Here is a 57,671-nt window from a genome sequence, read left to right on the forward strand (position 1 = left end):
TTGACCTTCATACACCGAACCGAAATTTCCAAAATTATAATTTATACCTCCGTAACCCGAAAATTTCCAGAAGGATGCGAAATCATAACTTCCGTAAAAAGTTGGTTCAAAAACCGTTCGGCTTATTTCAGAATCTTTGTCGCGCAACAGATCTTTGTAATCCATTCCGTACATATTTACCGGCAAATTGATGCTTAAATTAAGTGCTTTTCCTTTATAATTCAGTCCTACGGAAGTATACGGATTGATTTCCGTCCACTTTAATTTGTTTTGAAAAGAAGTGTCAAGCAAATCACCATCGCCATAAAGCTGAGAATTCATGTCGTTAAAAGATAGATTTAAACCCACTTCCGGGGTAATCGTCCACTTTTTGTAACTAAATCCTACCGATGCGGAATGGTTGGCTTCCAAGGTTTTTAAAGCAATATTCTGGTCCAAACGGTTAAAATGCGTTCCGAAGGCGTCATCCAAATCGTAAAAATTGTCATAAACCGCAGCCAATTTTTGTCGGTCGGTTTGGTAAGAAAGGTAACTCATAAAATTCACCAGCTTATCTTTCCACGGAATTATAGTGCTTAATGAGTTTTTGATGATTCCTGTCGGCGCGCTCATCGCTTCAGCGACAGAAATATCATTTAGCGAGGGATCCGACACCGCCATATTGTATTGCGTGCGCGTATTTCCGCGGTCTTCATTCCAGAAACCATTCCAAGTTGTTGTATTTTTAAAGAAACCTTTTTTAGCATTTTTGGTAAAAATAAGTTCGCCTTTCGCGGCGTTGCTATAGAAGTTATTAGATTCTATCGTGGTAATCTTTCCGGCTTTGAAGAAATCGGTGTCTTGTTCGTAAGTCGTTTCACGATAGGATTCTCTGCTGATCGAATTGTTTGTGTAGCTCGTATTTGCTTTCAATTCCCATTCTTTGTTTTTGAACGGATTCGTCAGCAGATTTGCTGAAAAAAAGTGCACATTATTCATTAAATAACGCTTTTCCGGAATATTCGGCACCGAGGCTTCATCCACACTTAACCAATGGTTTGGCGACGCCTGACCTCTTCTGCCCTCCCAGCGACTTCCGAAAGAAAGCAAGTTTCCTTCTCTTTCTACACTTTCACCATTATTATTGGTTTTATAATTCACCACCCACTGGTTTTTCTGCCCGAAAAACATCGGAGTTAATTTTAAATTATATAAAAACGGCTCCATCCCTACACCAACTTCACCACGCCCTGTCATCGTCACCGACTTTTTTAGTTTTATATTCAGCGCCGCATTTTCTGACGGAACTTTATCCTGTAAAATTTTCACCGGCTGATGGTTTTCCATTACCTCAATTTTCTGCACAGCGCCAGTCGGAAGTGAATTATTAATGGTTCCGTAACCGCCTTCCATCAAATCTTTTCCGTTTACGTAAAATTTATTGATCGGTTCACCCTGATAAAGCACGGTTCCGTCTTTATTCACCTCAATGCCGGGAACTTTCTTTAAAACATCGGCAAGCGTACGGTCAGATTTGCTTTCAAAAGCTTTGATGTCGTACGAAATGGTGTCGCCACGTTTGGTAATCATTTTGGCTTTCAGTTTCACTTCTTTAATCTCCGTTGCATCTGGCTGAAGTGTAAAATTCTGGCTTTGATCTTCGTTTTTTATCGTTTTTTGAAGCGGCTTTTGGTTAAAAGCTTTAATTTTTAAATCCACATTGGCTTCGGCGGTGGTAAAAACCACTTTATATTCACCTTTCGCATTGGTGATGGAAAAGGCGATAATAGCGTCTTTGCCGGGTTCTTCTACCGTAACACTCGCGCTGGAAACTGGCTGGCCTTCCGCGTCGATAACTTTACCAGAAATGGTAGATTGTGCCCAGGATAGAATTGCAAAAAAAACAGCAAAAAAGGTCGAAATTTTTCTCATTAAAGATTTTAGCAATTAGTATTTCTTTCCGCGTAAATGTTACAAAAAGCAATTTGCTCCGCGCTTTTGCTTAAACCTTTTAAACTCAAATGCTATAAAAAGGTTTGAATTAAAATGCTGACTTTTTTACTACTTTTGCTCCATATTTATCTATTTTTTATGGGATTACATTTACAGCCAATTGATGTCGTGGAAACGATTTCTGCGGAAGACTTCCGGACAAAATATTTGCTTCCGAGAAAACCCGTTGTCATCAAAGATTTAGCGCGAAACTGGCCCGCTTACCAAAAATGGACAATGGATTATATGAAAGAAATCGTGGGTGATGTGGAAGTTCCGCTGTACGACTCTTCGAAAGCAGATCCCGCAGCGCCCATTAATTCCGCGGCGGCGAAAATGAAATTCACGGAATACATTGATTTAATTAATGAGAAGCCGACGGATTTGCGCATCTTTTTATTCGACCCGCTGAAATCTGCGCCGCAACTTCTGGAAGATTATATCGCTCCGAAAGATTTAATGGGCGGTTTTTTGGATAAATATCCCAATATGTTTTTCGGTGGTGAAGGTTCAGAAACTTTCCTGCATTACGATATCGATTTAGCTCATATTTTCCATACGCATTTCAACGGACGGAAACACGTTTTGCTTTTTGCGAACAAATGGAAAAGCCGCCTGTACAAAATTCCGTACGCGACTTACGCGCTGGAAGATTACGATATTTCGCAACCAGATTTCGAAGAATTTCCCGCATTAGACGGCGTGGAAGGCATTGAATGTTTCCTGGAACACGGCGACACTTTATTTATGCCGACCGGCTGGTGGCATTATATGAAATATCTGGACGGAAGTTTTTCCATCTCGCAGCGCGCTTGGGACAAATCCTGGGGCGTAAAAGCGCGCTCCCTTTGGAATCTTACCGTGCAGCGGAATTTCGATAATTTCATGAAAGCAAGGTTCAAAAAAAGATACATGGACTGGAAAGAAAGAAAAGCCGTTGAAAGGGCAAATTTTTCCTTAAAAAAAGGTTTGCCAAAATAAATTAAAAAACCCTTTCATTTTCTGAAAGGGTTTCATTTTGAAGTTTTACAAAATCCGAAAAATTGGGTACAAACTGACCGAATTTTCGTAATACGGCGAATGCTTGTAAATCCAATCGAGTTGCGCGTTTCCCTCTTTAGCAAAATCTGGGTTTGCTATTTTTTCCATTTCAAAAGCGGTTCGAAGCACCGTGCCTTTGTTCAGCAATTCCGCGGCGGTGTCTTCGAAAACGTAATCCGAAAAATACTCTTTTTGCCCCAAAATGCCGTCAAAAAAGTTCCAGTTGAAAAAAGAATCTGTCGCAGCGGGTTCCAAAGTTTCCAGCAGGTATTTTACACCGGGTTGTTTCGTAGAAACCAGAAAATCACCTTTGCGGAAATTTTGGTTTTTAAATTCTGATTTGGTTTGCGTGTCGAAGTGTAAATAATGGCCTTCGTACGGGTTTTTTACCGTTTTATAATCTGCGATTCGATAAAGTTCTACGCTAATTGTAGAATCCTGCGCGATTTCTTTCATCTGAATATTGTTTCTTTTCAAATATTCAATCACTTTATTTTCAGATTTCGGGATTACATAAAAGTTCGGAATCTGAATTTCAGCCGTTGGCTTGTATTCATTATAAAACTTCACTTTTCGGGTGAAAGGTTTTTTTCGGTCGTAAAACAATCTGGGTTTTCCGGAAACTTCGCTGGCGTTTTTTCCGGCTTCAAAACCCTTAAAATCGATGAGTTTATATTTTGTGCTGTCGACTTTCCAGCCAATGGAATATTTCTTTCCGGGCAAAAAATTCGCTGCATTTTCGGTCATTTTTTGCTGAATTTCTTTCGCGTTTTTCTGAACATAATTAATGGAGCTCAGCATGTATTCATAAGTTGCACGAACTCTTTCGTTATACGGTTTCAGCATATGCGTTTCCGCAACAGTGCCCAAAGTGTTGAAAAGCGTGGTGTAACCCGTAGCGTAGCGCGGCGAATCCATAAAAGCCGGAAAACCTTCATCCGGAGAATCACCGTGAATATTAACGTAAGGCGTGGTCAAAATCCCTTTTTTCTCCATATTCTTCAGGATTTCCGGCTGCATTTTTTCATTGAAATACAAGCCCAGTTTATCGCCCAATCTTTCTTTATTTGTGGAAATATAAGTGAATAAATATTGATAATCTGCGCCGTTACTTACGTGATTATCGATGAAATAAATCGGTTTAAAAAACTGGAAAATTTGCTGAAATGCCTCCGAATTTTTGGTGTCATTTTTAATAAAATCGCGGTTCAGATCATAGTTTCTGGCGTTTCCGCGGAAACCGTATTCTTCCGGACCGTTTTGATTGGCGCGGCTGTGTTTTCCGCGGCGCAACATTCCGGAAATATTGTAGGCTTCGATTGCGACAATTTTTAAATTTTTAGCAGAAATTTTTCCGGTGGCCAAATCGCGCATGAGCATCATGGTCGCATCAATTCCGTCGGGTTCGCCGGGATGAATTCCGTTATTGATTAAGATTACAGGCGCTGCTTTACTTTTTGAATTTTCGAAAATCACCACTTTTATGGGTTCGCCGTTATCATCGCTACCGAAATCCTGAACGCTGATGCTTTTGAAATTTTTGGCTAAATCAGCGTAATATTTTACCATTTCTGCGTAAGTCGTGGTTTGGTTTCCGTTGCCTTTTTCGTAAGGTGTCGGGAAATTATTTTGAGCTAAAAAGAAGTTTGAAAGTAACAGCAGAAAGAGTAATTTGAATTTCATTTTAAAATTATTTCAGCGAAATTAAATAAAAAATTCCCGACTAAAAGCAGGAATTTTTGTGTTTTAGAAAATCTTGATTTAGAACGAAACCCGCGCCCCGACCTGAGTGGAGCTCTCCGCCGCGGCGGAAGCGGGAACGGAGGGCGGAAAAAGGCGTCCAAACTCAATTATTCATTCAGCTTCAACACCGCCATAAATGCGGATTGCGGCACTTCTACCCGACCGATTTGCTTCATTTTTTTCTTCCCTTCTTTCTGCTTTTCCAACAATTTACGCTTACGGGAAATATCGCCACCGTAACATTTTGCGGTCACATCTTTTCGTAAAGCTTTGATGGTTTCGCGGGCAATAACTTTCGCGCCGAGCGCCGCCTGAACGGCAATATCAAACTGCTGACGTGGAATAAGTTCGCGAAGTTTTTCGCACATTCTTTTACCGATATAATACGCGTTGCTGTCGTGGATGAGCGAGGAAAGCGCATCTACCATGTCGCCATTGATGAGAATATCCATTTTCACTAGTTTTGAAGCGCGGAAACCAATTGGATGGTAATCAAAACTCGCATAACCTTTGGAAATTGATTTCAAACGGTCGTAAAAATCAAAAACAACTTCCGCAAGCGGCATGTTGAAAACCATTTCTACACGGTCGGAAGTCAGATAATTTTGGGTTACAATTTCACCTCTTTTCTCAATACAAAGCGTCATTACCGGGCCGACAAAATCGGACTTTGTGATGATGGAAGCTTTGATGAAAGGTTCTTCCACGCGGTCAAGCATCATAGGATCGGTCATTTCTGACGGATTGTTGATGAGAATCATTTTGTCCGGGTCTTTTTTGGTGTAACCGTGGTAGGAAACGTTCGGAACCGTGGTGATGACATCCATATTAAACTCGCGGTCAAGTCTTTCCTGAACGATTTCCATGTGAAGCATGCCTAGGAAGCCGCAACGGAAACCAAAGCCAAGCGCCGCGGAACTTTCCGGTTCGAAAACCAGTGACGCGTCATTTAACCTTAACTTCTCGAGCGAGAAACGCAATTCTTCGAAATCTTCAGCTTCAATTGGATAAATTCCGGCGAAAACCATTGGTTTTACTTCTTCGAAACCTTCAATTGCAGCTGCTGCACCATTTTCAAAAGTAGTGATCGTATCTCCTACTTTAACTTCGCGGGCGTCTTTAATCCCGGAAATTATATAACCAACGTCGCCGGTCATAATTTCTTTTTTCGGAGCCTGTTTTAGTTTTAAAGTTCCAACCTCATCGGCTTCGTACATTTTGCCGGTCGCCATAAATTTAATGCGCTGGCCTTTTTTAATGCTGCCGTGCACGACTTTAAAATACGCCTCGATACCGCGGAAAGGATTGTAAACTGAATCAAAAACCAATGCCTGCAATGGTGCATCGGGATCACCAACAGGTGCCGGAATTCTGTTCACAATTTGCTCCAACAATTCGTGCACACCTTCGCCGGTTTTTCCGGAAACACGCAAAACGTCTTCGTATTCGCAGCCGATTAGGTTCATAATTTCATCAGTTACTTCTTCCGGATTAGCTGAAGGTAAATCGATTTTATTGAGAATTGGAATAATCGTAAGGTCATTTTCCAAAGCTAAATATAAATTGCTTATCGTCTGCGCCTGAATGCTTTGCGCGGCATCAACGATTAAGAGCGCACCTTCGCAAGCTGCGATGGAACGGGAAACTTCGTAGGAAAAATCTACGTGTCCCGGTGTATCGATAAGGTTGAGAATATATTTTTCACCATTCAGTTCGTAATCCATTTGGATCGCGTGAGATTTTATGGTAATTCCGCGTTCTTTTTCAAGATCCATATCGTCCAGCGTCTGCGATTGCAGCTCTCTTTGGGTCACCGTGTTGGTGTATTCCAAAAGGCGGTCTGCGAGTGTAGACTTTCCGTGATCGATATGTGCAATGATGCAAAAGTTTCGTATGTTTTTCATTTAAAATAGAAGATAGTGCGCAAATTTAGTGTTTTTTGATGGATTTTTTAGCGGAAATAAAACGGAGTAATCACCAAGAAAAAATGAAAATAATTTGAAAAACTAACCACTAAAAGAGCATTTTTTTCATTTTTTAAAAGCTGAAATATATCTATTTCAAAAATAAATTTTCAAAAAAAATTTATTTGCCGTTAAAATGGTGTTTTTTTATAAAAGAACGACCTCTACAAATAAATTGCAGAGGTCGCTCAAACATTAAAAAAATAAACTATTATGGTCGCCTGCGCTGCGGACCTGGATTTCGAGGCCCGTCTTGTTTTTTATCTAATATCTTGGTACGCATTTTACCTTCTGTCTGGTACATTTTCAGAACCTGCTGAGGTGAAATTACTTTCATGAATTTCTGCGCGTAATTTTTTCTGTTATCTAAAAGCTGCTGCCCGATTTCAAAACTTTGTTCCAGTTGTTTTACCGCTTCAGCATCGCTCATGTTTTCATAATTTTCGTCCGCGGTGAACTTTTCTTTTATTGCATTCTGCTTTTCCTGATATTCGGCGTACAGATTTTTAAATTCCTCCTGCTGATTGCCTGGCACTTCAAGCTCAGAGATCATCATTTTTTCGCGGAATTCCTTTAAAAGGTTCATTCGGTCTTCCGGTTTCATTTTCTGGATAATCTCTTTCCTTTGTTCAGGCTTCATATTTTTCCAGTCGTAGTTCAGTTGTTGGGCAAAACTCGCGGAAGTTAGAAGTGCGACGCTCAGAAGTGTTAAAATCTTTTTCATTGTTGCTTAATTATACAAGTCCAGGTAAATATCTTGCTCTGCATTTTGTGATAAATCTGCTAATTCGGCGCGGGTAAAATTCGAAAGAATTTGATCGACCTGAATTTCTGCTGTTTTTACCTGTTCTTTTTCCTTTTGCTTTGCAAATTTAGCTGTTTTCTCACTAAAATTTGTTTTTGCTTCTGCGGTGTTTTTTGGATTATTGTTTTCTATGGAAGTTAAATCCTGTTCTAAAATTTTCAGCGCAACTGCTTCTTCAGAAGGTATAGCTTCCTGTTCTGCAGCGTTCACGGTGTTTTTAATTTCAACTTCATTCTGTGCGACAGATGGTGTTTCTGCGGGCGCGGAAGTCAGGAAAAAAGTAAAACCAAACAGCAACGCAACTGCGGCGGCGGCCGTATAAGCCCAGTTCATTTTGATAACCTTTCCTGCTTTTTCCTGAAGAATTTCGGCCAGAACCTTGTTTTGCATTTCAGCAAAAAAGTTCTCTTTATGCGTGAAAATATTTTTGCGTTCTAACTTATCTAAATCAAATTCTTTCATCTTTTTCGTATCTTAATCCGTGTAATTTTGTTTAATGTAATCTTCAACTTTTTGCTTGGCATAGTGGTAATTGGTCTTTAAAGTCCCCACCGACATGTCTAAAATCTGCGACATATCTTCGTAGGGTAAGTCTTCATAATACCTCATATTAAAAACCAGTTTCTGCTTATCCGGCAAAGAATGGATGGCTTTCTGCAATAAAACCTGAATTTCATCTGCATCGGGCTGCACATTGTCTGCTACTAAATTCTGAAGATAATTGGTAGATTCTTCGTCATTTTTCTGCATTTTTTTCATTTTGTTTAACTGCTGCAAAGATTCGTTGGTTGCAATCCTGTAAAGCCAGGTGTAGAGCTGACTTTCCTGTTTAAACTGATGAAAATTCTGATAAGCTTTAATAAAAGTATCCTGTAAAACATCCTGTGAGATATCGTGATCCACGATAAAGCGCCGGATATGCCAATATAACCTGCTCTGATATGCATCCATCATCATGCGAACTCCTTTTTCACGGGTTTTCTCGCCAGACATCAACTTGATAATTTCGGCTTCCTTAATCTTCATTGAGATGCAATCGGTGTTTTGATGAGTGAATTGTTTAAAAGTTAAAAAAGACTTCAATTTTTAGTCCAAACCAAAATACTATCTTTGTTTATAATACTTTTCTATGAAGATTGTCATTATAGGTTCGGGCAATGTAGCGTATCATTTATGCAAAGCATTCGCTCAAAATCACATTTCTGTTGCCCAAATTTTTGGCCGGAATGAAACTGATTTAAAGCAGATTTCTGCAGAACTTGATATACCGTTTTCCACCACTGCACTTGCCGATGCAGATTTATATATTATTTGCGTCAGCGATGATTCTGTTTCGGAAATTTCAAAGTTAATAAAAAATGAAAACTCTTTGGTAGCGCACACTTCAGGTTCGTTGGAAAAAGAAATTCTTTCCGGTAATTACCGCAAAGCAAGTTTTTATCCTTTACAGACTTTTTCACGGGCTAAAATGCTGAATTATTCCGAAATACCCTTCTTCATCGAAGCTGAGAAAAGAGAAGATGAAGATTTGCTTTTAAATTTAGCTGAAAAAATCAGCAAGAAGGTGATGCGTTCAACTTATGAAAAGCGAAAATATATCCATTTAACGGCTGTTTTTTCCTGTAATTTTGTAAATCATCTTTTTGCACGGGCGAAAGAAATTTCAGACCGTGAAGAAATTCCGTTTGACTATTTTTTACCATTAATTAAAGAAACCACCCAGAAAATAGAGCATATTGAGCCGAAATTAGCGCAAACCGGTCCCGCGGTGCGGAATGACCAGCGCGTTTTGCAGCTTCACGAAGAACTTTTACCGTCTGATGAGCACCGGAAAATCTACAAAACGCTGAATGAATCTATTAAAAAAATGTATGAGCTATAAATCCAGATTAAAAAATATAAAAGCCTTTGTTTTTGATGTTGACGGCGTATTTACCGACGGAAGCGTGGTGCTGATGGCGGACAAAAGCATGTGCCGCGTGATGAATGTTCTCGATGGTTACGCGGTGGTGCAGGCGAGAAAACACAATTATCCGATTTGTGTAATTACCGGCGGCGACGATCCTTCGGTGCGGAATAGAATATACTATTTAGGAATAACCGATTATTACGCTAAAATTGGCAATAAGCTGGAAAAATTCGAAGAATTCAAGCAAAAATATCAGCTTAAAAACGAAGAAATTCTCACCATGGGTGACGATATTCCCGATTTACCAATGATGAAGATTTCAGGAATTTCAGCATGTCCGAAGAATTCCGTGCCGGACATTAAACTGATTTCAGATTATATTTCTCCGACCGAAGGTGGAAAAGGCGCCGTTCGTGATGTGATTGAACAGGTGATGAAAGTGCAGGGAACCTGGCAGTTTGACGATACAAAAAGTGTTTAAATAACAGGCAAAAAATGAAAATATTACTCGGTTCAAACTCACCGCGCCGCAAAGAATTATTAAAGGAATTAGGTTTTGATTTTTCTGTCGTCAAGATTGATTGTGAAGAAAACTATCCTGAAAATTTGCCTGTTTCCGAGATTGCCGGTTATCTCTCCGAATTGAAATCGTCTGCTTACGGAAATTTAAAAAACGATGAAGTTTTATTGACGGCAGATACCATTGTGGTTTTAAACGAAACCGTTTTAGGAAAACCTGAAAAAGAAGTACAGGCACGGGAAATGCTCGAAAAACTATCCGGCAAAATTCACGAGGTTTATACCGGAATTACCATACGGACTTTGGAAAAAACCATTACGCAAACCGATGTAGCGCAGGTTGAGTTCGACAATTTAAGTTCAGAAGAAATAGATTTTTATATTAAAAATTATCAGCCGTTCGATAAAGCCGGCAGCTATGGAATTCAGGAATGGCTGGGGATGGCAAAAATTCGGTGCATTTCGGGCAGTTTTTTTACAATTATGGGTCTGCCCACGCATTTGGTTTATAACCTGCTGAAAGATTTAAAATAAAAAATATCGGCATAAAAGACCATATTTTTGCTAATTTTATAATAAGCATTTTACAATAAAATCCTGATTTGAAAGTTATTATAAATAATGAAAAAAATTATACTTTTCCTTTTAACAATCGTGGTTATTAACTCCTGCTCATCGCGGAAGAAAGCCAACGATTCCACTTTCTTGAAAGGATTTTTCACCTATTATAATACCTTATTTAACAGTAAAGATGCGCTGGAAACAGAGTTGCGCAACCGCGATAAAAGCCACCGCGACAATTTTTATGCGCCGTACATCCAGATTCTTACCTATGAAAATCAAGCCGAAGGAAGTGAGCTGAATAACGCTTTGACGGGCGACGATTTCGATCCGGGTTTTACAGGTTCCAACATGCGCGGAACGCCGGGTTCGCCTGGAAATTTTCAAGGTGACGGTGGTGGCCGCGGGAACGGCGGTGGTGCCACAATTCTGGAAATTGCAGAAGCAAAAGCACTGAAAGCAATCGCAAAATATTCAGTGCTGAAAAATGGCGAAGAAAAAAACAAAAAGATTTTTGATGCGCACATTTTGCTTGCGCAGGCACGTATTTACCAGGAAAAACCTCTGGAAGCTTTAGATGCGCTGAACTATCTTTTCACCAATATGCGCGAAGATAAAAGATTGCCATTGGCGCGTATTTACCAGGGATTGGCGTACACAAAGATTGGAGATTATGCACGGGCAGAAGAGATTTTTGCTGATTTAAAGCGAAGCGACATCAACAAAGATTTTCAACAACTTGCCAGCATTTATTATTCAGAAATGCTGCTGAATGCCAGTAAAAATCAGGATGCGATCATCGAGCTTGAAAATGCTTATGTAATCAATAAAAACAGAAAGTTACGCAGCCGGATTTCGTTTCTGCGTGGGCAAATTCTGGCAGATTTAGGTCGGGACGGAGAAGCGCGAGAAAGTTTTGTTACCGCATACCAAAACGCAAATGACTTTGAATTTGAAGTAAAATCTCAAATTGAAATAGCAAAAACCTTTAACGGAACCGATGATGATTTCAACGGTGCAAAAGAATATCTTGAAAAAATCAGCAAAAAAGGCACATACGCCTCAAGAAAAAATGAATTTTACTACGCTCTTGGTTTGATGGCGAACAAAGCCGGAAAAAAAGAAGAAGCCAGGCAGTTTTTTGCACAATCTTTGTCCGAAAAAATTTCCGATCCACAGGTGCGAGGCTTAACGTATTATGAAATAGGAAAAGATTATTTCGAAAACAGCGATTACCTTTCAGCAGGCGCGTTTTACGATTCAGCTTTGGCGGTGATGACCTATGAACCGGCAAAAATTCTTTTACAGGAACAGTCTTCGAATATTAAAAATGTCTCTGCAAATTATTATTTGATTAAGAAGAACGACAGTATTTTGAATTTGACCAAAATGCCGCAAGCGGAGAGAATTGCGTATTTCACCACGTATATCGACGCGCTAAAAACCAAAGAACAGCAGCAGGAAATCTTGCAACGAAAAGCGGACAGAAGCAAAGGTTTTGACACTGGAGATTATTCAGCAAATTCGGCTTTTGCAGGAACTGCAGGCGCTTTCCAGAACTTCGATAATTCCAGAGGTAGCTTTTATTTTGCAAACACGGGAACTGTGGCAAAAGGGGAGTCCACTTTTAAACAAATCTGGGGAAACCGTTCGCTTAACGACGACTGGCGAACTTCGGTGAGAAGCAACTCCATTGAAGACCTTCGAAACGAAGCGCTGGGACTTTCTACGGCGCCTAATCCACGCCGTTTTGAACCAACTTTCTACATTGACCAGCTTCCGACCAGTCTCGCGGAAATAACCACTTTAAAGAAAGCGCGGGACACCGCTTCGCTTGGTCTCGGAAGAATGTATGAAAGTTATTTTGGCGATACCGAACTTGCTACAAAAACTCTGTATGATTTGGTTGATCAGCAGCCTGAAGAAGAAACGAAACTACAGGCGCTTTACCAGATATTTTCGATGAATTATGAAAAAAATCCGGCCGCAGCGGAACGTGCAAAACAGATGATTCTTACAGAATTTCCGTACACTTCGTATGCGGAATTTGTAAAAGATCCGAAAAATAAAGTTTTTTCTCAGTCTTCGGACGAGGTTGAAAAAATGTATGCTGAAGCTTTTGAGCTGTATAAAGATGAAAAATTTGAGGAAAGCAAAACGTTGATTCAAATTGCTTTAGCGAAATATCCAAAAGATGCTTTAGTCCCGAAATTTGCGTTGCTAAATGCCTTTAATACTGGAAAAACCGCGGGGAAAGAAATTATGATTTTGCAGCTGGAACAGATTGCGCTGAATTATGCCAACACTACTGAAGGGGAAAAAGCCGCCGAAATGCTGAAATACCTGCACAGCGATTTACAGTTTGAAACTACCGACAGCGCGGGAAATGTGGTACAACCGACGCGTCCGGAAAATTCGGGGCAAAAAATTCCGGATTCTATAAAAGTCGATACAGATGATCTTCCGCAAAACGCTCCGCCACGACCAGGTGGCAGGGGAACGCCGCAAGATGTGCCGCAAAGTGGGAGCGGGAAAAAACCCAAAACAAAATAAAAGCGAAGATTATTCTTCGCTTTTTTTCTTTTTCACGCCCTGAAATTCCTTTAGATAAAAAGGTTCAAAGTAGGCAACATCTTCAAATTCCTGATTTTCAAATTTATTAGCCGCTTTTTTGACCAAAAATTTCGCACTCGGGAAAACCTCAGCATTAAAATCTGCTTCGATGTTCTGTAAAATATCTTGAGCTTTAGCCGCGCCGTCACCTACGAAAATAATTTTTTTACCCTGAAATTCCGCGAAAGAATTTTCATCTAAAATTTTTGCTTCCGTGTCGGCTAATAATTCTCCGGAAAAACCATCAAATACCGCCGAATAAACTTCCATTCTACGCGCATCGATTAAGGGAATAATTAAATCATAACCTTGATTTAAAAAGGGTTCAACCATCGTTTCCAAAGAATTTACAGCGATCAGCGGAATGTTTAAACCATAGCAAAAACCTTTTGCAGACGATGATCCAATGCGCAAACCCGTGTACGAACCCGGACCTTTTCCAAGCGAAATGGCATCAATATCTTTCAAAGTGAGTTTTGCGCCTTCCAAAGCCCATTGCACGAATAAATGTAAACTTTCGGACTGCTTATAATTGTCGGAAACTTCTTCGCAGAGACACAGCAGTTTATCGCCGTCTGAAATGGCAACAGAACAGTTTCGGGAAGAGGTTTCGAGGTGAAGAATTTTCATAATTTAAAATGGAAAAATTTGCCGGTTTAGCCGGTTATTTTCTGTGAATGGTTCTTGGTTCGCTTTGCGCTGCCGGGAAAATAGTAAGGTCGGAAATGCTGACATGTTTCGGTGCATTAATGCAATAGGAAATGGCATCGGCGATATCAGCGGCTTTTAAAGCATCGTAACCCGCGTAAACGGTTTTCGCACGCGCTTCATCACCTTTAAAACGAACGTTCGAAAAATCGGTTTCTACAGCGCCAGGCTGGATGTTGGTGACCTTAATTCCATGTTCCGTAAGCTCAAGCCGCATACCTTCAGAAATTACGTCAACCGCCTTTTTTGAAGCGCAGTACACCACACCATTTGCATAGGTTTGCCGCGCAGCAACCGAGGAAATGTTCACAATGTGACCCGAATTGCGTTTGATCATGCCGGGAATAATCATTTTAGAAACGTATAAAAGTCCTTTTACATTACCGTCAATCATGGCGTCCCAATCATCCGTATCGCCTGCTGCTAATGAATCTAAACCATGTGCATTTCCAGCGTTGTTTACTAAAACGTCGATATTTCTCCAGTCTTCAGGTAAGATTTCGAAAGCGCTTTCAACTTCTGGTAAAAACTTTTGGTCAAAGTTTAAACTAAAAACTTCGGTAAACTGCGAAAGTTTATGTTTAACCTGATCTAAAACTTCGGTTCTGCGTCCGCAGATAATCAGTCGGAAACCCTGTTGTGCAAAAAGTTCTGCGGTGGCTTTTCCAATTCCGGAAGTTGCCCCGGTGATTAAGGCTGTTTTCATTTTAATATATTTTAATTCGCATCAAAGCTTTGAAAAGCATCTTCCAAATGCGTGATTTTTAATTTTCCGGTGTCATCGGGTAGAACGGTGATGATATCGAAACGGACTTCCTGCGAAATATTATTCTGCTTCAAATAATGATCTGCCGCTAAAACGAGCAGTTTTATCTTGGTTTTTGTAACCGCTTCTTCCGGCGCCATAAAAATATCTGTGCCGCGTGCTTTTACTTCAACTACGATAATCTGGTTCTGAAATTCCGCAATAATATCGATTTCGGCACGTTGGTAGCGAAAATTTTTTTGGAGAATTTTATAGCCTTTTTCCACCAAAAAATCTGCTGCTAATTCTTCCGCGAGAGTACCAAAATCATTATGCTCTGCCATTTTTAAAATTGAACCATTACGTTATCTGAAACTTCCATTTTTACCGGAGCGCCAATTATCAGCGGCTTATTGTTGAAAATATGTCCGTTTGGAAAACCGAAAATAACCGGGAAATCATATTTTTTCAGCCGCTCAGAAATGATTTGGCAGGCAAATTCGTCAAAGCTTTCTTCGTAGTTTTTGTTCTCTTTTTCTTCGCCCATATTGATCATTCCGCCAACTATTAATCCTTTGATTTTGCGAAAAACGCCTGCGAGTTCCAGGCTCATCAGCATCCGGTCCAGTGCGTAAAATTTCTCGCCAATATCTTCGATAAACAGGATTTTATTTTTGAATTTAAAAGAGTAGGGTGTGCCCAGCAAAGCATAGATCAGCGCCAGATTTCCACCGACGAGCTGACCCTCCGCGCTTCCGTTTTTGTTCAACAAATGCTTTTCAACATTGTAAAAAGGCTTTTCACCTTGCATGATGTCAAAAACTAAATCATAACTATCTTCCGAAACGCCAAAACTCGAAGTTTTGATGGTTTGCCCGTGAATTGAAGCAAAATTATTCTTTAATAAATAGCTCTGGATGGCGGTATTGTCTGAATAACCGATATACCATTTCGGATATTTTTTAAATTTCGAAAATTTGAGATGCTGAAGCAAATGCTGGCTTCCATAGCCGCCGCGCGACGCCCAAATTGCTGAGATTTCATCATCATTCAGCGCCCAGTTTAAATCTGAAATCCGTTCTTTTTCGGTGCCCGCGTAATTGTATCCGTGATTGTATTTGGTGAAAATATATTTTCCTACAACCGGCTCGAAACCTTTTTCCCGAATTAAAGCCATTCCTTTTTGGAGTTGATCTTCGGTGACCATTCCTGCGGGAGAGATTAGGGCAATTTTAGCCCCTTGTTCGATGTTTTTTGGAAAAATAACTTTTTTCATGGCTTTAAAATTTTTTTTTCAGTACGCTCTGCTTCTTCTAATTTACGGTCGAAGGAATTGAATTTTTTAAAGCTTTGAAGAAAAATAACAAAACTAAAAGCAATTAAAATAAACCCGACAGCCCGGCGAATTTTATTTGCTAAAAGCTGTGTGAGTTTATCATGAAAAATCTTCGCTAAATAAATTTTAAACAAATCAATTACCAAATACGTCGCGACAACAAGTGCCATATAGAACAGAAATTCTGCAGTTTCCGGATAAGCGTTTCGCACAGAAATGACCGTTACCAGCCAGAAAAGCACAACGCCAATATTCAAAATATTAAAGAAAAAGCCGTTAAAAAATGTTTTAAAATAGTTTTGGTTAATCAGTTTTTCTTCACCTGCGAGGTGCATTTTGGTTTTCGAAACAATCATGTACAATGCGTAAATGAAAACGACGAAGGCGGTAATGCGGTAAAAACCCGGATGCTTATCAATGATTTCTACGAGGTCACCGCTGGCAAAATAAGACGCTACAATACAAATAATATCGGCTACAACAACACCTAAATCCAAGGTTATCGCATGTTTTGGACCGCGCGAAAAACTGGTTTCAATAAGCAGGAAAAAAATCGGGCCGATGAAAACCAGACTGAGCATAATACCGAGACCAACCGCTGAAAGAATGAGTTCTAACATTAATTTTTATTCAGGAAAAGACAGGATTTTTTGGAAATTAAAAATGGATTTTTTAAGAGTTCTGCGGTTCAACAATTTTAAAATCCAGCTGTTTCTGGATAAGATTCGCTTTCATTACTTTAATAGTAACCTTGTCACCAAGTTGGTATTGATTTCCAGTTCGGCTGCCTTGAACCAAGTGGTTTTTAGCATCATAACTGTAAGAATCGTCCATTAGATCGCGTAATTTTATCAGGCCTTCAGCACCATTTTCCGGAATTTGAACCCAGAAACCAAAATCTGCAACACCAGAAATAACACCGGTAAATTCTTCACCAATATGTTTTTCCATAAATTTCACCTGCATGAATTTAATCGAATCTCGTTCTGCATCCGCTGCAAGTCTTTCCATTGAGCTGCAATGCTTGGATTTTACTTCGTATTCCTCTTTATGTGGTGATTTTCCACCATCTAAATAATGCTGAAGCAAGCGGTGCGCAATTAAATCGGGATATCGACGAATCGGTGAGGTAAAATGTGAGTAATATTCGAAGCCTAAACCGTAATGTCCGATAGGATTGGTAGAGTAGACGGCTTTGCTCATCGAACGCATGGCAAGGGTTTCAATCATATTTTCTTCACCTTTACCTTGAACTTCTTTCAATAAATTATTGAGCGATTCGGCCACTTTTTTGGTATTTGCCAAATTCATTTTATAGCCGAAAGTTCCGACAAAATCGCGGAGTGCTTCCAGTTTGGCCGGATCCGGATCGTCGTGAATTCTGTAAATAAAGGTATTTCCGGTTGGTTCACCACGCCGGTTCAGCGAAACAAATTCTGAAACTTTTCGGTTCGCAAGCAGCATAAATTCTTCGATAAGATGGTTGGAATCTTTGCTGACTTTGAAATAAACGCCAATGGGTTCGTTATTTTCATCCAGATTAAAGCGGACTTCACTTCTGTCAAATGTAATAGCACCATTGTCAATCCGTTCTTTACGAAGAATTTTTGCTAAGCGGTCTAAAACCAAAATTTCTTCCGCCAATTCTCCCTCTTTTTTCTCAATTCTTTCCTGTGCTTCTTCGTAAGCAAACCTTCGGTCGGAATGAATTACCGTGCGGCCAAACCATTCTTTTTTAACTTCAGCATCATCAGTAATTTCGAAGACGGCGGAAAAAGTATATTTATCCTCGTTCGGACGCAAGGAACAAACGTCGTTACTTAAAACTTCCGGTAACATCGGAACCACGCGATCTACAAGATATACCGAAGTTGCGCGGTCATAAGCTTCATCATCGATCAAAGTTCCGGGCACCACATAATGCGAAACATCGGCGATGTGAACACCGATTTCCCAGTTGCCGTTTTCAAGCTTTTGAATTGATAAAGCGTCGTCAAAATCTTTTGCATCTTTCGGATCGATGGTGAAAGTGCAGATATCGCGCATATCACGGCGCTTTGCAACTTCTTCATGTCTGATACTGCGGTCCAGATTACTGGCTTCATTTTCAACATCTTCAGGGAAAGTGTAGGGTAGACCGTACTCAGCCAGTATCGAGTGAATTTCGGTTTCGTGTTCGCCTGGCGCACCCAAAACTTTAATGATTTCACCTTCGGGATTTTTCTCACCTTGTTTCCAATCGGTCATTTTTACCACAACCTTATCACCATCCTGGGCGCCACCAATTTTTCCTTTCGGAACAAAAATATCGGTATTTATCCGCTTTTTATCGCCAACAACAAAACCAAAATCTTTATGTTTTATAAACTGAAAAGTTCCGACAAATTCGGAACGGCTGCGCTCCAGCACTTCAAGTACAGAACCTTCGATCTTGCGGCCTTTAAAATGATACGTTACAATAAGAACCGTATCACCCTGTAAAGCATCTTTTACGTTTTTTGAATGCACGAAAATATCATCCTCTAAGCCTTCAACTTTTACATAGGCATTTCCGGTTTGGTTAAAATCGATAATTCCGGTCAAAGTTTCTTCAATTTTTAAATTGATGATGTACTTTCCTTTTTCCACCTCCTTGATGCGCTGCACACTCAGCAGCTGATGCAGCGCCTGAATAACCAATTCACGCTGGCGCGGGTTTTTGTAATCAATACCATCCGAAATCTGCTTATAATTATAGATTTTGGTAGAATTGTGGTTCATAAACTTTAAAATCAGGCGACCGATTTCCTGTAATTTATGATCGTTTTTAGCGGAAATATATTTCTTTTTTCTTGGCATCTAGTTTATTTTTATGTGTTTAAATTTAGCAAACGCTGATTTTACCAACGCGGTTCTGATGTCTTCCACCTTCAAATTCCGAAGTAAGGAACTTTTCTACAATTTCCACAGCAAGTTCGCTGGCTATAAATCTAGCTGGGATGGAAATCATATTCGCATTATTATGTTTGCGGGCTAAATCAGCCAGTTCCGGCATCCAGCACAGCGCGCAGCGAATTTTCTGGTGCTTGTTTGCGGTAATCTGTACGCCGTTACCACTACCGCAAATCAGGATTCCAAATTCGTTCTTACCATCTGCTACAGAATTTGCAGCAGGATGCACAAAATCCGGGTAATCAACGGAATCTTCAGAAAATGTACCAAAATCTTCAACTTCGTATGATCCCGCCAGATGTTGCTTAATGATCTCTTTATACTTAAAACCTGCGTGGTCACACGCAATTGCTATTTTCTTCATGATTTATATATTGAGGTTGGTGTAGAATAAACACAAATTTAAGATTAAAAATATTAATATATTTTGCGAGGAACATTAATTTACGGCACGGTAATTTCTGTGTTTTCCGCTTTTTTAACAATCTCGGAAAACTTGTGGATTAAGTTTCTAATTGGTGTTAATAACTTTCGAAAAAGAAGTCTTTCGTAATCCAGAAAATTTGATATTGGTAAAAATCCGCGAACAATTGAATTTTAAATTTCAATTTTTTACTGAGGTCTTCAGCGGGAGTTTTCAATAAAATATTTGTTCATAAAGAGGTAAATTTTATCTTATTAACAAACGTTGATAAAATTTATAATGTATTATAAATCAGATATTAAAAATGTTGATAAGTACACCAGCAACTCCATAGACTATGTGACTAAATTCTTTAGTAAAAGTTCTCCGCAAAGCCGTAACCTACAACAACACTATTCATATTCTTTATTTATAAAAAAGAATTTACTGTTGAGAAAATGAATGAAAGGGTTTTGTGGAATTTAAAAATCAAAATAATTTCCAGACGAGGGAATTAATCTTACATTTGTTAAACTTAAAAACCGGGATTTTTATGAAAACAATTAACGATTTTAACTTTAAAGAAAAAAAGGCTCTGGTACGGGTGGATTTCAATGTTCCGCAAAGCGCTGACTTAAAAGTTACCGATAACACCAGAATTCAAGCTGTAAAACCGACAATTGAAAAGATTTTAAACGACGGTGGTTCTGTTATTTTGCTTTCACATCTCGGTCGGCCAAAAGGTAAGTTCTGTGAAGAATTTTCGATGAAAAATCTCATTCCGGAAATTGAAGAAGTTTTCGGTAAAACCGTAAAGTTTTGTGAGGATTGTATGAGCGAAGATGCGCAAAAAATGACCAATGATCTGAAAGACGGAGAAATTTTAATTTTAGAAAATGTTCGTTTTTATGAGCAGGAAGAAAACGGTGATGTAGAATTTGCTAAAAAATTAGCTTCGTATGCCGATGCTTTTGTAAACGATGCCTTCGGAACCGCACACCGCGAGCATGCTTCTACCGCTGTAATCGCACAGTTTTTCCCTTCAACTAAATTTTTCGGTTTATTGATGGCGAAAGAATTAGAAGCGATTGATAAAGTGCTGAAAACTGGCAAAAAGCCTGTTTTAGCAATTTTGGGTGGTTCAAAAGTTTCGTCAAAAATTACTATAATTGAAAATATTCTTCCAGCTGTAGATCATCTGATTATTGGCGGCGGCATGGCTTTTACTTTCATTAAAGCACTCGGTGGTGAAGTTGGTAATTCCATAGTAGAGGAGGATAAACTTGGTTTAGCGCTTGAAATTTTAGAAAAAGCAAAACGGCTGAATGTTGATGTACATCTGCCGGTAGATGTGATTATGGCTGATGAATTCAATAATGACGCAGATACAAAAGAAGTAGATATTTATGATATTGAACCTGGTTGGATGGGCTTGGATGCTGGTACCAAATCCCGTTTGTTATTCAATGACGTGGTGATGAAATGCCGGACAATCTTATGGAACGGTCCGATAGGAGTTTTTGAAATGCCAAATTTTGCTTCTGGAACTATATCTTTAGGTGACAGCATTGCAGAAGCAACGAAATTAGGTGCATTTTCATTAGTTGGTGGTGGCGATAGTGTGGCTTTTGTTAAAAAGTTTGGTTACGAAGATAAAGTGAGTTACGTTTCCACCGGCGGTGGAGCAATGCTGGAAAGTTTGGAAGGCAAAGAGCTTCCCGGAGTAAAAGCGATTAACCAATAAAGTATAATTATAAAAATTTCCTGCTAAAGCAGGAAATTTTTTCATTTTGAAAAACTACAGTTAATAAATTGAGTTTTTGCTTTTTAGTAAAGTTAAATTTGCTTCAATTACATCAAAATAAAATATCCTGCTAAAACAGGATATTTTTCACTTTTGAAAAACTACGTTGAAATTCTGAAGTTCCTGATTGGTAAAATTTAACTTCCTTTAATTATCAAAAAATTTCCTGTTAAAACGAGCTTTTTTTTTGTTTTTGCAAAAATTTGGTTGAATTGGTCAAAAATTGACCTTTATAAATACCTCAAAAATTAAATAACTATTTTTTTTCGATTATGTATATCAAACTGGAATATTCTCCGGTTTTTGATGCCTTAAAATTGGAAATCGTTCCGTAAACCAGTCCTTTTAACCAAAAAATCGGTGATTTTTTATATTTTTCGCTCAATGCTGAAATATAATACGCGTCGAGTAGGAGTGGTTTAATTTTTTTCACTTTCCATTTTTCACTGGTCATAAGTTCTAACATTCCATTTTTTGAGAAATGAAATATATGTCGCGGGACATCATAAGCTGCCCAAAACTCTTTATATTTTTTTGCATCGTGAGACGTGGGATTTGGTACAGCTATTATTAGTTTTCCGTTTGCGGAAAGTTTGTGATAAAATATATCCAGAATTTCCTGCTGATTTTCTATGTGCTCAAAAACATGCCACAGCGTAATTGCATCTAATGAATTGTTTTCAACTTCCTCTAAGGTTGAAATAAACTTACCGGAAGATACCTTTTTTTGTGCAAAACTTCTGGCTGTTTCATTTGGTTCAAAGCCATAAATTTTTAAGTTTCCTTCGATTTTTTTTAAAAATTCACCCGCACCACAACCATAATCTAAAACACTTGAACCAATTTTTACCTGCTCCAGAAGTATTTTTTTTTTGTAATCTAAATTAAAGTTTTGCAGAAATTTGTAAACTTTTTCTTTTAAACTGCCGGAATCCTGATGATGAGATATATAATTTTCACTTTGGTAGTATTTAGAAAGATCTTTTGGAACTAGATGTGTTTTCCAAATACCCGGAATTTCAGTTTCTTTTAGCTCAAAGGTTTCTTGTGTAAGAAAATGATCTTTTATTTTCATTATATATTGTTTCACGTGAAACGTTACTTTAAAAAAATCAGCAAAATGTTAATATCTGAAGGCGAAACACCACTTATTCTAACAGCTTGAGCTATGGTTTTTGGCCGGATTTTATCTAATTTTTGTCGCGCTTCGGTTGACAATGATTTCAAATCTGAGTAGTTAAAATTTTCAGGTATTTTAATAGTTTCCAATTTCTGAAGTTTTGCGACATTGTCGCGTTCTTTATCAATGTATCCTTTGTACTTAATATTTATTTCAGCCTGCTCTTTAATTTCAGGTCCAAAATTCGCGGTAAAATTTTTAATTAAATCTATCTGTTCCAATTTCTCCAGCGTCATATTTGGACGTGTTAATAGGGTCGCAGTTTTAAAAGCCTGATCAACAGGTGAAGATTGAATTTCAGTTAGTATTGGATTTATAACACCTGGTTTTAAGGATGTATTTTTTAGAAATGTTTCAAGTTTTTCGCTTTCGTCGATTTTCTTTTGAACTTTTTTAAGTCTCTCTGCGCTGGCTAAACCTAAATTGTACGATTTTTCGGTAAGACGAATATCAGCATTATCCTGACGCAACAAGAGGCGATATTCAGCGCGCGAGGTAAACATTCGGTACGGTTCTTCAGTTCCTTTTGTAATTAAATCGTCAATCAGAACTCCAATATATGCTTCATTTCTGTTTAAAGTGAAAGCATCTTTACCATGGACTTTATTGTGTGCATTAATACCTGCCATTAGACCTTGTCCAGCTGCTTCTTCGTAACCTGTTGTGCCATTAATTTGTCCTGCAAAATAAAGGTTATTTATAAGTTTAGTTTCTAAGGTATGGGTAAGCTGAGTAGGAGGGAAGTAATCATATTCTATTGCATAACCTGGTCTGAAAACTTTGGCATTTTCAAAGCCTGGAATATGACGCATCGCTTTCAACTGAACCTCTTCAGGAAGTGAAGAACTAAAACCATTAATATACATTTCTACAGTTCGCCAACCTTCCGGCTCTACAAAAAGCTGATGTCTTTCACGTTCTGCAAACCTATTTATTTTATCTTCAATACTTGGGCAATAGCGCGGGCCCGTGCTTTGAATTGTGCCGTTAAACATCGGACTTCTGTCAAAACCTTCGCGTAAGATTTCATGAACAGTTTCGTTCGTGTAAACAATATGACAACTCATTTGTTTTGTCATTTTTGGTGTGTCTAAAAAGGAAAAACTTTGAGGGTTTTCATCACCTTTTTGTTCTTCCATTTTGGAATAGTCCAACGTTCTGCCGTCAACACGCGGAGGTGTTCCGGTTTTCATACGGCCCGCTTCAAAACCGAATGAAATAAGCTGCTCTGTTATTCCTACAGCTCGTGGTTCACCCATTCTTCCGCCACCAAGTTGCTTATCCCCAACGTGAATTAAACCATTAAGAAAAGTTCCGTTGGTTAAAACAACAGATTTTGCTTTTATCTTTAAACCAAGCGAGCTTACGACACCTGCTACAGCGTCATTTTCTATAATTAAGCTTTTTACCATATCCTGAAAAAAATCCAGGTTTGGTGTCTGTTCTAAAGCAATCCTCCATTCTTCGGCAAATAGCATTCGGTCATTCTGCGTTCTTGGCGACCACATTGCCGGACCTTTTGAAAGATTCAGCATTTTAAACTGAATCGCAGATTTATCCGAAACGATGCCGGAATAACCACCCATCGCATCAATTTCCCGAACGATCTGTCCTTTTGCAATTCCGCCCATTGCGGGATTACAAGACATCTGTCCGATCGTTTGCATGTTCATTGTGATCAAAAGTGTTTTTGATCCGAGGTTCGCTGCGGCAGCTGCAGCTTCTGAACCTGCATGCCCGGCGCCAACTACAATGACGTCATATATATCATTTATCATAAATATCTTCTAAAATGTTTCACGTGAAACTTAAAAAAAAACAGCAAAAGAGGGGGAAATTTTTTCGAAATTTTAAAGCAGGTTTAAATAAAAATCTTCTTTTTGTCGCATAATTTTTACTTCCTCTTCGCTTTTATCTTTATAGCCACATAGGTGTAAAATACCATGTGCTAAAACGCGGTGAAACTCTTGATTAAAATTTTTCGCAAGTTTTTCTGCATTTTCTAAAATGCGGGGCAAAGATACGAAAATATCAGCGGAAATATTTTTACCCTTCACATAATCAAAGGTTATGATGTCCGTATAGTGATCATGCTGAAGGTAATCCTGATTCACCTTCAGCAAACCTTCATCCGTGCAAAAAATGTAGTTAATTTTACCCGTTTTTTTTCCTTCAAGAGAAATAATCTCTTCTAACCACACTGAAGTGCTCGGTTCAATGGTTATTTCGTTTATATCTTCAAAAAAATAATATATCATAATTTTAAAACCAATGACCGAGAATCACGCTTATTAAACCTTTTTTCTCCTGTAAAGATTGGCTGTAATTTAATTTAATCTGTCCGAACGGTGATTTGTAACCCGCGGTAATTCCCGCCGAAGAATCAGTAACGTGTAAAATTTCATCTACTTTATAATCGTTGAAAATATTTGCTAAACTAAAGCTGGCTTCTACAAAATAGTTTTTGTAAATATTAAACTGCAGATTATTAGAATTCATCAGCATATTTTCACCGGATTTTTCTCCAAATTCATAACCACCCAAACTGTTAAAATTGCCCAAATTCTGGTCAAAAATTCCACCAAGGCGATATTGATAATACTTGCTTAAAGTTTCACCAACAGTAAAACCACCGAAAAGCTTTAATTTGTAGGTTAACCACGAAGTAAGCGGGAAATTTAGATTTGAATTAACCTTTAGCTGAAAAGTTTTACCGTCATTTTTATTATTAAAAATGTCTAATAATTTCCCTTCGGCATTTAGCAAAAATCCTCTTGTGGGGAAATTTCGGTCGTCCTGCGTATCGGTTTTTATAAAAACATAGGCATTTAAAAAATTATCAGAGTCGCTGTATGTGGTTTGACCTACAAGTTTAGATTCAAAGTAGTCGTGACTAAGACCGCCGCCGATCGCAAATTTATCACGCCAAATAGATTGGAGAAATGCTTCGTTTCGAAACCAGTTCCATTTATCATTTAAGTTTCCTGCTGCATCCTGCAATTCTAAGGACATTCCGGATGCGTAAACACCAAAACCGGGAATATACCCGTTATCGATGAAATAATTGAAATAATAGCGTGGCTGGTCTCCCACAACCAAATCCAGCGACACCGTAGAGTTTTGAAAAAGCAGTCTTTTAGCCGTTGCATTTACAAGCAAACCCGTCTTGAAAACTTCATCATAATGCAAGCCAAATTTCAGGAAAAATCTCGTGTCGTCTTCTGTTACATTCAGTTTTAAATAGTTTTGGTCGCCGCCCTGAATAATGTCATAATTAATAAGCCGGTAATTATTCGTGGCGTATAGCTTATCAACCATTTTATTGATGCTTCCGTACGTTTGAAGCGACGGAATTTTTAAATTCATTTTTCCTTGTACGTAATTCTTTCGGAAAATCAGGTTATTTTCCACAGCCAAACTATCTATTTTATAAACATTGGAATAAATTGAACTCAGCGGTGCTCGTAACAATTCCTGCTTTCTTTTGGGTAATTTATCAAGAATATCAGCATATTTTCTAGCTTCTACGTAGCCAGAATCAAGGATTGCTTTTTTCGCATCGTAACTAGTGGCACCAGAACCGGCCAAATCGGGGTGAATATTAATATCAGTGTAGGAATACTGGTTTTTGGTTTCTTTCTGAATACCAAAATCGATGACCTGGTTTAAAATAGAAATTGCTGATTCCAGATTTTTTCGGCTTGCAAGTCCCTGACTTAAATCAACACCAATGACTACATCAATACCTTTTTCTTTAAGCGGTTTTGAAGGGTAATTTACCGTCATCGCACCATCGATGTATAGCGAATCACCAATTTTAACCGGATTCAGCAGCCCGGGAAAAGCAGAACTCGCCATAATTGCTGAAACCAAATCACCTTTCTCGAAAACCTCCATTTTTCCGCTTTCCAGATTGGTCGCAACGGCCATAAACGGAATCGGCAATTTCGAAAAATCACTGATTGTTGAAACGTTTTTGAAAAGTTCCTTTAATAAATAAATGTTCTTTTGCCCGGTAGAAATTGCTCTCGGTAAAACATTAATTTTTCCGTCTTTAATGGGGATTGAAAGAATATATTTGTCGACTGATTTGTTGAAAAAAGAGGATTCCTGACGGGTTTTTTCATTCGCGATGATGGAGTAGAAGTCCGTATCCATCACGATTTTTTCAATTTCTTTACCGGTATAACCGGAGGCATACAAACCTCCAACAATTGCGCCCATACTCGTGCCGGAAATATAATCGATTTTTACACCCAAGGAATCCAAAACTTTTAAAACACCAATATGCGCAAAACCTTTAGCGCCACCGCCTGAAAGCGATAAACCAATTTTTGGGTTTTTAGGGATTTTGAAGCCTTCTTTTAACTGGGCTGACCATTGTAAGCTTAAAAAAAACAGGCATAAAACGGCAAATTTTTTCATTTTAATCTTTGATGTATATTCGTTTTACCCGACGCGAAATTGAAGTTAAAACTTCGTATGGAATGGTAGAACAGCTTTCTGCAAATTGTTCCAGCGAAGGGCAGGAGTTGAACAAAATTACCTCTTCACCTTCCTTTATCGATGCATTACCAAGATCAACCATCAGCATGTCCATACAAACATTTCCGACAATCGGGAAAATGCTGTTCTGAATTCCAACTACGCCAACTTTATTTCCCAATAACCGCGGAATACCGTCGGCATAACCGACTGGGATTGTTGCGATTTTGGTGTCTTTTTCAGCTTTAAATTTACGGTTATATCCCACAGATTCACCTTTTTTAACCTCCGAAATTTGGGAAATTACCGTTTTGAAAGTTACCGCACTTTTCAGTCTTTTATATATTTCAACATTGCTGCTAATTCCGACCATTCCAATTCCAATGCGAACCATTTCGAACTGATATGCGCAAAAGTTTACAATACCGGTGCTGTTCAGAATATGGCGAATGGGTCGGTAAACTAAATTTTTGGTTAAGAAATTGGCATTTTTTTCGAAAATTCCAATCTGTTCCAATGTGTACGCATTTTCGTTTTCATCATCGGCAGAACTTAAGTGACTGAATATGGATTTTACCTTCACGTTCATTCCTTGAAGTTTCGAAATTAGCTCCGGTAATTCTTCAGTTTTAAATCCGAGCCGGTGCATTCCCGTTTCCAATTTAATGTGAATTGGATACGTCTGCATAATTCCTTTTTGAAGCAGCTTTTCATTGAATAAATCCAGCACACGGAAGCTGTAAATTTCAGGTTCCAGATTAAAATCAATAATGCTGTTATAACTGTGCTGCTCAGGATTCATCACCATAATCGGTGTTGTAATGCCGTTTTTCCGCAAATCTATACCTTCATCAGCATAAGCAACACCTAAATAATCGATGTGGTGATGTTGAAGAAATTCTGCGATTTCGTATCCACCAAGCCCATAAGAATACGCTTTAACCATCGCCATCATTTTGGTTTCAGGATTTAGCAGCGATTTATGAACGTTGATGTTGTGTAAAATTGAGTTCAGATTAATTTCTAAAACCGTGTCGTGCTTTTGAAGTTCCAGAAAAGTTTTTACTCTTTCGATTTCAAATTTCCGCGCGCCTTTAAGCAGAATTAAATGATTTTCAACCAGGTTAAGTTGATGACTATCAATTAATTCCTGCGTTGTGGTGAAGGTATGCGTTTCATTTTTAAAAAATCCTTCGTGCTGCGTTATTTCTGAACCGACGAGGAAAATTTGGTCGAAATTCTGCTGATTTGTTAATGCAGCAACTTCGTGATAAAGCTCCTGTGAATTTTTACCTTCCACAAAATCCGTCAAAATCAGGCATTTTTGCGGCTTATTATATTCTTTAATATTTTGATAAGCAATTTTCAGCGAATCGACATCCAGATTAAAAGAATCGTTGATAATCAAATTATTACGAACACCGATGACACTTTCAAGCCGCATTTCGATGGCTTTCAAACTGTTTAAACGGCTGACAATCTGGTCGTTTGTAAATTTAAACTCTTTTAAAACCGCAATTACACAAAGCACATTGCTGATTGTCGCTTCATCACGCTGGGAAACCGGAAAAGAGAATTTTTCACCCAAATAGCTCACGGAAATTTCCTGCGTGCGGTCGGTCCAGTTATTTACAATATGCAAATCGTTTTCTTCATTAAAACCGAAAGAAAACAGCCTTTTAGCAGGGAATTTTTCTTTAACAGCACTTCTAACCGCGGGATTGTCACCATTAAAAATGATTAATTCTGAATGTTTAAAAAGCTTGATTTTCTCCGCAATTATTTCATCAATACTTTCAAAATTCACCGAGTGTGCGGTACCTATATAGGTGAGAATTCCAATTTCCGGTGAAAAAATATTTTCCAGAATTTCCATTTCTCCCGGCTTCGAGATTCCAACTTCGAAAATTCCGAGTTGATGTTTCTGCTTTATTTCTAAAAGTGAAAGCGGAAGACCTAATTGTGAATTAAAACTTTTAGGGCTTTTAACGGTGGTAAAATCATGAAAAAGCGACTGGTAAAGCCATTCTTTAACAATTGTTTTACCGTTACTTCCGGTAATTCCAATGGTTTTTAATTGAAATTGTTGCAAATGGTATTTAGCAAAATCTTGCAGAAATAGCAGCGAATTTCTTACAATGATCCAGGTAACATCAGCGAATTGCGGCAAATAGTTTTCGGCGATAATTACCGTAATTCCTTTTTCAATAACCGACTGAATATATTTTTCACCAGAATTTTTTGCCGTTGTAATGGCAATAAATGCCGTATCGTTCACAGAATAAATATTTCTGCTGTCGTACGCGATATTTTTAATGGAAATATCGGGATTACCGATCAATTGGGAGCCGGTTATCTGCGCGATTTCTTTGGCTGTATAATTCATTCGGCTTGCCTATTCAGGTATTCTTCGTTGAAAACCTTTCTACTTACGGCTTCGTAGCTGTCGGTTTCACCAAGTTGTACCAAATCCGTGTTCGCAGAAATTCTCATCGAATGGTTGGCTAAATTTCCGGTTCTTTTGCAAATAGCGTGCACCTTGGTTACATATTCCGCGGTCGCCATTAGGTTTGGCATCGGCCCGAAGGGACGGCCCAAAAAATCCATATCAAGTCCCGCAATCACCACTCTAACGCCACTGTTAGCCAGCTTATTAGCTACTTCTACAATGCTTTCATCAAAAAACTGTGCCTCATCGATTCCAACCACATCGCAGGTGCTGCCAAGCAGTAAAATTTCGTTCGGGCTTTCTACCGGTGTACTTCGAATTTTATTTTGATTGTGCGATACCACTTCTTCCTCGGCATAGCGGGTATCGAGTTTCGGCTTAAAAATTTCCACGCTTTGCCCAGCCATTTCAGCGCGGCGCAGTCTGCGGATTAATTCCTCTGTTTTTCCTGAAAACATAGAGCCGCAGATGACTTCCATCCAACCGCTTTGTTTTGCGTGATTAATTGTATTTTCTAAAAACATTTGTTAATTTAGCCGTAAGAATTTAATGCCCAAAATTACGGAAATTTAATAAGAAACTGATATGCAGAATCTTCAAGATATACAGGAAAAAGTTTTTTTTGAGATCAAAACAGTTCTCGAAACATTGGGAAAAGTAGCATCGGTTGATGAGCTTCTGGCAAAACACGACTTGTTCAGCGAAGTTGCGGACAGAGTGGCATTTCTGAGGATTCTGGAAAAAAATTCCGAGGGTTTTGAGCAGATTTTTAAAGATTTTAATAACGCGCTTTCCGTTAAAGAAAATCAGAAAAAAACCGCCTTTTACCAGGAAGAAAATTTCGATGATTCGTCTTTTCCCGAAGATGTCATTGAAGAAGAAGTTCTGTTTACCAACGAGCTTAATGCGATTGAACCTGAAGAATCTGCTAAAACACCTGAACACCAGGAAATTTTACCGGATCCGAATTTTAGCAAGGAGCAAAAGCAGTACAATATTAATGTTGAAGAAGCGCGCGCTTTTAACGAAGAACAGCATATTTTAGAAAATTCCACAAGCGCCGATATTATCGCGCAGAAAGAAAGAGAATTGGAAGAAACCGAAGCGCGGCGCCGGCAGATTGTGGAAATCAGCAAACACGCACAGGAAGCGCAGCCAACTGAAGAAAGTTCTCATAATGAGGAAACTCCCCTTCAGCAGGCAGAAAAAAAATTCAAACTCGCTCATATCAAAGGATTAAAAGCCGTAAAGCAAATTTTTGATAATGATCCGCTGGAAGAAGAGAAAGAAATGCAGCCGGAAAAAGGCAGCATTTTGAAAACCAATGTTCAGACGGATTTTATGGAAGCTGAAAGACGCAAACCGGAATTCCGTTTGGATTTAAATGACAAAGTTGCTTTTACGAAAAGCCTTTTTAACGGAAATTCTGAGGAATTATCGGCAGCAATTGCACAGTTGAACAGCTTTAAAACTTTGGACGAAGCAAAAAGTTTTCTCAGCGAACTGTATCACGAAAGAAACTGGGCAAAATCGGATGAATATGCGCAGCGGCTCTGGAGTTTGGTTGAAAATAAATTCATGTAAGGTTGATTGATGATTAATAAAATAGAGGATTTTAACAGCGTTTTTTTTATTGGCGTTGCGGGCGTTGGAATGAGCGCCATTGCGCAATATCTGAAAGGAATTGGTAAAAAAGTAAGCGGCAGCGACCGTTATTTTCATGCTGACGAATTTAATAGAACCCGCGAACAGCTGGAAAATGAAGGAATTGAGTGCTTTGTTCAGGACGGCAGCGGAATCACCGAAAAAACAGATTTAATCGTAGTTTCCACGGCAATTGAAGATACGGTTTTCGAAGTAAAAAAAGCAAAAGAACTAGGAATTCCAATCATAAAACGCAGTGAACTTCTTGCAATAATTGCTGAAAGTAAAAAAACCATCGCGGTTGCCGGAACTTCGGGTAAATCTACAACTTCAGCAATGCTGTACCAAATTTTGCTGGACGCTAAACTGAATCCCAGCATTATTTCTGGCGCAGGCTTAACAAGCATCATTAAAACCGGAAAAATAGGTAATGCAGCCGTAGGAAAAGGCGAGTGGCTGATAATTGAAGCCGATGAAAGCGACGGCTCCATCGTGCAATATCAACCTGAAATCGGGCTGCTTCTAAATATCGATAAAGATCATCAGGAAATTGAAGAGTTGCAGGATTTATTCACCACTTTTAAAAATAATACAAAAGGTTTATTCATTGTAAATCAATCAAATACACTGGCGAAGGAATTGTCTGCAAATGCCGCAAATGATTTTGGTTTCGAGAATAATTTCGCAGGCTATTCCGCAGAAAATTTTCAGCAAAACGGTTTGGAATTAAGCTTTGAAGTGAAAGGCCAGAAGTTTCAGATGAACTCTTTGGGTCAGCATTCTGTAGAAAATGCTTCCGCTGCTATTGCAGTTGCTAATCAAATCGGTGTTGATTTGGAAACCTGTGCTGAAAGTTTGGCAAAATACGAAGGAATTTACCGCCGTCACCAAATCCTCGGAAAGAAAAATGGGGTTTGGGTGATTGATGATTACGCACACAATCCAGCGAAATGCGCAGCATCAATTAAAGCTTGTCAGCCTTTGGCGAAAAAAGTTATTGCCTGGTTCCAGCCGCACGGTTACGGCCCGACGCGTTTTTTGAAAGATGATTTTATTGAAGAAATTTCAGCAGCTTTACGCCCGCAGGATGAAATTTGGATGAGTGAAATCTTCTATGCCGGAGGAACAGCGGTGAAAGATATTTCCGCAAACGACTTGATTGAAGGAATAAAAAATAACGGCAAAAATGCCCATTTTATTGAAGATAGAAATAATCTGCTTAAAGCACTTCAACCTGAATTAAGAGAAGGCACACTTTTGCTCTTAATGGGCGCGCGAGATCCAAGCCTGGAAATGTTCTGTAAAAATATTTTTGAAAATCTGTAGATGAGTGGAATAATGTATTTTGTTCCAACACCGATTGGGAATTTAGAAGATATGACATTCAGGGCGGTAAAAATCCTGAAAGAAGTTGATTATATTTTATGTGAAGACACACGGACTTCGGGTGTGCTTTTAAAACATTATGAAATAGCTAAACCACTGAAATCTTATCATTTACACAACGAACATCAGAGCACGCAAAAGGTTATTGAAGATTTAAAAAACGGTCAAAACATCGCCATCATTACTGACGCCGGAACACCTGGTATCTCGGATCCGGGATATTTGTTGGCAAAAGCAATTTCCGATGAAAATCTGGAAATGCAGTGCTTACCGGGCGCAACGGCTTTTGTTCCAGCACTCGTGGTTTCAGGATTACCAAATAACGAATTTTTATTCGCAGGTTTTTTACCTCAGAAAAAAGGGCGGCAAACCAAATTAAAGCAACTTGCAGAAGAAAAAAAGACGATTATTCTTTACGAAAGTCCACATAAAATTAATACGACTTTAGAACAAATCAAGGAATTTTTCGGTGCGGAAACAAAGGTGAGCTTAAGCCGGGAAATTTCAAAAAAATTCGAAGAAACCAAACGCGGAACAATCGATGAGCTGATTAATTTTTCCAAAAGTAAAACTTTAAAAGGTGAAATCGTGCTGATTATCAATAATGTAATCGTAAAAGAAGACAGCGAAGAAATTCCGGCGTCTAAGAATAAATTCAAAAAAACAGAAAAATAAACGGGAAAATATGGGATTATTAGAAGGAAAAGTTGCGGTGATTACGGGCGCAACACGCGGAATCGGAAAAGGTATTGCAGAAGTTTTTGCTAAAGAAGGTGCCCACGTAGCTTTTACTTACGCAGGTTCTGTGGCTAAAGCAAAAGCGCTGGAAGAAGAATTGGGCAAGCTTACCACCGTAAAATCGTATCAATCTGATGCTTCGGATTACGATGCGGCGCAACAATTGGTTTCTGACGTTATCGCTGAATTCGGTAAGATAGATATTTTGGTAAATAATGCCGGAATAACCCGTGATAATTTGATGTTACGGATGACCAAAGAGGATTGGGACACGATCATCAAAGTGAACTTAGACTCGGTTTTCAACCTTACAAAAGCTGTTATTAAGCCGATGATGAAAGCCAGAACAGGTTCAATCATCAACATGACATCTGTGGTCGGAATTAAAGGAAATGCCGGTCAGGCAAATTATGCCGCTTCAAAAGCGGGTGTAATTGGTTTTTCTAAATCGATCGCGCTTGAGTTAGGTTCGCGAAATATCCGTTGCAACGCGATTGCACCTGGTTTCATCGAAACTGAAATGACCGCGGCTTTAGATGAAAAAACGGTACAAGGCTGGCGCGAATCTATTCCGTTGAAACGTGGCGGACAGCCGGAAGATGTAGCCAACGCTTGTGTATTCCTGGCGAGCGACCGTGCCGCTTATATCACCGGACAGGTTCTGAACGTCGATGGTGGAATGCTGACCTAATAATTAATTCCGAAAAAAGCGCCAAATCACGCCAAATTTTTAGCTTGCAGGTAAATAAGAATAGCGGAATATGTTTTGTATTCCACTATTCTTAATTACCATGATTGTATGAGCTCATTATTAGAACTGTTCCAAAAAACGCGTGCGCAGACCGTGGCGCTTTGCGAACCTTTGGAAATTGAGGATTATATTCCGCAGCCTGTGGATTTCGCAAGTCCTCCGAAATGGCATTTAAGCCATTCAACCTGGTTTTTTGAGGAGATGGTTCTTAAGAAATTCATTCCTGATTATCAGGTTTTTAACCCGCATTTTGGCTTTTTATTCAACAGCTATTATCAAACGCTCGGTGACAGAGCAATTCGCACCGAACGCGGGACGATTACCAGACCGACTGTTGCCGAGGTTTATAAATACCGCGGTTACGTTGATTCGCACATTTCGAAATTACTTGAAAATAATGAAAACGGCGACTTAGACGAGCTTATTATTCTTGGAATTAACCACGAACAACAACATCAGGAACTGCTGATTACGGACTTAAAGCACACTTTTTCCTATAATCCAACTTATCCGGTTTATAAAAAAGAATTCAGCCTTACCGCGCAGAAAAATACCGAAACTGGTTGGGTTAAAATTGAAGAAGGAATCTACGATATTGGTTTTGAGGGCGAAGGTTTTCATTTCGATAATGAAAAAGGTCGGCACAAAGTTTTTCTTCACGATTTCGAAATCTCAAAATCTCTCATTACAAACGGTGAATTTCTTAAATTTATAGAAGCCGGCGGCTATGAAAATTTCCGTTTTTGGTTAGATGAAGGCTGGTCCTGGCTTCAGGAAAACCAAATAAAATGCCCATTATATTGGAAAAAAATTGATGTTGAATGGCATTCTTACACTTTAGAAGGTTTAAAACCGCTTCAGCCGAGCCATGTTCTTGCACATATTTCTTTTTACGAAGCGCAGGCTTTTGCGACCTGGAAAGGTTTGCGGTTAGCGACGGAATTTGAATGGGAAGCCGCTGCAGATCAACTACAATGGGGAACCCGCTGGGAATGGACGTATTCAGCGTATTTACCATATCCAAATTTTAAAATTGCTGACGGCGCTGTCGGTGAGTACAACGGAAAATTTATGATAAGCCAGATGGTTTTGCGCGGTGCTTCTACCGCAACACCAAAAGGCCACGAAAGAAAAACCTACCGAAACTTTTTTCACCCCAAACACCGCTGGCAAATCACCGGAATACGATTAGCAAAATGACAAAAGACATTACTTTTTTAGAAGATATTAAAACCGGTTTTTCGCATTCACCGAAATATATTTCGTCGCAATATTTTTACGATAAAGCCGGCGACAAGCTGTTTCAGCAGATTATGAACATGCCGGAATATTACCTAACCGACGCTGAAATGGAGATTTTCAAAGAGCAAAGCGACGCAATTATTAAATCGTTTGAACTTGACCCGAAAAAAGAATTTGAACTGATAGAATTGGGCGCCGGGGACGGTAAAAAGACGCAGCACTTGCTAAAGGCCTTACTCGCGAAAAAATACAGATTCACCTACATTCCGGTGGATATTTCGCAAAATACGCTAAATGTCATCGAAAGCCGCTTGGATGATGTTTTGGTAAATCTGGAAATTTTGCCCAAACAAGGGGATTTTTTTCAGGTTCTGGAAGAACTTATTGCGTCGCAAAAACCAAAAGTGGTTTTATTCATAGGTTCCACTTTGGGAAATATGCCGGATGAAGTCGCTAAAGATTTTCTGAACCAAATTTCTGCGCATCTAAAACCAAATGAAAAATTGCTGTTGGGTTTGGACCAAATTAAACCCGTAGAAATTGTGCTGCCTGCATACAACGACGCTGCCGGGATTACGCGCGAGTTTAATCTGAATCTGCTTCGCAGAATTAACCGTGAGCTTGAAGCAGATTTTATCATTGAAAATTTCGAGCACGCGCCGGAATACGATGAAATAGAAGGAATTGCAAAAAGCTATTTGAAAAGCAAAAAAGACCATACAGTTTTTATTAAAAGTTTAAACCAAACTTTTCATTTTGCTGAAAATGAGCTCATTCACACCGAAATTTCCCGGAAGTATAACGATGAAATTTTAAACAAACTTATAAGTGAATCGGGTTTAGAAATTTCCGAAAAATTCCTTGATAAAAGGGGATATTTTGCTGATTATATTTTAACCAAAAAATGAGTTCAGCCGGAAATATAAAAGCAATTTTAGGTCTCGGCAGAGTGTCGACAGTTTATTACTTTAATGAAATTCAGCAACGCTATCAAATTCAGCAAAATGAATTTTCGACGTGCCCACTTCTTCTATACCAAACTGATTTTCAGGAAGTAAATCCGTTTTTGCCTGGAGAATTTGAAATATTAATTCCAAAGGTCAATAGCTATTTGGACAGAATTGCTGAATTGGAAATTTCCAGCCTTTTAGTGCCGAATATTACGCTCCACGAAACTCTAGACCAAATCGATTTACCGTTTGAAATTTACCATCCGGTGGATTTAGCTTTAAAATATTTTGAGGAAAATTCAATTCCGCAAGCTTTTGTTTTTGGAACATTATACACGATGAACGGCGATTATTTAAAAGATAAATTCGCAGCGCAAAATATTAAGCTTTTACAGCCAGAGACTGCAGATCAGCATTGGCTTGACGATTTCCGTAAGTCGGTTTACAATGAAACGCAAACAGCTGATGAGGTGAAATATTTTCAAAATTTAATTGAAAAATACGCACAAAAAAGTCCCGTACTTCTTGCATGTACGGAACTTTCTGCTTTTTCACCGAAAGATAATTTGCGGTGTATTGATATGGCTGAACTTCAGATTGAAGCTTTTTTAAAATGAAAAAATTTGCCGTTTTAGCCGCCAAAAATTTGGTTTTCCTGTTCCGCTACGCGGATGAAAGTAGTGCGTTTTGAAAGTTCGCGCAATTGCGAAGCACCAACGTAAGTACAAGTAGAGCGCACACCGCCCAAAATATCCTTCACTGTTTCAGCAACTGCACCTTTGTACGGAACTTTCACCGTTTTTCCTTCGGAGGCGCGGTATTCTGCAACACCTCCGGCATGCTTATCCATCGCGGTTTGCGAGCTCATTCCGTAGAAAAGCCGAAATTTTTTGCCGTTTTCTTCCACGATTTCTCCGCCGCTTTCGTCATGTCCGGCAAACATTCCGCCGAGCATCACAAAATCAGCACCGCCGCCAAAGGCTTTTGCCACATCACCTGGAACTTTGCAGCCGCCATCAGAAATAATATGGCCACCAAGTCCGTGCGCCGCGTCAGCACATTCGATAATTGCGGACAGCTGCGGATAACCGACACCGGTTTTAATTCTGGTTGTGCAAACCGAACCCGGACCAATTCCAACTTTAATGATATCTGCGCCCGCCAAAATAAGTTCTTCTACCATTTCACCCGTAACCACATTTCCCGCGATAATGGTTTTGTCCGGAAACTGTGCACGAACTTTTTTCACGAAGCCTACAAAATGCTCGGAATAACCATTCGCAACATCGATGCACAGAAAATTAATTTTTGGGTGCTTTTCGACTATATTTTTGATTTTTTCTTCATCGGAGGAACCAATTCCGGTGCTTAATGCGATGAAATCATAGATGGAATCTGGCTGATTGCTTAAAAAATCACTCCATTCTTCGAGGCTGTAGTGTTTATGAATGGCGGTGATTATTTTATCTTTTGCCAGCGCTTCTGCCATTTCAAAAGTTCCGACCGTATCCATATTTGCAGCGATAATCGGCACGCCGCTCCATTTTTTTTGAGAATTTACGAAGGTGAAACTTCGTTCAAGACTAACCTGCGATCTGGATTTCAAGGTCGAACGTTTCGGACGGATCATCACGTCTTTAAAACCTAATTTTATTTCGTTTTCTATGCGCATTTTTTACATTAATTATAATTAAATTTTGCTGGGAATTATTCCATGATTTGCTTTAAGCTTTCCAGATATTCATAAGCTGTAAGGTCAAATTTTACAGGAACAATTGATATAAAGCCGTCTAACAATGCGGTTTCATCAGCATCGTCGCCATCATCCATATTGTTGAAATAACCGGTCAACCAATAGTATTTTTTACCGTGCGGGTTTACCCGTTCATCGAAATTTTCCTCCCACTTGGCGTTTGCCTGACGGCAAACTTTGATTCCTTTTATTTCGTCTTTATCAAGTTTCGGAATGTTTACGTTCAGCACAATACCTTTCGGCAAAGGATTTTCCAGGACATTTCGAACAATTTTCTGGATATATTCTTTAGCCTGCGAAAAATCCGCATCCCAGGAAAAATCAAGCAAAGAAAAACCAATCGCCTGCAAACCTTCTACACCAGCTTCTACCGCAGCACTCATGGTTCCCGAGTAAATAACGTTGATGGAAGAATTGGCACCGTGGTTAATTCCGGAAACGACCAAATCGGGACGTCGTGGTAAAATTTTATCCAAAGCAAATTTCACACAGTCGACAGGCGTTCCGCTCAGCGAATAATCTTTTTGGGCACCTTCGAGGTTGATTTCCTCAAAAGTTATCGTAGAATTTATAGTAATAGCGTGACCTTTTCCGGATTGTGGTGAATTTGGAGCAACGACAATTACTTCGCCGATTTCGCTCATAAATTCCACCAGATTACGGATTCCGGGTGCGGTTATTCCGTCGTCGTTGGTCACTAATATCAGGGGTTTTTGCATATAAATTTTCAGTTTCCACAAATTTACTTAAAAAATAGTGCGTAGATATAAATAAGGTATTAATTTTGATTGCTTGTAGAAACCTGTAACAAAACCGGTAAATTCTCAACAAATTATTTATTACTACCCATTTTATGTTCAAAAAATTTAGCCTCAATACTTTACTGCTTTTTATTCCTTTAACTAGCCTGGTATTTTGTTTTAATTCGCCGAAAAATGATGACGAAAAAATGTCGACGATCATGATCAGCGTAAAAAATACTTTAAGCTATCTTCACTATTCGCCGAAACCTATCAATGATGCTTATTCTCAGGAAGTTTACAAGCATTATTTCGATATGGTTGACGGTTCCAAAAGATATTACTTACAGTCTGATATGGCTGAATTTGCGCAGCACAAAACCAAGCTTGATGATTATCTAAACCAGGGCGATCTGAAGTTTTACAAACTCACGATTGACCGTTTATATCAACGTGTTGATGAAATTGATAAAATTACTCAGGATATTTTAAGCAAACCGATTAACCTGAATGAAGACGAAATTCTGGTTCTGGAACCGAAAGTAAAATCAAATCCTGTAAGCCAGGCAGAGCTTGCGTTAGAATGGAAAAAATACATTAAATACAACATTCTTCAGGAAATGGAATCGCTGACTGCGAAAGAAGAAATGCAGCGTGAAAAGAAAGATTCTGTACAGAAATTTAAGCTTAAAGACACCATTAAACTCGAAATTTTAACGCCAGAACAAAAACGGGTGAAAGCAACGCAGGAAGTAAAAGACCTGGTGACCGACACTTTCCGAAGGTTTAAAAAACGTAATAAGATGGACTGGTTTACGGTTTATATGAACGCATATACCGAAGTTTTTGATCCGCATACCAATTATTATTCACCAAAAAATAAAGAAGATTTTGATACTCAGTTTAAAGGAAAAGTAATCGGGATCGGTGCTATTATTCAGGAAAAAAGAGGATTTCTGTATTTGGGTCCTCTCACCATCGGCGCGCCGGCCTGGAAATCCAAGCAGCTTTCTGAAGGAGATAAAATTCTGAAAGTACGCTCTAAGCCCAGCGAAGATGCTGTAAACGTAGTCGGAATGCTGTCCGACGAAGCAGTACGCTTGATCCGTGGTGAAAAAGGCACGAAAGTAACTTTAACTGTGGAGAAAAAAGATAAAACCATCCGTGAAGTTACCATGATCCGCGAGGAAGTTGCGATTGAAGATACTTTTGCGCGCAGCATCATTGTAAATTCACCAGACGGCAAAAAATACGGTTTCATCAATTTACCAAGCTTTAATGCTGATTTCGAAGATGCTAAAGGCAGAAATGCTTCGGATGACATTAAAAATGAACTCATTAAACTAAAAGCGCAAAAAGTACAGGGAATCGTTCTTGATTTACGAAACAACGGCGGCGGAAGTTTAACCGAAGTTGGCGATATCATGGGACTTTTTATGAATGAGGGTGCCTATGTGCAGGTGAAAGACGGAAACGGAAAAATCCAGACACTTCGTAATAAAGCAAATACACCGATCTGGACCGGTCCGGTGGTAATTATGCAGAACGAACTTTCAGCTTCTGCATCTGAAATTTTAGCAGGTGCAATGCAGGATTACGGCAGAGGTGTAATTATCGGTTCGCCGCAGTCTTTCGGTAAAGGTACCGTACAGACATTTGTTGATTTGAACAGATTTTTGAACACCACCGACGATTTCGGTTCTTTGAAACTAACCATTCAGAAATTTTACCGGGTTACTGGTGAATCTACCCAAAGAAAAGGTATTGAGTCTGACATTAAAATGAAAGATTTCTATACTTATTCTGAAATTGGAGAGCGTTACGACGACTATGCTTTGGCGTGGGATAAAATTCCGGCGGTGGAATATAAGCCGGTTAATTATTTCTCGGTATTGGCGTTACAGAAAGGCTTGGAAGCGCGTTTAGCAAACAACAAAACCTATCAGCTCGTGCAGGAATCTGCGCAGTGGAAAGAAAAGCTGGATCAGGAAGAAACCATTTCGCTGAACCAGGAAAAATTCAATGAAATTATGATGATGCGCAAAGCGCAGATCAAGAAATTTAAAGGTCTGGAGAAATATAACAACGGTTTGAAATTCACCTTGAATGCTGATGAAGCACTTCGCGAAAAGAAAGACGAGGCTTTCACCAAAAAAACCGAACTCTGGGTTAAAAACCTGAAACGCGACCTTTATCTGCAGGAAGCAATTGAGGTAATCTCTGAAATGAAATAAAGAACTCTGCTATAAAAAATACCACCGATTTTCGGTGGTTTTTTTGTTTTTGTACCGTTCAGGTAAGGAATTTAACCCTTCAGTCAGTAAAAGTTTTTTTTAATTTTAATCTGCTTTACATTTGATCCAACATTTGAGTCATGCAAAGAAAAAGTTTAATTACCATCGCCTGGATTTCCTTTTTTATCGGGAGCATTTTGTTCCTTTTTTTCAATAATGAAAAAACAGTGCAGAATTATCTTAGCTTTCTCGCAATCTCAGCGCTGTACGCTTTTACCATTGCCATGGGAAATGGGGTGATAAACGATTACCTTAACCAAAAATTTTCTTGGGTTGAAGACACAAAAACCCGGCTGATCTGGGGAATAATTTCCACTTTGGTAATTAATGTGATTTTGGTGCTGTTCTGTAATTATGTGAATTTTATTTTAATTCAGAAAGAGAATCCAAATGAATTTTTCGCCGGTAAAACGGGCTTTTTTAACTGGATTATCTTGAACATCACTTTGCTGGTCTCTGCTATCCTGCATGCCCGGGAATTTATGGACGCCTGGAAACGCTCCACACGACAGGAAGTTGTGCAGCAGAAACTGATAGCAAAATCTGCCAATGCCCAGTTTGAAAGCTTGAAAAATCAGTTGGATCCACATTTTCTCTTCAACTCGCTGAATGTGTTAAGTTCTTTAATCGATGAAAATCCCGAGCAGGCACAAAATTTTACCGCCTCTATGTCCAAAATTTACCGATATGTCCTGGAGCAAAAAGATAAAGAACTGGTTACGGTTCAGGAAGAAATAGATTTTGCACGAATCTATTGCGACTTGCTGAAAACCCGGTTTGAAGACAGCGTAAGCTTTGAATTTAATGTAACTTCTGACGATTTGAAATTTTATGTTGTTCCGCTCTCGTTGCAATTGCTGTTGGAAAACTGCATCAAACACAATTTCGCCACTTCGGGAAAACCGCTGCACATTAAAATTTTTGCAGAAGAAAATCACCTGATTATTGAAAATAATCTTCAGCAAAGAGAACAGGTGAAAGAAGCAGCCGGAATCGGACTTTCAAACATCGTACAGCGCTACTCTTTGCTAACTAAAAAAAATGTTTTCATCGAAAAATCACCCGCTTTTTTCAAAGTAAAAATACCTTTATTAACCCAAAAAACTTCTGAAATGAACACACAAACTACACCCGAATCATTAGCTTACCAACGCGCGGCAATCCGCGTACAGGAGCTGAAACGCTTTTACAGCAGCTTAATTTCTTACTGCATTATCATCCCTTTTTTAATATTTATAAACCTTTACACTTCGCCCAAATATTTATGGTTTTACTGGCCGATGCTTGGGTGGGGGATTGGTTTATCGCTGCAGGCGCTAAAAATATTCGGTATCAGCAGAGACTGGGAAGAAAAGCAAATTCAAAAAATTCTAAATAAAAACAGCTAAAAAATCATGGAAAACTTTAACGAAAACAATATCAAATATTTAGAAGCCAAGAAACGGGTGAAACGCATTAAAGGCTTTTATATTCACTTACTCGTGTACACCGTGGTAAATATCGCACTTATCATCAGCGATTCGGCTGAAGGTACTGACAGATTTTTTACCATCGACACCTATTATACCGCAATTTTCTGGGGAATTGGTTTGGTAGCGCACGGTTTAAGCGTTTTTCTGCCGAATTTTGTTTTAGGTAAAAACTGGGAAGAAGAAAAAATCCGCGAACTGATGAATAAAAGCAAATAGTTTTACCTGTTTTATGGAAGTAAAAAAAATAACCACCGTCATCCTCGAAGATGAAAAACCCGCAGCACGAAAATTGCAAAGGCTTTTAAGCGAATTTATTGATTTAGAAATAGTTGCAACCTTGCATTCGGTGGAAGATGGTTTAGAGTTTTTTGAAAAAAATCCGGCTCCGCAGCTCATTTTTTCGGATATTGTTTTAGGCGACGGCTTGTCATTTGACATTTTTGAAAAATTTCCCGTTAAAAGTTTCTTTATTTACACCACAGCTTTTGATCAATATACTTTGAAGGCGTTTAAACTCAACTCCATCGACTATCTTCTAAAGCCAATAATGCAAGCAGATTTGGCGCAAGCTATTGAAAAATACAAAAGCTTCTTACCTGCTGAAAGCAGTTATAATGCTCAGGAAATCAAAACCTTAATTAAAGAAGATAAGCAGAAATTATCCCGGATTTTGGTTAAAATTGGTTATAATTTAAAAATCATTCAGACAGCTGACGTAACCTGCTTTTTCAGCGAAAATAAAATCGTGTATATGCAGACATTTGAGCGCAGCTATCCGACGGATTTCACCTTAGATGAGCTTCAGGAAGTTTTGGACGAACAGAAATTCTTCCGGGTAAACAGGCAATTTATTGTGAATTCTGATTTTATCAAAAACATTCATACTTCACCTGTTTTTAACATTGAACTTCTGGCTCAGCCAAATCAGGAAATAACGGTGAGCCGCGACCGAGTAAAGGATTTTAAGGATTGGCTGGCAAAATAAATTGCAAATTTAGCCAGTTACTACAGCAGGCCGCTGACTTTGTTCTTTAACGCCTTCTTCTATGATTTCTTCAATCATTGGTAAATCTTCTTTTTCCAGCGTTTCAATCTCTTTTTCCTGCAGTTTGTTATGAGGGTTGATAAAAAAACTACAAAAAAGCGGCAAATGGTCGCTGCCAATGTTATTTAAAGTTTTAAAATCTTTAATGAAAATATTGGTGGAGTGAAAAAACAAATCGATCGGAAAGCGCAGCAAGCGGTATCTCGCGTGATATGTTGACACAAAGCCGCGTCCAATTCTTGGATCAATCAGTTCCGAAGTTTTTCGGAACAGAATTGAAGAACGCGCCCACGCCACATTATTAAAATCTCCCGCGACAACCACAGGTTCGCTCATTCCTCGCACTTTTTTACCGATTGTAAGCAATTCGCCATCGCGCTCTTTGGCGGTTTCTTCTTCAGTCGGACTTGGCGGTGGCGGATGAACTCCAAAAAAGGTGAATTTTTGACCTTTGTTTGTAAATAATGTCGCTTCTATGCTGGGTAAATCGTCCGCGACAAAGTAATTAACCTTTATATCTTCGACTTTTAGTTTGGTGTAAAGATGAATTCCGTAGGTGTTTTCCAAAGGAACTTTCTTTGAATTTGGGTATTGATCTTCAATCGCGGTCAGTGCGTCGTCCCACGCCTGATTGGTTTCCATGGTGAGCAAAATATCAGGCTCAGTTTCTTTCACCAGATCGATCAGTTTTCCATAATCCTTATTGAATTGGTAAACATTCACCGAAATTATTGAAACCAAATCGTAGGGCATTTTCGTGTTTTTAGCCGGATTTCTGCGATATAACGTGGTATATGGCAAAAGAATTACCACATGATTTGCAATAAGCCCGATGTGCAGTAAAATAGTTATCCAAAAAAGGGTGCTTTTATCCGGTAAAAAAAATAGCCCGAAAAGCAAGGTGAGAAACTCCAGCGCCACGATTTGTATACGTGCAAATTCCCAGATCCGGAAAAACCAGTGCTGATGGCTGATAAACGGTAAAATGCTGGCGATAATGGTAATCGCTGATAGAATATAGAATGCTAACTGCATAAATTACAAAAGATAAATTTTGATGTCTGGAACTACGCAAAAATCGGACTAAAGGAACCAATTGGTAAAAAATGGTCGTTTTAAGCCGGAATAAAATTTAGTTAGCTATTAAATTTTTTATTTCCATTCAATATTTGATTTTAAAACTTTTGCAGGAACGCCCCCTGCTAAGCTATTGGGCGGAATATCTTTATTGACCAAAGCTCCTGCCGCAATGACGCAACCATCGCCGATGGTAACGCCCTTTAAAATGGTAACATTTGCTCCAATCCAGACGTGGTTGCCAATTTTTACGGGTTGCGTAGGCTGGTGTTTGCCATCTAATATCTGGTGATTATCAGAATCCCGGATAATTACCCGTTCGGAAATCGCCACGTCGTAGCCGATATCAATACGTTCAGAGCAAGACAAACTGAGGTCAGTATTTATATATCCGCTTCCCAAACTCAGTACTGCACCTTTATTAACATAAATCCTTGAGCCTGATAATAACTGAAAATGCCCGGCAACATGTAATTCAGCATCCTCTCTTAAGACGAAAATTGAGGAAAACCGTTCTGCATAGGACCATTTCTTGTTAATTTCCAGAAGGCCTTTTACAAGAATTTTAGCCGATTTATGACGCTGGAACGCTGTATTTCTGTGGAAAATAATATTATGGCTTGTTTTTCTAAGCACCTTAAAAAAAATTCTTTCAAAAAAATTCATTTGCTATAACTAAATTTTAAATATTGCCCGTCGCGATTGAATCGCAAAACCATGCACTTCGTTTTTTTAACCCAAAAAATTAAATCGTTGAGGTTACACTTCTTTGCATTTTCAGTTTTTTAAGAAGCTGCTTTTCTATGATCGTGATTTTTCGTGCAAATAACTTATCGCTGTTTACCATATCCTCATAATTTTCAACGGATAAAAAAGCGGGCCCATAATCATTACCGTTCTGCCAGTCCATATACCGAAGGCAATCGTTAATCATGTTTTTTGCGTGTACTGAATTCATCAAAACCGTCTGAAAATAAAACTCTTCCGCGACGTTGACGTTATGCAAACGCCGGTAGATTTTAGGTTTTTCCTCGGTGAAATCGATTACGTATTGCAGAATATCGCGCGGCAAGGTCCAATAAGTAGAACCTCCATATAATTTTTCCTTAAACCTGATTTTGCGCTTTATATGCAATTTCTTTTGGAATTCCACAGCCCATATGATTATTGCACCACCAATTTTGTTAAAGTGGTTGAAATAGGTATTTAAATAATAGTATTCCAGCCTGTCTATTCCGCCGTTTTTCCAGTTAGCGGCAGGCAATGGAAAAAATTCCATATAACCCTTTTGAGGTCCGTCTTCTGCAAGTAATAGTTTATTTAAATAATCGGTGTTCTTTAGCGGAAAATCCTGGGCGGTAATTGAGTGAAAATACCTATTTTCAGCGTCTTTCAGCGCAATTCTTGAAAGATGAAGAAAAGCATTCAAATGATTAAGCCCACCCCAATTAATCACGTATTTCCTCTCTATGCACTTCACATTTTCCCTATTCGAAATTTTTGAAATGATGTTTTCATCCACCTTACTTTTTTTATCAATGTGGATATAAACATTATAATCTTCGGCAGGGAATTCATTAACCAGGTTTTCCAGCTGCTGAAAATCTTTATATGCGGTAATAAGTATAGCATATTTCATTTGTAAGATTTAAAAAAGTTGCAATTTGAGCGGGTAAAATTTAATTGCAGCCAAGAACTAAAAAATTTAACCTTTCATCAGCAAATTTTCCGGATTCAACTTTACCAAATCGTAATTCTTTTTTCCTTTGGTAGAAACATTTTGTCGGCAGGTTTTACATCAAATGCATTGTAAAACGGTGTGGTATTCATCAGCGGACCGTTAACGCGCCAATTCGGTGGTGAATGCGGATTGTTATTGATCCAAAGCCGCAGATATTCATCTTTCATTTTCACCTTCCAGATTCGTGCAAGTGACAGAAAAAACCGTTGGTCCGGTGTAAATTCTCCAACTTTTACATTTGCCTGACCTTCAGATGTCATTTTAAAAGCATCATAAGCTACAGCAATTCCGGCGATATCGGCGGTATTTTCACCAACAGTCATGGCGCCATTTACATGCAGACCATCTAAAACCGTAAAAGTGCTGTATTGGTCAATAACCTGCTGAATGCGCGATTTAAACTGCTCATAATCATCTTTGGTCCACCAGTTTTTTACATTTCCGTCCTTGTCATATTGCGCGCCCTGGTCATCAAAAGTATGCGTGATTTCGTGGCCGATAACCATTCCGATTCCGCCATAATTCAGCGCGTCATCGGCTTCATTATCGAAATAAGGAAACTGCAAGATACCTGCAGGAAAAACAATTTCATTTGCCGACGGATTATTATACGCCGTAACGGTGGAAGGTGTGATAAACCATCTGGATTTATCAACAGGTTTTCCAAGCGTAGCAATCTCACGTTCATAGTTCGCCGCAGAAGCTGAAAGCAGATTTTCAAAATAGAAATCCCTGTTCACTTTTACATTGCTGTAATCTTCCCATTTGTTCGGATAACCAATTTTTTTGGTCATTGCAAACAGCTTTTCTTTTGCTTTTATCTTTGTGCTGTCGCTCATCCAATCCAGCTTATCAATTCGTAGCGCATAGGCTTTCTGCACATTGTTTACAAGCTCCAGCATTCTTTTTTTTGCCGATTCCGGGAAATATTTTTTTACGTAAAGCTGACCTAAAGCTTCACCGAGATAATTATCCACGGCGCCTGCCATAATTTCGCCGCGGGATTTTTGCACCGCCTGGCCCGAAATAACTTTGCTGAACTCAAAAGCCGAATCAACAAATGGCTGACTTAAATTTGTTGAATAACCCGCGATTGCGTGACCTTTCAAATAAGTTTTCCACTGAAAAAGCGGAATGGTTTTCAAAACCTCGTTCAGTTTTACGTAATAACCAGGTTGTGCCACATCGATGGAATCGGTTTTAGCACCCAGATTTTGAAGAAAGCTTATCCAACCGATATTTGGCTGCGATTTTTCAAGGTCATTCACCGCCAACATATTGTAATTTGCAATTACATCGCGGCGTTCGACTCGCGTTCGATGTGACGTGGCGAGCTGTTTATCAATTTCGTATACTGCGGAAGCTTCTTTTTTTGCTGCATCTTCGGTGCTGCCCGTCAGTTTAAACATGGTCGCCAAATAAGTTTTGTATGCGTTTTGAATGGCGACGGTCGCCGCATCGGTTTTAAAATAATAATCGCGGTCGGGCAATCCCAAGCCGGTCTGATACATGTGCGCAATATTCACATTGCTGTTTTTGTCGTCTGGGCCAATACCAAAACCCATCATAAAACCATTGTCTATTTTGGTTTGGTCGGCGACGAATTTCATTAAAGCCGAAACATCTGCAATTCTTTCTATTTCTGAAAGTGTGCTTTTAATTGGATCGTAACCGCGTTTATTGATGGTTGCCGTGTCCATTCCGGCTGCGTAGAAATCTCCAACTTTTTGCTCCACGCTACCTTCCGGATATTTTCCAAGCGAAACGCTGTCCAAAATTCCCTGAAGTCTCATCCGCTGCGGATAATTAATAAACATATATGCGCCCACGCCAGCCTGCGAAGCCGGAATCGTAGCGGAATCGTACCATTTTCCATTCGCGTAGCGGTAAAAATCATCGCCGGGATTCAGCGAAAAATCAACACCTGTAATTTCGATAACTTTTTGATCCTGCGCCGGCGGTCTTTTACAGCTGAAAGCCAACAGCGCAGCAAAAAGAATAAACGGATATTTCATAGGTAATTAATCTCTATTAAAAATACGCAATTTGACCAGTTGATGGTTATTTAATTTCGATTTATCTTAAATATTATTACCAAACGGGAATATCGTTATAAATGATGGGAAATTTATAATATCAACAAAAGTATGTTTTGAAAAAATTACCTCTTTAAACAGCAAATTTTTTCAATTTATTTAACGAAAAATTCCTCCGGTTTTCACCGAAGGAATCATTATAAATATTAAAATTTCCTAACTAATCACGCCACTTCCCACCAACTCATCTTCCTGATACCACGCAGCAAACTGTCCTTCTGCAATCGCAGACTGTGGATTTTCAAATTTGATGAATAAGCCTCCTTCAAACTGATAAAGCGTCGCTTCTTCCAAAGGTTGTCGGTACCGGATTCGCGCTTTTACTTTCATTGATTCTCCATTTTTCAGACGTAAATCTTCGCGAACCCAATGAACTTCGGAGTTTACTATTTTCAGAGCTTTGCGGAAAAGCCCCGGAAAATTCTTGCCTTCACCAACGAAGATGAGGTTCTTTTCAATATCGCGTGAGATCATAAAACACGATTCCACATGTCCTCCGATGCCCAAACCTTTGCTTTGCCCGATGGTGAAATAATGCGCGCCTTGGTGTTTTTCGATCACTTTTCCGTCGGTTTTTTCGTATTTTATTTTTTCAGCTAAAAACTGCAGTTCTTCCAATTTAGAAGAAAATTCCGGAATTCCGCGGTTATAACCGTCAAAATCTTTAAAAATCTCTACAATTTCTCCTTCTTTCGGTTCAAGCTGCTGCTGCAAAAATGTCGGTAAACTCACTTTCCCGATGAAACACAAACCTTGCGAATCTTTTTTCTCTGCCGTCACCAAACCCATTTCGCGCGCAATTTCGCGCACTTCAGGTTTCGTCAACTCACCAATCGGGAAAAGCGACCGCGACAGCTGCTCCTGACTCAGTTGGCACAGAAAATACGACTGGTCTTTATTGTCATCTTTCCCGGCTAAAAGGTGAAAAACTTCTTTACCATTTTCATCAAAAGTCGAGTTCACGCGCGCATAATGCCCTGTTGCAACTTTCTCAGCGCCAAGCGATAAGGCTGTTTTCATAAAGACATCAAACTTCACCTCTCGGTTACATAAAACATCGGGATTGGGCGTTCGTCCGTTTTTATATTCCTCGAACATATAATCCACGATTTTCTCCTTATAAAGCTCGCTCATGTCAATTACCTGAAACGGTATTCCAAGCTTTTGCGCCACCATCAAAGCATCATTGCTGTCTTCAATCCAAGGACATTCGTCCTCCTTAGTGACCGAAGCATCGTTCCAGTTCCGCATAAAAAGCGCTACCACATCATGACCTTGTTTTTGCAGCAAATACGCTGCAACACTGGAATCTACGCCTCCAGAAAGGCCTACTACAATTTTCATATTTTCAAAAAATTAAGAAAAAATTACCGATTATTTGACCGCATTTTTTCAGATTGCAAATTTACGATAATTAAAGCTATTTTTAGGAGCAACCAGGATCTCGCTCCGTTCCAAGATGGGTTCCCGCTCTTCGCTGTATCTTTCTCCCGGAAGTTCCCGGGAGAAAGGATGCCGCTGCGATCGGGGCTAGAAGCCGGTTTTTGCCTATTAACCAGATTTTTTACCTGCTATAACTCCCCATTTTTTCAAATTATAGAAAATGGCAATTACATAAATTTTGGTATTTTTGAAAGATAAACACCTTCATCATGAAAAATTTTTTCGGCCTTATTTTCAGCTTTTTTCTGATTTTGTCAAATGCGCAGATCAGCACGTCCACAGCGCTTGATAAATATTCAAAATGGACCATCGGTGGTTACGCCGGTTTGGGCGGAAGTTTCGGAAGTGGTGGCGGCACTTCAGTTTATCTTTCGCCACGCGTTGGTTATAAACTTACCGAAAATCTGGAAACCGGTTTAGCCACCAATTTTACCTGGTCGAATTCGAAATATTATTCAGCGACAACTTTTGGTGTCGGGCCATTTCTGAATTATTATTTTGCGCGGAATTTTTTCTTGAGCGGAATGTTTCAGGAATATTTCTTCAACCAAAAAAATAAAATCGACAATCTGAAATATTCGGGTGACGAAGCTGCGCTTTATCTTGGCGGCGGTTACATGCAGAAAATTGGTGAACGTGCGTATATGCAGATTGGCGGAATGTATAATGTGCTGTATGACAAAAATGATTCGGTTTTTGGCAGCGGTTTTATCCCGAATGTCGGCGTTGTTTTCGGACTTTAATTGAAATAAAATTCCGAAAAAAAATGGCCTTTTAACCGGGAAAAATTTCAGCATTTTCAAAAGCAAAATTATCTTCGATACCAAAATTAAATTTCAAAAAATTTGCCCTTAAAGCAGCTAAAAAATTGGTTTTGAAAAATTTAAAATTAGAGAATTTGTCAACGGAATACCTTTTGCTGAAAATTTTTCGCAGAATCGCCGGTTTTGCTGTTCAATTGAAATGGTTTTGAAATACCGTATCTTTATGAAATTCTAACATTAAAATATAAATATTATGAAAATCACAACACTTTCTACGTTATTTTTCGGCGCCGTTGTCGCGGTTTCGTGTACTACAACTAAATCTTACGTTGTAAATTCCAAAAGCGGAACCGATACGCAGGGAACAGCAAAATTTAAGCAGGTAGGTTCTAAAGTTCAAATGGATTTGAATGTTTACAAACTTACACCGGGCATTCACGCGGTACATATTCATGAAACAGGCGATTGTTCAGCAACCGACGCGAGTTCAGCAGGCGGCCACTGGAATCCAACTTCTGATATGCACGGCAGATGGGGCAATGACGAACACCACATGGGTGACATCGGAAATTTAGTTGCTGATAAAGACGGAACTGCAAGACTGACTTTCAGCACTGATAAATGGTGTTTAGGTTGTGCAGACCCTAATGAAAATATCATCGGGAAAGCCATCGTAATCCATGCTGATAAAGATGATTTTAAAACTCAGCCAACGGGAAATGCTGGTGGTAGAGTAGGTTGTGTGGAAATTAAATAACACATTAGATTTTATAAATAAAAATCCGCCACTGAAATCTCAGTGACGGATTTTTTATAATTTATTCCGGCTTATTTTGCCGAAGTTTTCTTTTTTACCGGCTCGCCTTCTAAGGCATCTTTGGCTTCGTTTACTTTTAAAACTACAGTTCCGCCTTCGGCTAACTGTTTGTTTACAAGCATTTCTGCCAACAGATCTTCGATATATTTCTGGATTGCACGTTTCAAGGGTCTTGCTCCAAAATCTTTGTCCCAACCTTTTTCTGCGATAAAATCTTTCGCGTCATCGGCTAGTTCAACTTTATAATTCAGTTTTTCAAGACGTTTGTAGAGTTTGTTCAATTCCAGATCGATAATTTTCGAAATATCTTCTTTTTCTAAATTGTTGAAAATTACGATATCATCAATTCTGTTTAAAAACTCCGGAGCAAAGGCTTTTTTCAAAGCGTTTTCAATCGTACTTCTGGCTCTTGCATCGGTATTGGATTTCTTCGCAGTAGTTCCGAAACCTACACCATCACCGAAATCTTTCAGGTCACGTGTACCGATATTTGAAGTCAAAATGATAATCGTATTTCTAAAATCGATTTTTCTGCCTAAAGAATCGGTAACAAAACCTTCATCCAAAATCTGCAGCAATATGTTGAAAACATCCGGGTGCGCTTTTTCGATCTCATCTAAAAGTACCACGGCGTAAGGTTTTCTGCGAACCGCTTCGGTAAGCTGACCACCTTCTTCGTAACCAACATATCCCGGAGGCGCGCCAACTAGACGTGATACCGCAAATTTCTCCATGTATTCACTCATGTCGATACGAATCAAAGCTTCATCAGAATCGAAAAGTTCGCGAGCCATTACTTTGGCAAGTTCGGTTTTACCTACACCTGTTGTCCCGAGGAAAATAAAAGTTCCGATTGGCCTGTTTGGATCTTTCAATCCGGCGCGGTTTCTCTGGATGGCTTTCACCACTTTTTTCACCGCATCGGTTTGGCCGATCACTTTGCCGTTCAGCATGTCGTCCATTTGAGAAAGTTTGTCGAGCTCGTTCTTACCGACTTTCGTCACTGGAATTCCGCTCATCATAGAAACTACTTCCGCAACATTTTCTTCGGTTACGGTTTCTTTTTTCTCTTTCACATCTTTATCCCAGGCTTCCTGCGCTAGATTCAGCTCAATCTGCAAGCGTTCTTCTTCATCTTTCAGCTTTCGTGCTTCCAGGTAATCCTGTTTTTTTACCGCCTGTTGTTTCTGTTCTTTTATCGTTTCGATATTGGACTCAAATTCGATTATTTGGGTCGGAACTTTCATGTTTTTAATGTAAACACGGGAACCGGCTTCGTCCATCGCATCAATAGCTTTGTCGGGTAAAAAACGGTCGGTAATATAACGTGAAGTCAAGTTCACACACGCTTTTATCGCTTCGTCCGTATAAGTCACGTTGTGATGATCTTCGTATTTATCTTTAATCTGATTCAAAATCTGAATGGTTTCATCTACAGTTGTAGGTTCTACCATTACTTTTTGAAAACGTCTTTCGAGCGCGCCGTCTTTTTCGATATATTGGCGATATTCATCTAAAGTTGTTGCACCAATACATTGGATTTCACCTCGCGCTAATGCAGGTTTAAACATATTCGACGCGTCCAGGCTTCCGGTAGAACTTCCGGCGCCAACGATGGTATGCAACTCATCAATAAATAAAATGACGTCGCGGTTTTTTTCAAGCTCGGTCATAATTGCTTTCATGCGCTCTTCGAACTGGCCACGGTATTTTGTCCCTGCAACCAAACTCGCTAAATCCAGCGTAATCACACGTTTGCCATAAAGCACACGCGATACTTTTTTCTGCTGAATTCTTAAAGCTAAACCTTCGGCAATGGCAGATTTACCAACACCTGGCTCACCGATAAGCAACGGATTGTTTTTCTTTCTTCGCGAAAGAATCTGCGACACGCGTTCGATTTCTTTTTCTCTTCCGATAACAGGATCGAGTTTTCCTTCCCGCGCTAAAGTGGTTAAATCACGTCCGAAATTATCAAGCGTTGGTGTTTTGCTTTTGCCTGTTCCGATGTTTCCCGTGGGTTTTCGCATTTGTCCGAACTCTTCACGCTCTTCATCGTCATCGTAAGCACTCATTTTCGGGTCCTGACCGGAATTTTTCAGTAATTTCTGGTATTCCCGCGAAATCATTTCATAGTCAATATCGTAAGAACTTAAAATGCTGGTTGTAGGATCTTCCGCTTTATAAAGGATTCCAAGCAATAAATGAACGGTATTTATTTCGGCGCTCTGGTATTGTCTGCATTCCAGTTCGGAACGTTTTACGGCTTGGTCAGCCATTTTGGTGAAAGATATCTTGTCGCTTTCCACAGAAAACGGGTTTAAGCTCGCCACCGACATGGTTTCGATTTTTCTTTTGATTTGGGTTAAATCGGCTCCCAAAGTTTGCATAATTTCCTTCGCTGAATTTTCGGTGGAAATAATCCCGAGAAGGAAATGTTCTGTATTCAGAAACTCGCTGTGCAAGCGTCTGGCTTCGTTTTTACTGAGCTTAAAGACTTGGTCTAACCCAGCTGAAAATTGATGATCCATATAATGTTTCTCGTCTTTTTTATTTAATATTACTTACTTCAGTAAGCGTCAAACCAAAGTTACAAATACTTTACCAAAAACTATTTCTGACGATATGGCAGTTAATATTTTCTTAATTCGCTGAAAATGTTTAGGTTTGTCTCCCAAAAAATAAGCATGAACCCAGAAATTACCAATATCATCGGTTACGCCGCATCTTTCTTCATCGTCCTGAGTTTCGTGCTGAAAGACATCAGAAAGATCAGAATCGTAAACCTTGTTGGCTGTATCTGTTTTGTGATTTATGGTATTTTCAGCGATTACCTTTGGCCCATCATCATTCCAAATGCTATTTTATGTGGCGTTCAGGTTTATCATTTGGTTAAAAAGGCGTAAATTAATGCCGTGCGAATCATTGTTTCGGTTTTCAATAATCTATATACGGACCAAAGGGTAGAAAAGGTTTGCAGAACCTTATCTGAAAACGGTTATGAAATTGAACTCATCGGAAATAACTGGCGCGGTTTGCCGCCGGTGAAGCGAAATTATTCCGTAAAAAGATTAAATCTTCGCTCCAAAATTCTCCGTTATGCGTACCTCGAATTTCAGTGGAAATTGTACAGGCATTTGCTGAAAAGTGCAGGCCGAAACTGCATTTTACTTTCAAATGATTTGGATACCATTTTACCGAATTATTTAGTTTCAAAAAAACTCGGGATTCCCCTGGTTTTTGACAGTCACGAAATTTTCACAGAAATGCCGTCCTTAGCCGGAAGATTTCCGCAGAAAATATGGCGGACTTTGGAAAAGCAACTTTTGCCGAAAATCCGTTATATGATTACAGCAAGTGAAAGTTATGCGGATTGGTTTGGTGAAAAATATAAAATTTCGCGTCCGGTCGTCGTGCAGAACTTTCCTCTTTATTTAAAAAGCCAAAAAAATTCCGGGCTATACAACCCAAAAATCATTATTTACCAGGGTGTCATTAATCCATCACGCGGTTTAGATAAAATGATTGCTGCGATGGCGGAAATTCCAAATGCTAAATTATGGATTGCTGGCGATGGTCCGATGAAAACCGAATATGAACAGCTGACTGAAAAACTGGGACTTCAAAAAAAAATCGAGTTTCTTGGGCAAATTTTTCCCGAAAAGCTTCGGGAAATTACCCAACAGGCTGATGTCGGATTAAGCATCGAAGAAAATAACGGCCTCAGCTATTATTTTTCTTTACCAAACAAAATTTCAGATTATATCCAGGCAAGAATTCCCGTCGTTGTCTCAGATTTTCCAGAAATGAAAAAAATTACTAATGAATTTCAGGTCGGAACTACAATTGAAAACCATTCTGAACTTGCGGAAAAGATAAAAATTGTGCTGAATAACGGCAAAAATTTCTATTCCGACAATCTCGAAAAAGCCGCAGCAGAACTATGCTGGGAAAAAGAAGAACCTAAATTGCTGAATCTCTTTCGGAAAGTAACCGAAGAAAATTTTTAGGAATGCTTATCTTTGCACAAATTCAACTTTGCGATGACGATTAAAGAAAAACAGCAGGAAACTGTGGAAGCTTTTGCCTTTTTGGAAGATTGGGAACAGAAGTATGAATATATTATTGACCTTGGAAAAGAGCTGAAAGGCATGCCCGAAGACAAGAAAACCGATGAGAATCTGATTAAAGGTTGCCAGTCAAAAGTGTGGATTGAAGGGCGTTTCGAAGATGGAAAACTATTTTTTAACGCCGATTCCGACGGAATTCTACCGAAGGGAATCGTGTCACTTCTGGTTTCCATTTACAGCGGACACACCACACAGGAAATTTTGGATTCAGATTTTTCGTTTATCGAGGAAATCGGTTTGCAGGAATTTCTATCGCCGTCGCGTGCCAATGGTCTGATGGCGATGACCAAACAAATTAAGTTTTACGCCGTTGCCTATCAGCTGAAATCGTGACGCGAATTTTAGCATACCGTTTTTCGGCGTTCGGCGACGTTGCGATGACCGTTCCGGTTTTGCGCGAATTTCTGGCTCAAAATCCTGAAGTTGAAATCGTTATGGTTTCCCGCCAAAATTTCAGCGCACTTTTCGATGATATTCCGAATCTGCAATTTAAAGGGATAAATCTCGAAGATTTTAAAGGTTTTTTCGGTTTGCAGAAACTGGGAAAATTGCTTTTGGAAGAATTTAAACCAAATTTTATCGCCGATTTGCATGACGTTATCCGAACGAAAACGCTCAATCTTTTTTTTCTGCAAAAAGGTTTTAAAGTTTACAAAATAAACAAAGGTAAAGCGGAAAAAGAAGAACTCACCGATATTTGGAATATCGAAAAACAACCGCTAAAACCCACCGTGGAAAGATATGCCGACGTTTTTCGCGAAATGAAGTTTAAGCTTGAACTTTTAAATCAGCTTTACCCGAAATCTGTAAAATCCGGAATTGGTGTCGCGCCATTTGCGCAGCATAAAGGCAAAATGATGCCGTTGGAAAAAACTTTTGAACTGGTAAAAATTCTGGCCAAAAAGCACCAAATTTTCTTTTTTGGCGGCGGCGCTCAGGAAGTTGAAATCTTAAATTCCTGGCAGCAAAAAATCCCAAATACTGAAAATTTAGCTGGAAAATTAACCTTGAAGCAGGAATTGGAAAAAATTTCGGGCTTAGAAGCCATGATTTCGATGGATTCTGCAAATATGCATTTGGCAAGTTTGGTTGGTACGCGCTGTATTTCGGTTTGGGGTTCCACGCATTTTTACGCCGGATTTTTAGGATACGGACAAAGTGTAAATGATGTCGTACATGTGAAAGATTTAACCTGCCGGCCGTGTTCGGTTTTTGGTGATAAAGAATGTTACCGCGGCGATTATGCTTGCCTGCACGAACTGAATATCCAGCAAATCATTAATCTGATTTAGAAAAATATGCCGTTAAAAGCGTTAATTTTTTCGTGTTACTGAATTTCAAGAAAATTATTATCTGGTATAAAAAAATTTGCCGCTAAAAGCGGCAAATTTTTCGTTTCGGAAAGATGACGAAACTATATTCTAGCCCCGATGGAAGCGGCATCCTGCGCGCCACGAAAGTGGCGCGTAGATAGAGCGGACAGCGGGAACCGACTTTCAAAGGATGCGAAATTTTGCTTGCTCCTAAGGCATTTTTTTACAAAAAGCTGTCGCCTTTTTTTAACGTTTTTAAGTCCTGAACATATTCTTTGATCAGCTGGTCATTGGCGCGCGGACAAATCAGCAAGGCTTTGTCAGTGTCCACGATAATGTAGTCTTTCAAACCGTCGATGATAACCGCCTTATTTTTATTTTTCAGGTTGATAATGTTTCCCTTCGCGTTGTAGGTTAAAAGATGACGCGATTTCGAGGCGTTTTTTCCCGCGTCTTTCACCGCATTTTCGTAAACTGAAGTCCAGGTTCCAAGGTCGCTCCAGCCAATATCGGCGGGAATTACATAGACATTTTTCGCTTTTTCCAGAATGCCGTTGTCAATTGAAATTTTTGCAACTTTCGGATAAATAGCATCGATGCAGCCTTCTTCTTCTTTCGTGTTGTAATCGCAACTCTGGAAATGCTGAGACATTTCGCTGAGGTATTCTTCAAACGCCGACAAAATGCTTTGGACATTCCAGATAAAAATCCCTGCATTCCAGAGGAAATCACCGCTTTCCAGAAAAGTTCTGGCGAATTCTAAATCAGGTTTTTCGGTAAATGTTTTAACCTTGAAATATTCTTTGTTTTTACTTTCCACGAACTGAATATAGCCGTAACCGGTTTCGGGTCTTGTCGGTTTAATGCCCAAAGTAATCAGAAAATTCTTGGTCGCCGCGAGGTTTAAAGCAAGCTCAATTTTCTGTAGAAAAACGGTTTCATTTAAAATCAAATGATCCGCGGGAAGTACGATGATATTTGCGTTCGGGTTTTTATCTGCGATTTTTTTCGCCATGTACATATTACACGCCGCCGTATTTTTCATCATGGGTTCGCCTACGATATTTTCCGGGTCTAAGTGCGGCAGCTGCTGCTCGGTAAGTGCAAT

Annotated in this window: 51 protein-coding genes (2 of these 51 only partly in view); 23 read left to right on the plus strand and 28 right to left on the minus strand. The window is 39.1% G+C overall.

The window, feature by feature from the left end:
- On the minus strand, positions 1–1,911 hold the 5' portion of the coding sequence (locus tag BMZ55_RS06755; RefSeq protein WP_089819679.1) for a TonB-dependent receptor. The gene continues 801 nt to the left of window position 1, outside the view; the window shows 1,911 of its 2,712 coding nt (coding positions 1–1,911); the start codon lies at positions 1,909–1,911; its stop codon lies beyond the left edge, outside the window.
- Between the two features lie 159 nt (positions 1,912–2,070).
- Between BMZ55_RS06755 and BMZ55_RS06760 the strand changes: the two genes are divergently transcribed.
- Entirely contained in the window at positions 2,071–2,952 is an 882-nt protein-coding gene (locus tag BMZ55_RS06760; protein WP_089819680.1) for a cupin-like domain-containing protein, read from the plus strand.
- Between the two features lie 45 nt (positions 2,953–2,997).
- Here the strand turns inward: BMZ55_RS06760 and BMZ55_RS06765 are convergent, their stop codons facing one another.
- The 5 genes from BMZ55_RS06765 to BMZ55_RS06785 all read right to left on the minus strand — a co-directional run bounded on the left by BMZ55_RS06765 (position 2,998) and on the right by BMZ55_RS06785 (position 8,550).
- Entirely contained in the window at positions 2,998–4,695 is a 1,698-nt protein-coding gene (locus BMZ55_RS06765; RefSeq protein WP_089819681.1) for a M14 family zinc carboxypeptidase, read from the minus strand.
- 167 nt (positions 4,696–4,862) lie between these two features.
- The gene (lepA, locus tag BMZ55_RS06770; RefSeq protein ID WP_089819682.1) at positions 4,863–6,659 is read right to left on the minus strand and encodes a translation elongation factor 4; all 1,797 of its coding nucleotides are present in this window, start codon (positions 6,657–6,659) and stop codon (positions 4,863–4,865) included.
- A 271-nt stretch (positions 6,660–6,930) separates the two neighbouring features.
- On the minus strand, positions 6,931–7,443 hold the full coding sequence (locus BMZ55_RS06775; RefSeq protein ID WP_089819683.1) for a hypothetical protein: 513 nt from the start codon (positions 7,441–7,443) through the stop codon (positions 6,931–6,933).
- 6 nt (positions 7,444–7,449) lie between these two features.
- The gene (locus BMZ55_RS06780; protein ID WP_089819684.1) at positions 7,450–7,986 is read right to left on the minus strand and encodes a hypothetical protein; all 537 of its coding nucleotides are present in this window, start codon (positions 7,984–7,986) and stop codon (positions 7,450–7,452) included.
- Positions 7,987–7,998: 12 nt separating this feature from the next.
- The gene (locus BMZ55_RS06785) at positions 7,999–8,550 is read right to left on the minus strand and encodes an RNA polymerase sigma factor (RefSeq protein WP_089819685.1); all 552 of its coding nucleotides are present in this window, start codon (positions 8,548–8,550) and stop codon (positions 7,999–8,001) included.
- Positions 8,551–8,653: 103 nt separating this feature from the next.
- On the opposite strand from BMZ55_RS06785, the gene BMZ55_RS06790 reads away from it, so the two are divergent.
- From BMZ55_RS06790 to porW, 4 genes are all read left to right on the plus strand, one after another.
- Complete coding sequence (locus tag BMZ55_RS06790; protein ID WP_089819686.1) at positions 8,654–9,406, plus strand: Rossmann-like and DUF2520 domain-containing protein; 753 nt, start codon at positions 8,654–8,656, stop codon at positions 9,404–9,406.
- Positions 9,396–9,914, plus strand: coding sequence for a KdsC family phosphatase (locus BMZ55_RS06795; protein WP_089819687.1), 519 nt, complete (start codon positions 9,396–9,398; stop codon positions 9,912–9,914). Before BMZ55_RS06790 ends, BMZ55_RS06795 begins: the two co-directional genes overlap by 11 nt.
- Positions 9,915–9,928: 14 nt before the next feature.
- Positions 9,929–10,486, plus strand: a complete 558-nt coding sequence (locus BMZ55_RS06800) for a Maf family nucleotide pyrophosphatase (RefSeq protein ID WP_089819688.1) — start codon at positions 9,929–9,931, stop codon at positions 10,484–10,486.
- A gap of 87 nt (positions 10,487–10,573) precedes the next feature.
- A complete protein-coding gene (gene porW / locus BMZ55_RS06805; protein WP_089819689.1) occupies positions 10,574–13,066 on the plus strand; it encodes a type IX secretion system periplasmic lipoprotein PorW/SprE in 2,493 nt (830 codons plus the stop codon).
- 9 nt (positions 13,067–13,075) lie between these two features.
- On the opposite strand, the gene tsaB is transcribed toward porW, so the two are convergent.
- Genes tsaB through rpiB form a run of 7 tightly spaced genes read right to left on the minus strand, consistent with a single transcriptional unit; the run spans position 13,076 to position 19,210 of the window.
- A complete protein-coding gene (gene tsaB / locus BMZ55_RS06810) occupies positions 13,076–13,756 on the minus strand; it encodes a tRNA (adenosine(37)-N6)-threonylcarbamoyltransferase complex dimerization subunit type 1 TsaB (RefSeq protein ID WP_089819690.1) in 681 nt (226 codons plus the stop codon).
- Between the two features lie 34 nt (positions 13,757–13,790).
- Positions 13,791–14,540 carry an SDR family NAD(P)-dependent oxidoreductase gene (locus BMZ55_RS06815; RefSeq protein ID WP_089819691.1) on the minus strand — a complete coding sequence of 250 codons (750 nt, stop codon included), beginning with the start codon at positions 14,538–14,540 and terminating at the stop codon, positions 13,791–13,793.
- A gap of 11 nt (positions 14,541–14,551) precedes the next feature.
- A complete protein-coding gene (locus BMZ55_RS06820; protein ID WP_089819692.1) occupies positions 14,552–14,923 on the minus strand; it encodes a YraN family protein in 372 nt (123 codons plus the stop codon).
- A 2-nt stretch (positions 14,924–14,925) separates the two neighbouring features.
- On the minus strand, positions 14,926–15,855 hold the full coding sequence (locus tag BMZ55_RS06825) for a S66 peptidase family protein (protein ID WP_089819693.1): 930 nt from the start codon (positions 15,853–15,855) through the stop codon (positions 14,926–14,928).
- On the minus strand, positions 15,852–16,535 hold the full coding sequence (locus tag BMZ55_RS06830; protein ID WP_089819694.1) for a LysE family translocator: 684 nt from the start codon (positions 16,533–16,535) through the stop codon (positions 15,852–15,854). Before BMZ55_RS06830 ends, BMZ55_RS06825 begins: the two co-directional genes overlap by 4 nt.
- A gap of 52 nt (positions 16,536–16,587) precedes the next feature.
- Positions 16,588–18,753, minus strand: a complete 2,166-nt coding sequence (gene rnr, locus BMZ55_RS06835; protein ID WP_089819695.1) for a ribonuclease R — start codon at positions 18,751–18,753, stop codon at positions 16,588–16,590.
- A 25-nt stretch (positions 18,754–18,778) separates the two neighbouring features.
- Entirely contained in the window at positions 18,779–19,210 is a 432-nt protein-coding gene (rpiB, locus tag BMZ55_RS06840; protein WP_089819696.1) for a ribose 5-phosphate isomerase B, read from the minus strand.
- A 592-nt stretch (positions 19,211–19,802) separates the two neighbouring features.
- Between rpiB and BMZ55_RS06845 the strand changes: the two genes are divergently transcribed.
- On the plus strand, positions 19,803–20,993 hold the full coding sequence (locus tag BMZ55_RS06845; RefSeq protein WP_089819697.1) for a phosphoglycerate kinase: 1,191 nt from the start codon (positions 19,803–19,805) through the stop codon (positions 20,991–20,993).
- A gap of 316 nt (positions 20,994–21,309) precedes the next feature.
- Here the strand turns inward: BMZ55_RS06845 and BMZ55_RS06850 are convergent, their stop codons facing one another.
- The 6 genes from BMZ55_RS06850 to BMZ55_RS06875 all read right to left on the minus strand — a co-directional run bounded on the left by BMZ55_RS06850 (position 21,310) and on the right by BMZ55_RS06875 (position 29,691).
- Positions 21,310–22,128 carry a class I SAM-dependent methyltransferase gene (locus BMZ55_RS06850; protein WP_089819698.1) on the minus strand — a complete coding sequence of 273 codons (819 nt, stop codon included), beginning with the start codon at positions 22,126–22,128 and terminating at the stop codon, positions 21,310–21,312.
- A 23-nt stretch (positions 22,129–22,151) separates the two neighbouring features.
- On the minus strand, positions 22,152–24,011 hold the full coding sequence (gene mnmG, locus BMZ55_RS06855) for a tRNA uridine-5-carboxymethylaminomethyl(34) synthesis enzyme MnmG (RefSeq protein WP_089819699.1): 1,860 nt from the start codon (positions 24,009–24,011) through the stop codon (positions 22,152–22,154).
- A 72-nt stretch (positions 24,012–24,083) separates the two neighbouring features.
- Complete coding sequence (gene ybeY / locus BMZ55_RS06860) at positions 24,084–24,491, minus strand: rRNA maturation RNase YbeY (RefSeq protein WP_089819700.1); 408 nt, start codon at positions 24,489–24,491, stop codon at positions 24,084–24,086.
- Positions 24,492–24,495: 4 nt separating this feature from the next.
- Positions 24,496–26,658, minus strand: coding sequence for a patatin-like phospholipase family protein (locus BMZ55_RS06865; protein ID WP_089819701.1), 2,163 nt, complete (start codon positions 26,656–26,658; stop codon positions 24,496–24,498).
- A 1-nt stretch (position 26,659) separates the two neighbouring features.
- Positions 26,660–29,104, minus strand: coding sequence for a bifunctional UDP-N-acetylmuramoyl-tripeptide:D-alanyl-D-alanine ligase/alanine racemase (locus BMZ55_RS06870; RefSeq protein WP_089819702.1), 2,445 nt, complete (start codon positions 29,102–29,104; stop codon positions 26,660–26,662).
- Positions 29,101–29,691, minus strand: coding sequence for a thymidine kinase (locus BMZ55_RS06875; RefSeq protein WP_089819703.1), 591 nt, complete (start codon positions 29,689–29,691; stop codon positions 29,101–29,103). The genes BMZ55_RS06870 and BMZ55_RS06875 overlap by 4 nt, the downstream gene beginning before the upstream one ends.
- 61 nt (positions 29,692–29,752) lie before the next feature.
- Here BMZ55_RS06875 and BMZ55_RS06880 point away from each other — a divergent pair, with 61 nt between their 5' ends.
- From BMZ55_RS06880 to BMZ55_RS06910, 7 genes are all read left to right on the plus strand, one after another.
- On the plus strand, positions 29,753–30,751 hold the full coding sequence (locus tag BMZ55_RS06880) for a hypothetical protein (RefSeq protein WP_089819704.1): 999 nt from the start codon (positions 29,753–29,755) through the stop codon (positions 30,749–30,751).
- Between the two features lie 9 nt (positions 30,752–30,760).
- The gene (gene murC / locus BMZ55_RS06885) at positions 30,761–32,137 is read left to right on the plus strand and encodes a UDP-N-acetylmuramate--L-alanine ligase (RefSeq protein WP_177179790.1); all 1,377 of its coding nucleotides are present in this window, start codon (positions 30,761–30,763) and stop codon (positions 32,135–32,137) included.
- A complete protein-coding gene (gene rsmI, locus BMZ55_RS06890) occupies positions 32,138–32,872 on the plus strand; it encodes a 16S rRNA (cytidine(1402)-2'-O)-methyltransferase (protein WP_233701915.1) in 735 nt (244 codons plus the stop codon).
- A gap of 10 nt (positions 32,873–32,882) precedes the next feature.
- Positions 32,883–33,626: a 3-oxoacyl-[acyl-carrier-protein] reductase gene (fabG, locus tag BMZ55_RS06895; protein WP_089819706.1), complete on the plus strand. Its 744-nt coding sequence runs from the start codon at positions 32,883–32,885 to the stop codon at positions 33,624–33,626.
- Between the two features lie 108 nt (positions 33,627–33,734).
- A complete protein-coding gene (egtB, locus tag BMZ55_RS06900; RefSeq protein WP_089819707.1) occupies positions 33,735–34,886 on the plus strand; it encodes an ergothioneine biosynthesis protein EgtB in 1,152 nt (383 codons plus the stop codon).
- The gene (locus tag BMZ55_RS06905) at positions 34,883–35,836 is read left to right on the plus strand and encodes an L-histidine N(alpha)-methyltransferase (protein ID WP_089819708.1); all 954 of its coding nucleotides are present in this window, start codon (positions 34,883–34,885) and stop codon (positions 35,834–35,836) included. Before egtB ends, BMZ55_RS06905 begins: the two co-directional genes overlap by 4 nt.
- Positions 35,833–36,495: an aspartate/glutamate racemase family protein gene (locus tag BMZ55_RS06910; RefSeq protein ID WP_089819709.1), complete on the plus strand. Its 663-nt coding sequence runs from the start codon at positions 35,833–35,835 to the stop codon at positions 36,493–36,495. The genes BMZ55_RS06905 and BMZ55_RS06910 overlap by 4 nt, the downstream gene beginning before the upstream one ends.
- Positions 36,496–36,509: 14 nt before the next feature.
- Here BMZ55_RS06910 and BMZ55_RS06915 read toward each other — a convergent pair whose 3' ends face one another.
- Positions 36,510–37,550 (minus strand): GMP reductase, encoded by a 1,041-nt coding sequence (locus tag BMZ55_RS06915; RefSeq protein ID WP_089819710.1) that lies wholly within the window; start codon positions 37,548–37,550, stop codon positions 36,510–36,512.
- Between the two features lie 35 nt (positions 37,551–37,585).
- A complete protein-coding gene (surE, locus tag BMZ55_RS06920; RefSeq protein ID WP_039342395.1) occupies positions 37,586–38,350 on the minus strand; it encodes a 5'/3'-nucleotidase SurE in 765 nt (254 codons plus the stop codon).
- Between the two features lie 134 nt (positions 38,351–38,484).
- Here surE and BMZ55_RS06925 point away from each other — a divergent pair, with 134 nt between their 5' ends.
- The 4 genes from BMZ55_RS06925 to BMZ55_RS06940 all read left to right on the plus strand — a co-directional run bounded on the left by BMZ55_RS06925 (position 38,485) and on the right by BMZ55_RS06940 (position 43,122).
- Positions 38,485–40,605 (plus strand): carboxy terminal-processing peptidase, encoded by a 2,121-nt coding sequence (locus tag BMZ55_RS06925; RefSeq protein WP_089819711.1) that lies wholly within the window; start codon positions 38,485–38,487, stop codon positions 40,603–40,605.
- A 140-nt stretch (positions 40,606–40,745) separates the two neighbouring features.
- A complete protein-coding gene (locus tag BMZ55_RS06930; protein ID WP_089819712.1) occupies positions 40,746–42,053 on the plus strand; it encodes a 2TM domain-containing protein in 1,308 nt (435 codons plus the stop codon).
- 6 nt (positions 42,054–42,059) lie between these two features.
- Positions 42,060–42,353: a 2TM domain-containing protein gene (locus tag BMZ55_RS06935; protein ID WP_089819713.1), complete on the plus strand. Its 294-nt coding sequence runs from the start codon at positions 42,060–42,062 to the stop codon at positions 42,351–42,353.
- Between the two features lie 13 nt (positions 42,354–42,366).
- Positions 42,367–43,122, plus strand: a complete 756-nt coding sequence (locus BMZ55_RS06940) for a LytR/AlgR family response regulator transcription factor (RefSeq protein ID WP_177179791.1) — start codon at positions 42,367–42,369, stop codon at positions 43,120–43,122.
- A gap of 9 nt (positions 43,123–43,131) precedes the next feature.
- Here the strand turns inward: BMZ55_RS06940 and BMZ55_RS06945 are convergent, their stop codons facing one another.
- From BMZ55_RS06945 to mnmA, 5 genes are all read right to left on the minus strand, one after another.
- Positions 43,132–44,217, minus strand: a complete 1,086-nt coding sequence (locus tag BMZ55_RS06945) for an endonuclease/exonuclease/phosphatase family protein (RefSeq protein ID WP_089819714.1) — start codon at positions 44,215–44,217, stop codon at positions 43,132–43,134.
- Positions 44,218–44,334: 117 nt separating this feature from the next.
- Positions 44,335–44,925, minus strand: a complete 591-nt coding sequence (locus tag BMZ55_RS06950; protein WP_089819715.1) for an acyltransferase — start codon at positions 44,923–44,925, stop codon at positions 44,335–44,337.
- Between the two features lie 79 nt (positions 44,926–45,004).
- On the minus strand, positions 45,005–45,898 hold the full coding sequence (locus tag BMZ55_RS06955; RefSeq protein WP_089819716.1) for a beta-1,6-N-acetylglucosaminyltransferase: 894 nt from the start codon (positions 45,896–45,898) through the stop codon (positions 45,005–45,007).
- 101 nt (positions 45,899–45,999) lie between these two features.
- Entirely contained in the window at positions 46,000–48,015 is a 2,016-nt protein-coding gene (locus BMZ55_RS06960; protein WP_089819717.1) for a M13 family metallopeptidase, read from the minus strand.
- A 237-nt stretch (positions 48,016–48,252) separates the two neighbouring features.
- Positions 48,253–49,440 (minus strand): tRNA 2-thiouridine(34) synthase MnmA, encoded by a 1,188-nt coding sequence (gene mnmA, locus BMZ55_RS06965; protein ID WP_089819718.1) that lies wholly within the window; start codon positions 49,438–49,440, stop codon positions 48,253–48,255.
- Positions 49,441–49,748: 308 nt separating this feature from the next.
- On the opposite strand from mnmA, the gene BMZ55_RS06970 reads away from it, so the two are divergent.
- Complete coding sequence (locus BMZ55_RS06970) at positions 49,749–50,282, plus strand: hypothetical protein (RefSeq protein ID WP_089819719.1); 534 nt, start codon at positions 49,749–49,751, stop codon at positions 50,280–50,282.
- Positions 50,283–50,556: 274 nt separating this feature from the next.
- Positions 50,557–51,060: a superoxide dismutase family protein gene (locus tag BMZ55_RS06975; RefSeq protein WP_089819720.1), complete on the plus strand. Its 504-nt coding sequence runs from the start codon at positions 50,557–50,559 to the stop codon at positions 51,058–51,060.
- A gap of 71 nt (positions 51,061–51,131) precedes the next feature.
- Here the strand turns inward: BMZ55_RS06975 and BMZ55_RS06980 are convergent, their stop codons facing one another.
- The gene (locus BMZ55_RS06980) at positions 51,132–53,651 is read right to left on the minus strand and encodes an ATP-dependent Clp protease ATP-binding subunit (RefSeq protein WP_089819721.1); all 2,520 of its coding nucleotides are present in this window, start codon (positions 53,649–53,651) and stop codon (positions 51,132–51,134) included.
- A gap of 156 nt (positions 53,652–53,807) precedes the next feature.
- On the opposite strand from BMZ55_RS06980, the gene BMZ55_RS06985 reads away from it, so the two are divergent.
- The 4 genes from BMZ55_RS06985 to BMZ55_RS07000 are packed head-to-tail and all read left to right on the plus strand — an operon-like array spanning position 53,808 to position 56,542.
- The gene (locus tag BMZ55_RS06985) at positions 53,808–54,026 is read left to right on the plus strand and encodes a hypothetical protein (RefSeq protein WP_039342429.1); all 219 of its coding nucleotides are present in this window, start codon (positions 53,808–53,810) and stop codon (positions 54,024–54,026) included.
- Positions 54,027–54,035: 9 nt separating this feature from the next.
- Positions 54,036–55,130, plus strand: coding sequence for a glycosyltransferase (locus BMZ55_RS06990; protein WP_177179792.1), 1,095 nt, complete (start codon positions 54,036–54,038; stop codon positions 55,128–55,130).
- A 33-nt stretch (positions 55,131–55,163) separates the two neighbouring features.
- The gene (locus tag BMZ55_RS06995) at positions 55,164–55,583 is read left to right on the plus strand and encodes a SufE family protein (protein WP_089819723.1); all 420 of its coding nucleotides are present in this window, start codon (positions 55,164–55,166) and stop codon (positions 55,581–55,583) included.
- Positions 55,580–56,542 (plus strand): glycosyltransferase family 9 protein, encoded by a 963-nt coding sequence (locus tag BMZ55_RS07000; protein ID WP_233701916.1) that lies wholly within the window; start codon positions 55,580–55,582, stop codon positions 56,540–56,542. Before BMZ55_RS06995 ends, BMZ55_RS07000 begins: the two co-directional genes overlap by 4 nt.
- Positions 56,543–56,786: 244 nt before the next feature.
- Here the strand turns inward: BMZ55_RS07000 and BMZ55_RS07005 are convergent, their stop codons facing one another.
- Positions 56,787–57,671, minus strand: the 3' portion of a protein-coding gene (locus BMZ55_RS07005; protein ID WP_089819724.1) for a mannose-1-phosphate guanylyltransferase. 198 nt of this gene lie beyond the right edge of the window; only the last 885 of its 1,083 coding nucleotides appear in the window; the start codon falls outside the window, past its right edge; its stop codon occupies positions 56,787–56,789.

Origin of the sequence: Kaistella treverensis (genome assembly GCF_900114045.1) — a bacterium.
GTDB classification, from domain to species: Bacteria; Bacteroidota; Bacteroidia; order Flavobacteriales; family Weeksellaceae; genus Kaistella; species Kaistella treverensis.

Coding starts and splice junctions, on each gene's coding strand:
- BMZ55_RS06865 (WP_089819701.1), bottom strand. CDS start 26,658: ATGAAAAAATTTGCCGTTTTATGCCTGTTTTTTTTAAGCTTACAATGG.
- lepA (WP_089819682.1), bottom strand. CDS start 6,659: ATGAAAAACATACGAAACTTTTGCATCATTGCACATATCGATCACGGA.
- mnmA (WP_089819718.1), bottom strand. CDS start 49,440: ATGAAAATTGTAGTAGGCCTTTCTGGAGGCGTAGATTCCAGTGTTGCA.
- BMZ55_RS06905 (WP_089819708.1), top strand. CDS start 34,883: ATGACAAAAGACATTACTTTTTTAGAAGATATTAAAACCGGTTTTTCG.
- mnmG (WP_089819699.1), bottom strand. CDS start 24,011: ATGATAAATGATATATATGACGTCATTGTAGTTGGCGCCGGGCATGCA.
- BMZ55_RS06820 (WP_089819692.1), bottom strand. CDS start 14,923: ATGGCAGAGCATAATGATTTTGGTACTCTCGCGGAAGAATTAGCAGCA.
- BMZ55_RS06850 (WP_089819698.1), bottom strand. CDS start 22,128: ATGAAAATAAAAGATCATTTTCTTACACAAGAAACCTTTGAGCTAAAA.
- BMZ55_RS06845 (WP_089819697.1), top strand. CDS start 19,803: ATGAAAACAATTAACGATTTTAACTTTAAAGAAAAAAAGGCTCTGGTA.
- ybeY (WP_089819700.1), bottom strand. CDS start 24,491: ATGATATATTATTTTTTTGAAGATATAAACGAAATAACCATTGAACCG.
- BMZ55_RS06825 (WP_089819693.1), bottom strand. CDS start 15,855: ATGAAAAAAGTTATTTTTCCAAAAAACATCGAACAAGGGGCTAAAATT.
- BMZ55_RS06775 (WP_089819683.1), bottom strand. CDS start 7,443: ATGAAAAAGATTTTAACACTTCTGAGCGTCGCACTTCTAACTTCCGCG.
- BMZ55_RS06950 (WP_089819715.1), bottom strand. CDS start 44,925: ATGAATTTTTTTGAAAGAATTTTTTTTAAGGTGCTTAGAAAAACAAGC.
- BMZ55_RS06995 (WP_089819723.1), top strand. CDS start 55,164: ATGACGATTAAAGAAAAACAGCAGGAAACTGTGGAAGCTTTTGCCTTT.
- BMZ55_RS06930 (WP_089819712.1), top strand. CDS start 40,746: ATGCAAAGAAAAAGTTTAATTACCATCGCCTGGATTTCCTTTTTTATC.
- BMZ55_RS06960 (WP_089819717.1), bottom strand. CDS start 48,015: ATGAAATATCCGTTTATTCTTTTTGCTGCGCTGTTGGCTTTCAGCTGT.
- surE (WP_039342395.1), bottom strand. CDS start 38,350: ATGCAAAAACCCCTGATATTAGTGACCAACGACGACGGAATAACCGCA.
- BMZ55_RS06785 (WP_089819685.1), bottom strand. CDS start 8,550: ATGAAGATTAAGGAAGCCGAAATTATCAAGTTGATGTCTGGCGAGAAA.
- BMZ55_RS06975 (WP_089819720.1), top strand. CDS start 50,557: ATGAAAATCACAACACTTTCTACGTTATTTTTCGGCGCCGTTGTCGCG.
- BMZ55_RS06790 (WP_089819686.1), top strand. CDS start 8,654: ATGAAGATTGTCATTATAGGTTCGGGCAATGTAGCGTATCATTTATGC.
- murC (WP_177179790.1), top strand. CDS start 30,761: ATGATTAATAAAATAGAGGATTTTAACAGCGTTTTTTTTATTGGCGTT.
- BMZ55_RS06910 (WP_089819709.1), top strand. CDS start 35,833: ATGAGTTCAGCCGGAAATATAAAAGCAATTTTAGGTCTCGGCAGAGTG.
- BMZ55_RS06765 (WP_089819681.1), bottom strand. CDS start 4,695: ATGAAATTCAAATTACTCTTTCTGCTGTTACTTTCAAACTTCTTTTTA.
- BMZ55_RS06940 (WP_177179791.1), top strand. CDS start 42,367: ATGGAAGTAAAAAAAATAACCACCGTCATCCTCGAAGATGAAAAACCC.
- BMZ55_RS06815 (WP_089819691.1), bottom strand. CDS start 14,540: ATGAAAACAGCCTTAATCACCGGGGCAACTTCCGGAATTGGAAAAGCC.
- BMZ55_RS06945 (WP_089819714.1), bottom strand. CDS start 44,217: ATGCAGTTAGCATTCTATATTCTATCAGCGATTACCATTATCGCCAGC.
- BMZ55_RS06870 (WP_089819702.1), bottom strand. CDS start 29,104: ATGAATTATACAGCCAAAGAAATCGCGCAGATAACCGGCTCCCAATTG.
- BMZ55_RS06935 (WP_089819713.1), top strand. CDS start 42,060: ATGGAAAACTTTAACGAAAACAATATCAAATATTTAGAAGCCAAGAAA.
- tsaB (WP_089819690.1), bottom strand. CDS start 13,756: ATGAAAATTCTTCACCTCGAAACCTCTTCCCGAAACTGTTCTGTTGCC.
- BMZ55_RS06980 (WP_089819721.1), bottom strand. CDS start 53,651: ATGGATCATCAATTTTCAGCTGGGTTAGACCAAGTCTTTAAGCTCAGT.
- BMZ55_RS06955 (WP_089819716.1), bottom strand. CDS start 45,898: ATGAAATATGCTATACTTATTACCGCATATAAAGATTTTCAGCAGCTG.
- BMZ55_RS06985 (WP_039342429.1), top strand. CDS start 53,808: ATGAACCCAGAAATTACCAATATCATCGGTTACGCCGCATCTTTCTTC.
- BMZ55_RS06970 (WP_089819719.1), top strand. CDS start 49,749: ATGAAAAATTTTTTCGGCCTTATTTTCAGCTTTTTTCTGATTTTGTCA.
- rsmI (WP_233701915.1), top strand. CDS start 32,138: ATGAGTGGAATAATGTATTTTGTTCCAACACCGATTGGGAATTTAGAA.
- BMZ55_RS06795 (WP_089819687.1), top strand. CDS start 9,396: ATGAGCTATAAATCCAGATTAAAAAATATAAAAGCCTTTGTTTTTGAT.
- rnr (WP_089819695.1), bottom strand. CDS start 18,753: ATGCCAAGAAAAAAGAAATATATTTCCGCTAAAAACGATCATAAATTA.
- BMZ55_RS06800 (WP_089819688.1), top strand. CDS start 9,929: ATGAAAATATTACTCGGTTCAAACTCACCGCGCCGCAAAGAATTATTA.
- rpiB (WP_089819696.1), bottom strand. CDS start 19,210: ATGAAGAAAATAGCAATTGCGTGTGACCACGCAGGTTTTAAGTATAAA.
- BMZ55_RS06830 (WP_089819694.1), bottom strand. CDS start 16,535: ATGTTAGAACTCATTCTTTCAGCGGTTGGTCTCGGTATTATGCTCAGT.
- egtB (WP_089819707.1), top strand. CDS start 33,735: ATGAGCTCATTATTAGAACTGTTCCAAAAAACGCGTGCGCAGACCGTG.
- BMZ55_RS06780 (WP_089819684.1), bottom strand. CDS start 7,986: ATGAAAGAATTTGATTTAGATAAGTTAGAACGCAAAAATATTTTCACG.
- fabG (WP_089819706.1), top strand. CDS start 32,883: ATGGGATTATTAGAAGGAAAAGTTGCGGTGATTACGGGCGCAACACGC.
- BMZ55_RS06760 (WP_089819680.1), top strand. CDS start 2,071: ATGGGATTACATTTACAGCCAATTGATGTCGTGGAAACGATTTCTGCG.
- BMZ55_RS06915 (WP_089819710.1), bottom strand. CDS start 37,550: ATGCGCATAGAAAACGAAATAAAATTAGGTTTTAAAGACGTGATGATC.
- BMZ55_RS06880 (WP_089819704.1), top strand. CDS start 29,753: ATGCAGAATCTTCAAGATATACAGGAAAAAGTTTTTTTTGAGATCAAA.
- porW (WP_089819689.1), top strand. CDS start 10,574: ATGAAAAAAATTATACTTTTCCTTTTAACAATCGTGGTTATTAACTCC.
- BMZ55_RS06925 (WP_089819711.1), top strand. CDS start 38,485: ATGTTCAAAAAATTTAGCCTCAATACTTTACTGCTTTTTATTCCTTTA.
- BMZ55_RS06875 (WP_089819703.1), bottom strand. CDS start 29,691: ATGTTTTTAGAAAATACAATTAATCACGCAAAACAAAGCGGTTGGATG.